We start from the raw sequence: 57,671 nt of genomic DNA, 5'->3' as shown, positions 1-57,671 counted from the left end.
CGACAACAATGACGAAGAAAACAGAAGATTGCAGGCCAGTACTCTTATTGATCAATATATATCGGGAAACTTAATGGGTAAAAAAGTAATTCTACTGGGTGATTTGAATGATGTGCTTACAGATGCTCCAGCCAATAATGTTTTTGCCCCATTTATAAATAACCCTAATTTATACCAATTCACAGATTTAGCAATAGCAAATGGATCAAGCAGCCAATGGTCTTACCCTAATTGGCCGTCACATCTAGATCATATTGCAATCACCCAACCTTTATTTTCTAGCTTCCAAAGCCCTCAAGCCAATTGCACTACTTTACTTTTAGAAAATTATTTGAGTAACGGCTGGCAAGAATATGATCAGAACCTAAGTGACCACAGACCTGTCGCCTTAAGTCTACCAAATGCAAGTTTAGGCATTAAAGAACCTAAAATAGAAAGTAAAATTATTGTTAGTCCCAATCCAACTCAAGATTCTACTAAAATAGAGTGGTCTAGCAATTTACTTCTTAAAAACATAGATTTATTAGATATTAATGGAAATCTGCTAAAGAGCTACACTCCAAAACATAAGGCCAATACGTTGCAAGTTAATTTTAGTTCATTTGCTGCTGGACTTTATTTTTTACGCTTTCGCGGATTAAAAAACCTCACTATAAAGAAGTTAATTATAAAATAACATGGAAATAGCGATAATAGCTCACGACGGTAAAAAGGCAGAAATGGTTCAATTTCTTAATGAACATGCCCATTTTTTTCATCAAGAGCACATCAGTTTGGTGTCTACTGGCACTACCGGTAAAAAAGTTAAAAGAGCGGGTTTTGAAGTACTGCGCTTACTTTCTGGTCCACTTGGTGGAGATGCCCAAATCGCTGCCCGAGTAGCCGAGGGTAAATGTGATATGGTTCTCTTTTTTAGAGATCCATTAGAGAAACACCCTCATGAACCAGATGTATTGATGCTACTACGCATTTGCGATGTGCACGATGTTCCACTGGCCAGTAATCCAGCAACTGCAACGCTTCTTATAAATGCTGTTAAATAATTACTAGCATCACTTTTTATTTGTGTATTTTTAATTAAATTAACACAAATTTTAAAGCCATGACAACTAGTGATACTAAAAACCCATTGATTAAACAGGCTAGGATTATTCATTATCAAATTCATCAAATGATAAATGAACTAGAGTACCGCAATCGTCAAAGTGAGAATTCAAAATCGGTTTACCGTAAAAATCTACTTGAAGATAGCCTGCATTATATGGGCAAAAACGCAAACGTACTTTTAGCCAAACTTTCTAGTGCTCAACAAATAGACTCTTATTGCTATAAAATGGAAAGCGCTTGGCTGATTCGAAAAGCTATAAGAGAACTAAAAAACGATATAAAAAGTTTAGAATTAAGCGGATTTGCAATCAAAAATCAAAGCAAGGTTTTAAGCCTTGAAATTGAACAATTTAAAAATTTGTTTGCTCCTTGGGTTAAAAATATTCAACCCAAAACAGGAGAACAAGATGAGTGGGGTTTTATTTAAGCCAGGCCTTTATCTTGATGTTTAAAATTCACTTAAAATGGCACATTTATGACATATGAACTTGATATCCTATCCATTAAAACCTTAACCCATAATGTTAAACGTTTTAGAATATCTAAACCAAATAATTATATTTTTATTCCTGGACAAGCTACCAACGTAGCGATAAATAAGCCAGGATGGCGAGATAAAAAACGAGCGTTTACAATCACAAGTTTACCCGATGATGAAAGCTTAGAGCTGATCATAAAAATCTATCCTGAACATAACGGAGTTACCAAAGCATTAAATGATTTAAAGCCGGGCAACCAATTGTTATTAGAAGAACCTTGGGGTAAATTAACCTATAAAGGACCAGGATTATTTATTGCCGGAGGTACGGGAATTACTCCATTTTTAGCCATTTTTAGAATGCTAGAGCAGCAAAATAAATTAGAGAAGATAAAATTGCTTTACGCAAACAAAACTTCCAAGGATATAATACAAGAAAATGAATTGAGTATATTACTAGAAGAGAGGGTACAATTTATACTTACAAATGAAGATAGAAGTGAGTATAAAAAAGCTTACTTAGACTTGGATTTTTTAAGACATAAAATTCAAAATAAACAGCAATACTTCTATGTTTGCGGTCCTGCAGAAATGACTAAGCATATAGGTCAGTACCTAAAGACTATGGCCGTTGAAGAGCACTTTATAATTTTAGACGATCAATAATCTGTCAATTATTCATCTTACTTTTACCTGAATTGAGTTAATTCTTTTATTTTTGGTTCATTTAAAACTAAAACCTAATCATGGCTTCAGGAATTTTTGCAATATTAGATGACATCGCCGCTTTAATGGATGACGTAGCGGTAATGAGTAAAGTGGCTGCCAAGAAAACAGCAGGAATTTTAGGAGATGACTTGGCAGTTAATGCAGAAAAAGCTTCGGGCTTTGTGTCTTCACGCGAAATTCCAGTTTTATGGAAAATCACAAAAGGGTCTTTTATAAATAAGCTAATTATACTACCGCTGGCATTTTTATTAAGCGCTTTTGTTCCTGTAGTTATAGGAATTATTTTACTGATTGGAGGTTTTTACCTGGCTTATGAAGGCGCAGAAAAAATAATGCATTTTTTAAAGCCAAATAAACAAACTAAAAAAGAAAACCTTAAACAAGCCCAATCTGAGGCAGAGGTTTTATCGATAGAAAAAGAACGAATCAAGTCGGCTATAATTACCGATTTCATCTTATCTGTAGAAATCATAATTATCGCCTTAGGTACCGTTGAAAATGAAAGTATTAGCATTCAAATTCTAGTCGTAAGCATTATAGCTCTTTTGGCTACGGTGGGTGTTTATGGTATTGTAGCCTTAATTGTTAGAATGGATGATGCAGGTTTTGCCTTGATGCAAAACCAAGAAGAAGAATCTGGTTTCAGATATAAATTAGGTGAACTTTTAGTGAAAAGTCTGCCAAAAGTCGTAAAATCTCTATCCGTAATCGGTACCATTGCGCTCCTTATGGTTTCAGGAGGAATTTTTACGCATGAATTTCATGCTTTGAATGATTTCTTACCTTCAATTCCTAGTATTTTAAAAGAAATGATTTATGGTTTAATAGCAGGGATTACGGTTTTCTTAATCGTTCAAGGAATCAAAACTTTAATCAAAAAGAAATAAAAAATTAAAATTTATTTTTATCCGCTTTAGCGTAATCTTTAATCCACGCAAATTTATTTACAATTATCTCTTTATGCTCTAATTCTATAAACTCTAAAAAAGCCTGGGCTGCAGGAGATAGTTTTTTTGCTTTTCTATAAATTATTCTCCACTGGGTAGTTATTGGGAGTCCTTGAATAGGGATAATTTGCAGCTCTCTGTTTTGCAATTCGTTTTTAATTCCTATCAAGGGCATAATTGAAAGCCCTAAACCTGCAATAACCGCTTGTTTTACGGCTTCATTCGAAGTGAGTTCTAATTTTTTTGCAACTATATAATCATGTTGTTTTAGAAAAATATCCATAGCATCTCTCGTAGCCGATCCGGGTTCTCGATGAATTAGAGTGTGCGCTTTTAATGACTCCTTTAAAGGTGCATTTGAATCAATCTCAATTTGTTGGTTACCTACCAAATATAATTGATTCGGCATCAGTTTTATAGAGTGTAAACTGAGTTTTTCTGGTAGGGTTGACACTAGAGAAAAATCGACTTGATTCAACTCCATACTGCGCACAACTTTAGTTTTATTGGTTACATCCATAACCAAGTCTATGCCCGGGTGTTGTTGTAAAAAACCAGATAAAAAATAAGGCATCACGTATTTACCTGTTGAAGCAACCGATATTTTTAATTTACCCGTTAATTTACCTGCGTGGGCCAAGGTTTTATAATTGATGGCGTGCACCTCATTGATAATTTTGCTAGCTGCCGCGGCAATTTCATAACCAAAATCGGTTATATACAATTGCCTGCCTACTAATTCCGTTAAGGGAATAGAAAATTGTTCCTGAAATTTTTTTAATTGAATAGAAACAGCCGGCTGGGTGAGAAAAAGTTTTTCGGCTGTTTGTGTAATACTCTTTGTTCTAGATATTTCTAAAAAAATATTTAATTGATGTAAGGTATAGTTCATAAATATTATTAATGTCTTACATAACAAATATAAATAAAAATTTATTAATCATTTTTTAAATCTTTGCCTCCAAATAAAAGTAAACTATGGAACAGGAGGCCAAAAGTAACTTAAGCATCAAATTAGTTGATGGAACCTTCACGGCTAACGAGGCAAGAGAAATCATACTCGCCCTAATCAATAAGAAAATCAGTTTTCACGAACTAAAAAGTTTTCAAAGTTGGGAAAAAAATCACCAAACAGATCTTTCACCTTTTAAAGCAAGAATTGCTGAATTGGAAAAAGAAAGAAAACTACTAAAACATTTTATTGAACAGAACGAAGAAAACCATACTGATTTTGAGCTTAAAGGAGAACTTCATATTAGTATAGAAAAAAATAAAAAATAGATTTATGGCAACTGGTGAAATTGTTAACACACAAAGGAAAATGCCTGAACGCCTTTACTCCTATTTCTTGTGGACATTTTTTTTCTGCGTTCTTTTGGCGGCAACATTTAGTGCATTTACACCCATCAATTTAATTTTTGGCGAGATTTATCATATTAATTCCTTTAGCTTACTTATTGCTTCTGTTGTTTTACTATTTGGATCAATTGTAACCCACTATGCTACGTATTATTTACAGGGGTTTCAATACGCTAAAAATTTTTATATCAATAGCTTCCTATTTTTGCTTAGTGTAATCTCGTTGGTTACCGCCCATCATTTATTGATTTTATGTTTAAGTTGGTTGGGTATGGGATTTTTTATGAGCCGATTAATTGGTTTACAAAAAAATTGGTGGCAAGCCCAAAAGTCGGCTAAAATAGCCTTAATCTACTTTAGTATATCAAGCCTAATACTATTCATCTCATTATTCTCTTTAGCTTATTATACGCAGCAATTCACACTACCGGGCATTTTAAATCATTTTCAAGAAGCGCCTAGCTTGGTTTTAAACTTAGCTGTTATAGGTATACTGTTGGTATGTTTCATTCAGTCGGCTATTTATCCCTTTCAATCTTGGCTGCTCAATGCCATGACCGCTCCTACCCCTGCATCGGCGTTAATGCACGCCGGTTTTGTAAACGGCGCGGGTATTTTATTGGCTTTACTGGCCCCTTTAATGGTTTTTACAACAAGTCACTATTTTTTGTTTGTTATAGGAGGTATAACAGCCATTATCGCACAGTTTAACAAACTCATACAAACCAATGTTAAACAAAAACTAGCTTGTTCTACCATTGCTCAAATGGGCTTTATGCTTATGCAATGTGGTTTAGGTTTCTACAATGCGGCAGTAGCTCATTTAATTTTGCATGGCTTTTACAAGGCTTATTTGTTTTTATCTGCAGGCAGTGAAATTAAACAACTAAATATTCCTAAAATAGAGCATTTAAAAATAAACACGATGCAAGTGATTTGGGTGATCCTATTTGCACTTGCGGGAGGTAGCATTTTTTCTTTATTAACCGCCAAAACAAGTTTTACCAATAGCGCCATATTTTTAACCATAATCGTAGCGATTACAGTAGCACAAAGCACCTATAATATCTTAAAATACAGGAATGTTAGTTGGCTAAAAAAGATATTTTCGGCCTTTTGGATTTTCATTTTTGGTATTTCATCTTATGCAGTATTGTATGCCCTGGTAAGCTATTTTATGAAAGATATGCCTTATACCGCACAACCCGAACCCCTTGGATTTGTACATCTTTTTGTAGCCGGAGTGTTTTTACTTGGATTTTTTATCATGAAATTAGGCTTATATAAAAAACTACCTTGGCTTTACGTAATATTATTAAACTTATCTCAACCTAAACCCAGCTCCTCTAAATCTTAATTTTAAGTTTATGTCCGATTCATCCATCAAAAAAGAGATAGAAAATTTACTAAACAAAATCGCAGATACTCAACCGCTATATGCTTTTGTTACTTCAAATCAACTTTCAGGTTATCAGCATTTGCCCTTTGAAGATGCGGTATTAAGCGCTAAAAAAGAATTACAGATTAATCCCTACCCTAATGCAGATCAATTTAAAAAAGCTTATTTAAATGGGGAGATTAATGCCGACATCTTAAGTAATCTTCTAACTCAAAATGGCATTATTGATCATCCTGAGACTTGTTTTGAACAATTGGCTCAGGAATCTGAAACCCATCAAAAACAGTACGATCGATTAGATCAATTACATATAAAATGGCTGAGTAGCTTTTTAGATGAAGGGGTGGCCGAATGGGCGATGCCTTTTAGAGAAAAAGGCTTTTACGCTGCTTGGAAAAAATTAGCCGCTACCGATAAACAAATCCGAAAAGGCAAAATAACTGAGTTGCCTAAAACCGCTGAGGAAAATATATTGTTTGTTCTAAATCAATATCCGAAAGAAAAGCAAAAAATTATTCTTAAATCTCAGTTATTAGCGCTTCCCGGCTGGTTGGGGTACATTAAACACCGAGAAAAAAATAAACCAGATTGGCAAAAAGAATACCCCATAACCCCTTTAGATTTTTTAGCGGTTCGACTAGGATTAGCTTATGCTATAGATTATGATTTACGCTCTAAAGCTGAAGTAACATCTGATTCACCTCAAAACAAGACTTCAAGCCTAAGTCATATTTGGTTAAACGCCTGGGAACAGTCTTGGCAAATAGCTTTTGAGGAAAAAATTAAGAATGGCCTTACCCAAAATAATGAGCTAGACAGCCAAACTACTAAAGATTTAGATGCTCAATGGGTGTTTTGCATTGATACGCGATCTGAACGAATTCGTCGTATTATTGAAAGTAACCAACGAAATGAAACCTTTGGTTATGCAGGTTTTTTTGGCCTTGCCATGAAATATAATTGTCCAGATACTCAGCAAACCTATAATGCTTGTCCGCCCATTTTAGATCCTGCATTCACGGCAAAGGAAACACCCTTAGAAAACCAGGATAAAAAATTCAAACGCTACAAAAAACAAAAGGAATCCATCGGATTTTACGATTACTTTCTCAAGCGATTAAAAAATATGTTACCAGCTGCATTTGGATTTGTTGAAGGTGCTGGCTTACTTTACGGATTTCATTTGATTAAAAGTACGGTTACCCCAGCTCACCGTTATAAGCTGGGAAAACCTATTGTAAAAAAGGAGCAAATTGCAGAACCTGAACTATTTGACAGCAACCAGCCAGTTGCACTTAATACAAAAATTGAAATTGTAAAAACCGCTTTTGAAATGATGGGGTGGAAAAAATTTGCTCCATTAGTAATTTTTGCTGGGCATGGCAGTACGAGTACCAATAATCCGTTTGCCTCTAGTTTAGATTGCGGTGCCTGTGCGGCGCATGCTGGTGGACCCAATGCTAGACTTTTGGCTAAATTGGCCAATTCTTTTGAGGTGCGAAAAGGGCTTAGAGAACAATACAATATTAATATCCCAGAAGACACCTTATTTATAGGTGCCCAACACAATACCACCACAGAAAAAATAGAACTCTATTATCATACAGAAAATAGTAAGCAATTAAAACGTATTAAAGAAATAGAAGCCTATTTAGAGCAAGTACAGCAATCCTGCTTAAGCGAACGCCTTGGAAATGAAAACAACCTTAAAAAACTCGCTAGCAAAAAGGGATTAAATTGGGCCGAAGTACGACCAGAATGGGGTTTAGCCAAAAATGCAGGATTTCTAATCGGACCACGATCTTTAAGTCAACAAATAGATTTGGGTACTGAGGTGTTTTTACATTCTTACGATTACAAACTTGACCCAAAAGCTAAAGCACTTGAGAACATACTTTTGGGCCCAATGGTAGTTACCCAATGGATCAACAACCATTATTATTTCTCTACCGTAGATAATGAGAATCTAGGTGGTGGATCAAAGATCTTTCATAATATTACAGGAAAATTTGGAGTAATCGAAGGGAATATGGGCGATCTAAAACGTGGGTTACCTCAACAATCTCTATACCAGAATGATAAAAAATATTATCATCACCCCTTGCGGTTATCGGTATACATCAACGCGCCAAAACAAATGGTTCAGCAAATCTTAGACAAGCATCAGCATTTGAACCAATTAGCAATGAACAAATGGATACATATATTTAGCATCGATCCAGAAAACGAAAATAAAATCAGTAATGTAGTCAATTAATAATTCCGCTTAAAGCTTATACAAATCGATTTCACTGAATGTTATTTAGAGAAAATTAACGTTGTATAATAGTATTCTAAAGGCATTTAAATATTTGCGATTATAACCTATAAGACAACAACATATTTTCTAATAAAAATCTAAATTATAGCTGCCTGGGTAATGGCGTTTAAAAGCAGCTCTTTTGCGCGGTTTGAGCAGTCAATAATCTTCATATACTATAGTATAAATAGGAGCGCAGAAAATGACACTCCCCTCCTATTTTTTAAATAGTTAGGTTATCGTATTTTTAGAAGTTTAAATTTTAAAAGGCAGATTTTGATTCATTAAATGTGGAGCATACGCGTTGCCAAGATTGGATTTTTTTAAGCATTTTGTCGAAAAATACAGCAACTTAATCTATAAATAGATCTCGAATAGTTCTATTTTACCATAAATTTCATTTGATTTCAGAGGTGATAATCGCCCTATTTGAGTATATTTGTTACACATAAGTATTACTTATACTACGTTAAAAACCTTTATTTAACAAGCTCAAAAAAGATCACAAGTTTCTAGCCGCCAGTACATTTTGAGCTTTTTTTGTGTCTTTTTATTCGGTTTTTAAAGCATCTTTAAAAAGCTCAGCGGCTTATTTTACAAACTGCTGTGCTTGCAACAACAAACTGCTGGGTTTATCAGGATAAACTGCGCTGCTTATGATTACAAACTGCTGGGTTTGTGAAAGGAGAAAGGGAAGAATTTTTAAGAATGGAAGTTGGCGAGGTTAACATTTAACCGACGCACAAAAAAAAGGCCTCGTTTTTTCAAACGAAACCTTTATTTAATCAACTTAAATAAATCGCAAGTTTCTAGCCACCGATCAATTTAAAGTCCATTGTCTCGAGTGCTTTACGCACACGTTTACCGGGTCTGTAATTTAAGCGTATTTGCTTGACATTACTGGCGTTAACCTCCTCGGGAGTACTACTCGGTTCTGAGCTTACCCCTACTTGAAAGTTTCCTAAACTACCCAGTTGCACTACACGTCCTTGTGAAAGTTCATCGGTCATATTATGTACCAAGGCACTTAATACCGCTAAACAATCCGGTTCACGAACGGTAGATTGGTTCGAAATTAAATAAGCCAAACGATTTAGGTCGGTTAAACCTGTTTTTACGGCTTGCGCATAAAACTGCGGTGGTGCAGTCACATCTTGTGGGTTTTTTTTGCCCACGGGTTTTAAAGAAACCATAAAAGAAACAATTTAAATTATTGTACAGCATTTTCAATACGTTTTATTAGAGGTCAGCTACCTGGTAGCCTGGTTCTGGATGCTGTAAAAAAAAACCAGAAAAAACCTCGGGGTACATTTTTAATACTATATCATAGGCGTTGCTTTAACATATTTGTTTAAACAAAAATTATTTAACACCTTAAAATTAGAGTTATTTATAGTGATTAAAAAATTTATTGAAAATAATTATTAACAGAGATTTTTACAAAAAGCCTGGTAAAGAAATCTTAAAAACACTTAAAAACAGATTGTTCTGTTAGCTTTACCAAGTTGTCATCATAGCCAAAAACCCAAAGATGTGGCTATATCAGGGTTTAAACGAAAATACTTCTATTAATTGATTGCAATTTATTTCACTAAATTATAATATTTATCATAAATAAACAGTCAAACGGAAACTCAACAGCACCAGTAAAACATCCTTAAACTATTGAGAGCACAAAAAAAATAAATTTCTACACGAGTCTTTTTTGGCCATCATTAAAAATAAGAGCATTATATTGCTGTTTTGATGGGTAGATAAGCAAGAACTTTCAATTTGAGATTTAGACCCCTATAGTTTTAAACGGTAAAACATTAGTACAAAAATTATTACATGGTTAGGGTTTTATCATACACCCAACCTATTTAGCAGAGAATCTTTGGTTTGAGTAATTGATTTTACTAGGTTATGCGTTACTGAAAACACGAGAATAGTTGAAGTATAATTATGAAAACGCTGTGAAATCGGGTGAGAAGTATAATTAAAGAAAAGATATCATGATGCAAATCGACCGACATTGTTAAGGGTGACTTTATCAATTCACGAAAAAACTACTCCTAAAACTCCATTTACTAAAGGTATAAATACCCACCTAGAATCTCATCTTTCAAGAAATTTACATTGGTGTAATTTGTATGGTAATAGTCTGGCAAATCCGCAATTGCGGGTTAAAGTAAGCAAATTTTTCGGTTTACACTTACTTTAGCAATTCCGAGTGGATTCGGACGCAGTCTCCATACGGTTATGGATGCCGTAATTGCGGTTGTAAATTATTGACATTTGGTAATTTTTATTAGTTGATTTCCCAATTTTTAATTTTTTCTTTGTCTCTAATAATCCAATTATTACATAAAAAACGACCTTTTAAAATTGTGTCATTTTCAAATAACCCAAAGCTTTTATCAAGTCTCAATTCAAATTCGCCGTAAACGTTTGAAGCTATTGAATAATCAAATTTTGAAATTTTAATTTTAAAACGATCTATTGTCAGTGAATCAAAGTCAGCTCCATTATATTCATTTTCAGTCGATTTTGAATAAATGTTTATGCTTTTCACCAAACTATCTTTTAATTCAATATTTAAGAATTTAAACTGTCCGCTAAATTCATTTACTGGTCCGAATCTTGTTTGCAATATCGTATTCCACCTTTTATTGGAACTATCGCTCATTGTATCTAGCTCTTTTTGAGTTGGAATTCCTGTTTCTATTTGTATTTTAATTGAATTGTCCTTAATGTTCTTGTCACAGTTACAAATAGATATAATACTATCGGTTTTTTCATTGTTTGAAATTTTTATAAAATCGAAAGCTATTTTTTTTTCCAAAGTAGAGTCTTTCTCAAAAGTATTTTTAAAATGCACTTTCTTAAAATAACGCTCCCTTCTAGAACTTAGATCTTGTTGAATATCGTTTTTTTTTGTTTCACTATTCTGGACACAGCTTAAATTCAGCATTAGTGTTGTTACAAAAAAGATAGTTTTATATTTCATAATGTGAATGCCAACTGGTTACATCAACTCTAAAATACACTTTTCATACCGTTTTGTTTTGGATCAAAAGCAGCAAGGTTACTGTGGCGAAAATCTAGTAGGTTCAGCATTAACCTATCGAGGCAGACTTGGTTAATAGGCCAAGCAACGCGATGCAATAGACCAGCAACGGGGCTATTTTCTTAACCAACCTAAAATTCGGTCGTTTTTTATTTTCCATTTTCCGTTTTTATTTATCAATTCATATTTTTCTCTTGAACTTCCAAAAGGTCCTGGATTTTGCTGAATAATCTCAATTTCGTTTTCAGTTACGTTTGAAACAATTGAAACGTGTCCATATTTATTCATCGTTGTTGCAGAATAAATCACTAAATCATCTATTTTTGGTTTAGATTTACTCGGATTATTAAACTGCATTAAATTTCGTTGTTTGTTTATTTTTCCGTCTTTTATTTGCGAATTAAAAAAATCTTTTGCGTGTCCATAAGAATCAGGCATTTTATGGTTTAACTCTTCATAATAATATCGTTTAACGAATTCTACACATTGGTATTTCAGTCCAAGATTATACCCATCTTTTGCTAATACTCGTCCATCCACATTTCCAACTCGTCCATTATAATAAACGGCAACACCATTAAGGCTATCAATTTTCTGTCCGACTTCATAATTCGGATTCAGATTTATTTTTTTAGATAAGAAGAATCCAATAGTAAGTAAAATAAGAATTCCAATTATAAGTAAAAGTCGTTTTTTCAATTCGTTCGTAGTGTTTTTTTAGGTATTATTTACAACTCGTTATATCAACTCAACTAAACACTTTTAAAACAATTTTTTATTGGATGGAGTTCTGCAGAGTTTTCAGGGAAGTCAACAGGATCCAAAACGCTTTTGTAGAGCGCTTCAACAGCTCATATAGAAGAGGGGTTCTAAACAAGTATACTTTTGAAAACCTAGATCAGGTTCGAGAGCAAACTAAAATTTGGATGGAGGATTACATCCATAAAAGACCACACGATAGCTTAGGTAAAATTTCGCCTGTAAAATTCGCAAAACTTAATTCCTCTTGGGCTAGCCGAAGAGGAATTAAAAAACAAATAAATATGTAATTTTGAAAAACTAAGCAGTTCTAATTAGGGGAAGCTTACATTCTTCATTGACATAAAATTTAGAGTCACTTGGAATTGAGCTAATTAATGTTGTGCTAGAACAACTAGGAACTAATATTGTTAACTTTAAATCCGAGAAATAAATTGCAATATTTTATTTATCATATCTATTAAATTTAAAAAGTGAGTTTTATAAGACAATTTAATATCTTAAAAAACTCACTTTCTTTATGATGTAGTTTTATTTGAATTCAACTATATCGGCGCTAACATAACATTTCACTGTATTTACAATACCTAAAAAACTTGAATATTTAAAATCAACACTCAAATTTGCAATAGCTTGGTTGTTTTGTAGAGAATTATTCTCTAACATTTTTGTTTTAGCTTCATTTACAATTGCTTCTCTTTTCATTCCTCCAAAACCTAGAACATAGGTTGCTTGAGACATTCCCTGAACATTCTTTTTGGCGTAAATAAAATTATTTGAGCTCAAAGAAGCAGAATCTGACATCATTCCAGATAAACCTGCTGCACAACTTGAAAATAAAAGTGCAGTTGACAAAATAAACATTGATTTTAAGATAATTTTTTTCATAATTATATTTTTGACATTAATATCCTACTCTTTAGGTTTTTCGGCTTCACCTCGTTTATTATAGTGGTTTCTGAACTCCACTTAAAGTTAAATTAAATCATTCATTAAACGTATATAATGCTTAAATCTTTAAATTATTTACAGGATTGCTTTTTAAATTTTATTTAAGAATTTGTCCATAGCATTTTAAATTCTTAAATCTTTTTCTTAACTTACCCATAGCTGTTTATATCAACTCAACTATACCCTTTTAATACAATTTTTTACTGGATGGAGTTCTGCAGAGTTTTCAGGGAAGCCAACAGGACCCGCTGTACCGGCCACACGAAGGCTTAGTTGTTCCCCCTAGTTATTTAGCGTATTCGATTTCGATGATTTTGTCTTTGACCATTAATATTTCCGCTTTATCCTCTTCTGGGTAAATAAAGACTAGTTTTCTTTTTTTTTCATCTCCTTTTCGGATATAAGAATCTATTTTACCCCACACATTTATGGGTCCAACAGCCATTGACCATTCAGCTATATGCTTGGTTTTTGTTCTCGGATTTAATAGAACAAAATGGTCGAAATCCAATTCTTGTTTTTCATCCAGTTCGTTTTTTAGTGTCAAGTAAACAAACACAAATTTATTTCCACGACTTGTATTATAGGATCCGTTTCCGTGCGCAACGCTATTCCCTTCCTCAATTTTATCAATTGTAAAATTGATGCTATTAGTATAATCATAAGTTTTTGGGACAACCTTGTAAGATGTGTAACACGATGTTGCTAAGAGCCCAATAAAAAATAATAGTAAAATTTTTTTCATTTTTGTTTTTCTAATTATTGCCAACTGATAACATCTAATCAACATACACTCTTAATACACTTTATACTGGATAAGTGCAAAAAGTTATTGAAGTGAAAATTTAGCAGGTTCACCAATAGCCTGTCAAGGTTGACTTAAATTTCAAGTCAAGGAGAACACGTTAAAATCGGGTACCAGAAAGAGCATTTTGTTTGTATTCCCAAAAATATATAACTTTTTAGAAATATGTTATTATTTACAGAGATTTTTATTAAATACCAATAGGTTTTATGTTTATTTAAGAAGCAGGTGGTATCGTTTTCAAGGTCTTGTTTTAAATATGCTATTGACTCCCCTACTCCTGGAAATGGTGATTTCACAAAGCTGAAGTCAAGTATTTTTTGATAGATGAATTGCTCGCCCAGGAACCGAACTAAGTGCTCATAAATTTCATTGATAAAGCTTACTGAGTATGGATAAAGACATATTCTGGGCAGTATATCATTACCGCATAACGTCTTGATTCTTCACAATATTCATTTATAAAATAAGTATGCCCCCCGAACTGGATTATTAAATTATTTGTTTTGATGCTAGTGAAGTCGTTTTTATTGTCATCTGCTGTGCTATCGGCTTCTTCAAAGGCTGTAATTTCAATTCCTCCTAACTTTGGTGGTTATTAAACCAAAGCGACAATAGCTTGTATAAATATTGGGTTTCCTCTGGCATAGAAATTTATAAAAATTTGCGCGTTTACCTAACTAACGGTAAAGGACAAATATTTGCAATGACAGGTGTAGAAATATTAGCCTAAGTGCAATCTGATAATAAAAATTGGGGCCGGATTTATTTCTAGCTGTTTCAATATCAATTGCTAAATTAATAAGCTTCTCTAGATTTGCTACAGCTTCATAAATAAAATCCTTATTGCGGTACATAGTTTTCTGTTCATTTTTTTTAAGTGTTCAGTGACAATGAACTTTGGTATATAATGAACTTAGGAAGAATAAGAATGGCAAAGTCTAAATAATGGATATTTATGTTGTAGGCTTCCCAAAATCAAGAATAACCGCATAAAGTGGTAGTCATTAAGGATTCAATATTCAAGGAGGTGAATATTTAAACACTTTAGATATTCTAAGCCTAGCGATAAGACAAGAAGTGGGTTTAACCTTCCCTAAAAGAGCAGCACACTAAAAGAATAATCCCCATAGTACCAACCGACAAACAGGTGGATTTGTCAACATTGCGTTCATGTTAGACTCCCGAAAAAAAGAAGTCAGGACAGGCTGTACCGGCTATGCGAAGGTTTAGTTATTGGGTGTAGTTTTTTTATTCAACATTGCTTTAATTCTTCTCTTTTTTCGTTTTGATATAATATAAATGTGTTTTTTTTCCATCTTTTTATCGTAATAATCAAGTGTATCTGCGAGAGCACCTCTTAAAATAGGAAATGAAAAAAATAATAAAAAGGAATAAAAATTTCTCTCTACAGATTTTAAAAGAGTCAAATGTTCGCATTTGTCATTAACAACTTCAATCCAAAGAATGAATTTTCCGATGGAAGAACCAAAAATTGATTCCATAACTGAATTCAAAAAAATTAAAAAAAATGGTAGGAAATAAACAGTTGGAGTTAATTTTATAACATCATTTTTTATTAATAAATACAGCAAAAAAATTCCGATTAAAATGTCTAAAATTTTCGCAAATAACCTATAACTATCATTTTTTATATTTGGATCGTACTTTAATTCAAATTCAATTTTTTCGTAGACTCGTTTTCCATCTATTATTTTTTTAGTTGGTCTGTTTACTTTTCGAAATTCTGTTAGTTCAGATATTTTCAACAAATTCAAATTTTGCCTAACTCGTTACATCAACTCAAATATACACTTTTAGAACAATTTTTTACTGGATCAAGCACAACAGGCTTATTGTGGCGAAAATCTAGTAGATTAACCGTTATGCTTTCCAGGCCGACTTAGTTTATAAGGTACGCAACGCGATGCAATCGCACAGCAGCGGGGGCCGCGCGAAGGCTTAATTATTATGTTAAGTTTTTTTATTTTTTCTCTAAGAAAGCTTTTACTTCAGAGTAATAATCTTCACCGTATTGTTTATAAAATTCACCGTTTGGTTTAATGATTAAAAATCCAGCACAATTTTGATGTTCCGTAAAAACATTTTCATAGAAGAAGCCTGAATCCATTATAAATTCAGGCATTTGCTCATAAATCTCTTTGTTATATGAATCTTTAGCATAAACAAAGAAATCAACTGCATTATAATTAGAACTCATTCTTGAAGAGATTCTAATTCGATTATTAGCTACTTGTTTGTTGTTTTTAACACTGTAACCAACATATATACAATTTGGTGCTTTTTGGTTATAATTTATTAGAATTGACTTGTCATTTGGAATTGTAGTTTTTAATTCTACTTCCAATCTTTTAATCAGTTCTTTGTATTCATGTTTATTTAAGGTTCCTGAGTAAGCTGTTCTGCTTTTCTTGTATTTGGTATTTGGTTGGGTGTTTACATTAGTATTAGTAAAATCTTTATTAGTTCCGCAGGAGATGAATAAAATGCTGAAAATTAAATAGATTACTTTTTTTAATATTTTGTTCATAGACTTTGATTTAATCAAATTAAGCACATCCGGTTTTTCAACTCAATTATGCACTTTAAATACAATTATTTGTTGGATAAAATCAGCAAGGTTTAGGTCACGCACGGGAGCAGGTGCACAGGCCACAAGAAGGTTTAGTTGTTGGCAATAGGTTTTATTTTATTTCTGTTGTATTTAACAATATTGCAGGGGTTAAAAGTATTCTTTTGTGAGGAGTTTTAAACAAGTAATTTGCAAAATCATATTTAATCCTTAAATTACTATTTGTTAAATTAGCTGACTGTTCAGAGGTTGTTGTATTAAAAGTTTTGGAATAATAATTATTTTCATTGGATAATTGAAATTTCAATTTAGTACGATCTTTATTTTTTGGAAGAATTTTTTTATCGTTTTCATCTAAGTAATATAAAGCTTCTATATATACAAATAATTTCGTGTTTTCTTTGAATAAAATATCCTCTTTGTGTTCAATCTCAATTCTGTTTTTCTGTTTTGAGTTTAAATAGAGGGTATCGGTAGAGTAAATGTTTTGATTAAACTGTAGTGTTTGTAAGTTACCAAATGGTAAACTTTCTTCTACTTCAAAAAAGTGAATCTTATAGGCTGTTTTATATTTTACTTTATCTACATAAAAAATAGTATGATTAATGTTTAAGTTATTTTTGTAATTATGAAAAATAGTACCAAAGGTTAGTTCTGGCATCAATAATCTACTTCTTGAATGTCTAATTCTATTTGATTCTCCTAATATAATATATTCGTTTTTTTTTGAAGAGACTACAACATCATCTAATCTTATGTATTCTTTAGTTAAAAAAACAGGTTCGTTCAGGTTTTCCATTTTTATTATACTTGTTTTATAGCCTGTTTTAATAAACTCTATTTTGTTATACTTAATATTACTAGGAATAACAGTAGCACTATTATTTTTTGTTACATTGGTGTAAACAATTTTATCGTCATTATAAAGTATAAAAGTAACAGAATCTATTAAATCATACGTATCAGTATCTAAAACAATAAATTTTTGGCCAAAAATGTTTAAAGAAAAAAATAATAAAATATAAAAAATTGTTTTCCTCATTTTATCCTATTTAAGAATAAGCCGTACTGTTGAATTCAACAGTACAGCTTTCAGTTCATTATTATTTAAGGTTGATATTCTTCATTACACCCAACTGTTTCTTGTCCATAGCCATTTTCTTTCATAACTGACTCATCGTCTGTAAGTTTGAAACCTAGAAAATAATATGCTCTATATACACCTCTTTCACCATTTACACAAGCTCCATAAGAATAGCGTCAACCTAGCGCGATTGGTTGAGGATTGCCTGTTACTGGATCTGGAATGGTAGGATTTCTAATAATTCTGATAATATCAAACTGGTCTGTTGGTTCATACTCATGATATTAACTGATTTCATTATAAACTACTCTTTCTGATGTTTCTGTATTTGTTACAGTTAATGTAAAGTTTACTCTGTCTACATCTACAGTAGTACCCGCTCCATCTGTTTGAGTATTTTCAAATGAATATCTACTAGCTATTTCTTCATCTCCAACAAAAACTTCTCTAATAATATAACCATCAATTTCAGCTGTTCTGATTGTTGATTCGGTGTAGTTTTGAGAGGAGATTAAACCTTCATTTAATGATTCTCCTTCAATTGCTGCTTTTTCGTCAATTTGTTGATTGTCTACTGAACAACCTGTAAAAATAATCGCACTAACGAAAAGTGCAATTAAAAAATGCAATGATAACTTTAAATTTTTCATAATTATTAAAATTTAGTTTGTGCCTACTATTGTTTTATGGTTCCTGTTCGGCTAATTTCCCCATTTTTTTTTCTAATTATTGCCAACTGGTAACACCTAATTAACATATACTCCTAATACAATTTATACTGAATAAAGTGCAATAAAGTTATTGGAGTGAAAATCTAGCAGGTTCACCAATAGCCTGTCAAGGTTGACTTAAATTTCAAGTCAAGGAAAACACGTTAAAATCGGGTACCAGTAAGAGCAATTTGTTTGTATTTCCAAAAATATATAACTTTTTCGAAAAATGTCACTATTTATAAGGATTTTTGTTAAATACCACTAGGTTTTATGTTTATTTAAGAAGCGGGTGATATCATTTTCGAGGTCTTGTTTTAAATATGCTAATGGCTACCCTACTCCTGGGAAAGGTGATTTTACGAAGCTGAAATCAAGTATTTTTTGACAAATGAATTTCTCGCCGAGTAAGAGGACTAAATGCTCATAAATTTCATTGATTGTACTTGCTGTGACTTGAATAAAGACATATTCTAGGTAGTATATCTTTACGGCATAAGTTTTTTGATGCTAATGAAGTCGTTTTTATTGTCATCTGCTGTGCTATCGGCTTCTTCAAAGGCTGTAATTTCAATTCTTTCTAACTTTGGTGGTTTTTGATCCAAAGCGACAATAGCTTCTATAAAAATTGGGTTTCCTCTGGCATAGAAATTTATAAAAATTTGCGCGTTTACCTAACTAACGGTAAAGGACAAATCTTTGTAGTAACATTTAATCTTTAAAATTAGAATCTTCTATTTAATAAATGCCAGAATTTTGGAGTAGTCTACAAAAAGGGGAAGCCTACCTGCAAAATCAGAGTACAATTAAAATTAAAAAGATAGCCTTGGATTACTTTGAAGTGTGAAAAATTGAGCTTAAAATGATTAATGTATCAATTAAAGAAATAAAAGACCCTTTTCTAGCCTCTAGCGATACATTTCTGATACATTTATCGCAATAAAAAAAACCTTAAACACTTACTATTTAAGTGTTTAAGGTTCTTAAAGTCGGGAGTGGCAGCCCGAAGACTAGCACCTCTAATCCCTGTAATAATCAGTATTTCAGTGTTTTGAAAGTAAAGTGGTAACCTAAAAGGTCACTTTCTTTTTATCATTATATATATCTAATTTGATATTTTTGATTAATCCGAATATTAATGAACGTAGATTAAATATAAGTATTTATAATTAATTTGTCAATTAATAATCAATAAAATCTTGGACAATTTCAAGATCAATTCCTAGATAATCTGCTAATTCTTGGGTGGTGATGATTTGGTTTTTAGACTTGCCTTTCATCTCCTTGAGTTTTTTTAAGATGCGTTGGGAATGACGCAAACTGAATCCAGTGATGTTCTGGATGTCTGTTGGGTGAACTTGTATGCGTCGTTTAATTTTCATTTTATGGCTTTTTGGTACTTTTTTGCTTTGTGTGTGCTTTATCTATGCTTCACCTCTACTCTATCTCCACATTATATATAGCTAATATAAAGCGTTTTGCACTTAAATTATAAAATCGAGCTTGCCAATTGCGCCTAAGCTGCCAAAAACGTCAAAAGCGAAGTAACCAATTGTTTAAGAGCCTTTTATGTGTTTGATTTGATTAAAAATTAAACATTATGGCTAAGCAGACAGGTATTATTAAATTAAAGGGTACTATAGGTGGTATTTCATTCTATAAGACCTCAGACGGGCACCTTGCGAGAGAAAAAGGTGGCGTGGATGGTAACCGAATCAAAAATGATCCTGCGTTTCAAAGAACGCGTGAGAATGGTTCTGAATTCGGAAGAGCGGGTAAGGCTGGTAAAGTATTGAGAGATGCAATCCGGTTGTTGCTTCAGAATGTGACAGACAAGCGTTTGTCTAATAACTTGCAGCGAAACTTGATGAAAGTCATCAAGACCGATGCGGTCAATGATCGTGGGCAAAGGACCATCCAAGATGGTGATATGAGCCTTTTACAGAATTTTGATTTCAACACGAAAGCGAAGTTTGGTAGAACGCTTTATGCGGATATCACGCACAACTTAGATCGTGTGACAGGGGAAGGAACTATTGACATTCAGCCATTTGAACCGATGACAATGGTTGAGGCGCCTGGCGGAACAACGCATTTTAAGGTAGTGACTGGTGTTGCCGAATTAGATTTTGTGAATGAAAACTCAGTCTTTGATTCTGATGAGTCAAGTATTCTTCCCTGGGATAGTTCGACTACCTCAACGATCAGTATGTCGGCAACGGTGACGGCTGCGTCCACTTTGCCTTTGATTCAGGTGGTTGGAGTTGAGTTTTATCAGGAAGTCAACGGGACAATGTATCCGCTTAAGAACGGTGCATTTAACGCCTTGAACATCATCGCAGTGGATAACAGTTAGTTTTGATTCGACTTGGTTTATATAGAGGGCATTTTCCGCAGGGTACGATTGGTGCCCTCTATTTATTTGATGAGTTCTTAAGTTTTACGATTGAACTTCCCTGGAGGGAAAATCAACGGAATATTTCAGCGATTCCCGATGGTATTTATGCGTTAAAGTTGCGGTATTCAAAAAAATTTGAATGGCATTTATTAGTTGAAGGCGTTTCCAATAGGGATTTGATACTATTTCACCCCGCGAATGATGCACTAAAAGAATTGGAAGGCTGCATCGCTCCGGTTAGTAGTTTGGTTGAGATAGCGAAAGGCTATTCATCAAGGAAAGCCTTGGAAAAAATTTTAGAGCGACTACGCCCCTACTTTTTAGAAGAGAAAAATGTGATCATCGAATTAAAGAGTTCACATTTCGAAGAAATTATTTTAAAACAGAAAAAAACACAGAACAATGACAGTTAAAGACAGATACACATCAAAAACACCTAAGTTTTTTAGAAAGCTAAGAAATATTGGCTTAGGCATTACGGCCGTTGCCGGAGCTCTATTAACCGCGCCAGTTTCCTTACCTGCTTTAGTAGTGACAATTGCAGGCTATGGATTAGCTGCAGGTGCAGCGATTTCAGCGGTGAGTCAGGTGGTGACTGGCAAAGAAGTCGAAGATGAGCCAAAACCCCAAGAGAACGAGGATTAAAAACGCGAAAGAATTATGACGACACACGAGAAAATTGGTTTTATTGGCGGATCATTATTAAGTTTATTAGGTAGTGTAAAGCTTGATGATTTGATTACCACTAGCGTTTTGGCCATTACGGGCGCAAGTGTCAGTTTTATGAGTTCGGTGATTTTAAAATTTCTTAGTAGGTGCTTTAAAAAGGATAAGGACAAAAGGTGAATTGGCGTTGGTGGTGCTTCGCATTCCTTAGTTTCATAGTTGTAAGGTTGCTAATTAAAGATTGAGCCCTCCCTTTCGGAGGGTTTTTTTGTACCTAAAATGTAAAAGCAAGTCGGTTTCTTTTAAAGCTCTCAAAAGATTTAAATCAGCATTATAAAATACTTCAAGCCGCATCTAAATTGGCGACCGTCATAAGGTCCAATCCGTAATTCAACAAGAGTTTGTGAGCTTAAACGGAATTGGAATTAGATCCGTAGAAAAAAATCGGTTTAACCGGAATAAAACCTATACTTGATAAAAATTTCGGCAAATTTTCCTTCCTTAATAAGATTAAAAAAAAGAGCCCCCTAAAATGGGAGCTCTGAAAGGCAAACCTCTAGCCAAAAAATGCGTATAGAAAGCTCTTTATAGCCTTTATAATTTACATTTATGCCAAAAGGATTGCCTTTTGAACGTGTGCCCACGTGCAACCACCAGTTGCCGATGTGAGCGGTATATAAAATAGTAAACATATTGCTTTTTACACAGGAACGGTGGGATTGGTGCAAGGGCTGTGAGTGAAAATACAACCCGCAAGGGTGGAGATTTTTGCTCAACAGGCGATAGCGCACCCTTGTGGCTCTCGCATCCGCACGCCTGTACCTTTGCTTTATGTTTGAGATTGTTATATAATTTATCTGGAATAATCATCATCGATTTATATAAGACCTTATTATCCTTCGGCAGGTAATCTAAAGGCGCGAGCCGACTGCGAGTTGAACAACGGGTGTACTAGCTAGAGGTATATAATACCGCTAGTGCTATGTTCACACTGGTTTGGCGCTGTAATTGAATCGGTTGGGGAAAGGAAAGGGCTGTTTTGCAACGGAATGAAAAGCATCGGAGCTTGCACGCTATGAAATTGAATTGTACTTATTTTAGCAGCGTTATTAAGTATAGCTGTAATGATATATTTACCTATTGGTTAGTGCAGGGCGAAGTGCTTGTAATGGAGTGTAAAAGCAGCTCTTTTGTGCGGTTTGCAATAAGGCTTGTTTTTTTTATGACCAACGGGAGTAAAACAAATAAGCTTTATGCAAATATGGATGTTTCAATTACTGTGACAAACTTATCAGCCCGTTGTGATCGCAGGCTCGCACATTAATAAGCAGCGGTTGCATCCAACTTATATACTTGCGTAGCATATCTTTATGGGTTTGGGTGCAAGAGTAGCTGCGGGTGCTGTAGGAATGGCGTGTGTGAAATAATACAAATGAATAGCTTTTGAAGCCTGAGGACGGAAGGCGTAAAAAGCGTATGAATGGTAGATGCAAGGTTTATTATGTTGTATGCTAAAAATGTATTGTATAAGCTATTTTAAGGTGGTTTTTATTGACGATTTAAAGACCTTGCAGCTATGTATTATGAAACAAAACAGAATGACGTAAGCACACCTTATTACCTGCCACGCCTTATATTTTAACCAAGAGGTATTTTTTTGAAAACGGATTAAAAAAAGCGCAAAGGCAACAAGTAAAGGTTGGAATTTTGTAGCGTCTTGCGATAGCAAGGTGCGGAAAATATTGCAACTTGTTCTGTGGGGAACGGAAGCTCTTGTGATTACGTGCGTGAAGAGTAACGTAACAAACGTAAGCGCAAGTGCTTGTAGTGAAGCAATTATTAGACTAATCTTTATCTTCTGTTAAATTTTGTACTTGTTCCTCTATATCTAATTTGATAAGTTCCCAAACTTTGTCTCTATAACAATTTGGTGTTAAATCATCTTCAGCTAAAGAAAAGTCTATACATTGTTCTAAAAGTTCTGCTCTTGTTGCACCATAAGGATTTCGTTGTTCATAGAAGTTTAACATTTGCTCTAAAGTAAACACATCTAAAAGCTCGTGGATGTCCCAAAAATCTTTTTTCCGACCACCATTAGCAATAACCTCAAACTTCATTGCTGCAATTTCTTCATTAGATGCTAATCGTATATTACCTTCTTCTAATAATGGAAAAACAAATGGGTCTGTATAATATATATCTAATTTAAGTGCATTATTTTCATCTTCACCAACAAAATAAGACCTGCCAAAAACAACTTCACCTACAGAAGATGTTACTACATAAGGAAATAAATCATTTAAAATTTCTTCTAAACGATTAAAATCAATACTGTCATATTCTGCATCTGTAAATAAATCAATATCAATAGATTCTCTATGCCCTTGTTGTAGACTTAATGATGTACCACCAACCAATCTAAAACTATTGAATTCTTCAATAGTCATAAGGGTATTTAAAGATTCCCAAAGTAAATCGGAAACGGTATTAAGGTGTAAAGGCATTTAAAACTTAAATAAGTTGAAAGTCTTCTGCATTTTTTTGAAATGTAGATAAACGGGATTGTTTAATAGACTTTGCTATTCTTGAAACTGTTCTTTTACCGTAGAATTTTATGATTTCGTTGATTTCTTTATCATTACCACGTTCTAAAACTCTTTTGATAATGGCACGTTTATTTTTGTTCCAATCTATTTTATCAAATGATGTATCCCAAAATAGTACTTTTCTAATATTGTTTAGATTTGGTGTTCTTTTACTATTTTCAGTTAATTTACTTTTTACTTCATACCCTGCTTGTAGCATCATAAAATAATCTTTTTCTGTATGAAAGTAATCTGCCAATTTAATCGATAGCTCCGGATTGATGCCTCTCTTTTGATTTATAATAGCACTAATGGTTTGCTTATGCTCACCTATAGACGTAGCTAATTGAGAGCTTTTAATATTATTGCGCTTTATTTCGCGGTGTAATATTAGCCCTGGATGTATGCCTTTTATTTTAGCTATTTTAGGTAACATAGTTTCTTTTGTAATACAAATGTATGTATAAATAGATTAGTAAACAAAACTGTTTACTTTTTATTAACAGTAATATAGTGCTGTAACGCTTTGTTTATTAAGTTTTTAAGCAAAAAAAATGCCGAATATTAGATGTGTAATGGTATCAAGCTTTAGACTTTAAATCGAATGCTACGCCAGATTTCACTATTTCGGTAACATTGATTGTAGGCATTAAGAAGTTATTAAAAGGTGTATTTTCGGTTCTACTATGTAAAACACCTCTTGCCGTACCAATGGTTAACATAATTAAATGACGCATAAAACCAACAGGAATAGTCAATTTGGTTTTGTCTTTATTTTTAAAACTTTCCCAAGCATCATCTACAATTTTGAAATGACACGCTATTTCCAATACTAAAAATGCTTTTTTATCTTGATAAAATGCTGGTGATACAAAAACCGCTACCATTTTGTCTTTTTCATTAATGCCATATTTAGCGTTTACGCTAAATTGTACATCTTCCCCTTCTTTAAAAGCAGATTCAATTATTGCAAATTGCTCTGTTGTTATTTTCTTTAATGAAAATCCTATTTTATCGGACATTATGCCACTACCTTTAAATGATTATCTCCACGACGTACATAGCTTGAAGTTTCTATCATTTCGCTATAATCAAAAGACAATTTGTTATCGTCTTGAATTAATTTACCAAAATGATATTTGAAACGCATTAGCTCTTTGGCTTTAATGGTAACCGTAAACTTATCTTCACTTGAAAGCATTTCTTCTTTCTTGACTTCCTCTTGAGGTACTTCAATTAGCTTTACTCCTAATATTTTACCTACTTTGGTAATGGTGTCAATTCCCAAACGTTCTTGACCTTTTAATAGTTTACTTATGTATTGTGGTGAGCAGTCTAAAGCCTCTGCCAATTCCTTTTGGCTTTTAGGATATGTATCTGTAGCCTTATTTGCTTTTAAGGCAGACAGTACTTTAACTGCAATTTTGAAAGAAATATCAAGCCACTCTTCATTTTCCTTTCTCCATTTGGCTTTTTCTAACCAAGCAGTATCCTTTTTTGAAGTCTTTATTAATTTATCTTTGATGTTGTTAATGCTCATAACGTTGTGGTGTGTGCTGTTTTGTGTGTTTAATACGACTCTACAAAATCTAATTGGTCATTCTCTTCGTCGAGTAAATATTGTTTTGTTATTTCAAGTTTATCCAATTCAAGAATTAAATGCTCTGTTTCGTTCATAGTTGGTGTTAATTTAATTGCACCTCCTGAAACTACAAATAAGTTGACATCAACTCTAATGGCATAGATGCGAAGCCAACTGGGTTTAATGATTCCTTTGGCTTTGTCTTTTTCATAATCTTCAATAACTCCTGTTGAGAGTGGTTCAAATAGTGTAGATAATGTTTCAAGTCTTTCGGTTTTTCCAAGTTCAGCAATTTCTAATAATTCTTGCTCAAATAATTTAGCGTCTTCACGTGTTTTAGTAATAGCTTCATCAATTGTGATGCCATTCCAAAACACATTGTCTAAATCTTCTTGGTGTTGCTCGAAAAACTCCCATAAGTAGACTGGATCGTTCCATAATTCAAAACATTTTGCAAATTCGTGTGTAGCTTCTGTATTATATTGTACCGAATACAAGCTCTCTTCCACTACTGCAAATGTATCAATTATTTTCATTAAATCAACCTACAGGTTTATTTTTTCAATTTATTTAACTATTTAAAAAATTTTTCATTCGAAAGACATTTGACTAAATAACAGTAATTTTATCAAACAAGCAATTGAAATAAGAAATTAGTTGCCAACCATTAACGGGTTGCACCTCTCTAAATATTGACCACTATCTTCGTGACCTAATAACCATGGCATATTTTCATTAAATTAAGGAGTTTTTTCTTTTAAAACCTCTATCTACAAAACCACATCCCTATCCTATCCAAAACTTTATCTAGCGATATTTTTAGTATGGTTTATAGTTGGCGGTTTATAGGTTCATCTTTGGTAATTTGAATGAATATGAAGAACGCAAAGGCAAAAAGTAAAGGCTGTAATGCTGCAATGCAATGAAAGTATTATAGCTTTTACTGCGCGGAAAGCAAAATAGGTATGGCTGAAATGTAATGGAAGCTATACTTATTTGCTTGAGGAAATTGACTATTGACTATCAACTTTGATCTCTTTTGGATTGTTTTTAAATCCCTTGTAAAAACCTACAAAGAAGTCAACAATCCATTTAATGATTAAAAATGAAAACCAAAGGATATTAATAAAGATGTACCAGAAAAATTTCATCGTATTCAAGGCCAATATGCAGAATAAGTATATTAATTGTAGGGTTTTAGCATTCTTCCCTCTTATTTGAATTCCACCTAATTTAAAGCTGGAATAATTTGGTTTAAAAATGTTATATGTTCCGCGCTTATTTTTAATGGAGGTACTTACACCAGATTTCGAAACATTAAAATTGAATGGTCCATTACTGAATCTGCCTATAAATTGAAAATTACCATTTTGTAGGCCTATTCTTGCACCTCTAAAAAGCCTTTTATGAAAGCGTATACCTTGGTTTGTATTTATAGTAGCGCCATATCCCTTTTTAGATATGTTCTTTCTCGCCGCGACACCTCCTGTTCTTGATACTCTTATATTTTCACCCCTGTACTCTACTCTTTTAGTTGGCGCTTTATTTTTATTTGACATAGACTCAATTAGAATTACATTGTTTAAAGCTGCTAAATACTAGCGTATAGCCTATTGAATAAACTTACACATTTTTAATTATAAAGTAACCCAAAAAGCGCAGAGGCAAAAAGTAAGGGCTGAAATACTGGAATGCAATGGAGGTATTTCAGCTTTTACTGCGCGGAAAGCAAATGGGTATGGCTGTAATGCAATGGAAGTTATACTTATTTGCTTGGGGGGGGATTGAATATATTTATGTTCTAACGATTCATCAATCTCCTTTTCTATGTTTGTGTGGTTTAAGTGATGGTGTGTTTCCTGGTGTTTTTTTATTGTCTCTTTGGCGTCTATCAGGTTTACCGGTTGTCTTTGCTATTCTTTTTGGTCCTGGTTTAATTCCCATAATATTTAATTTTTGAATAAATTAATGATAAATAAAAGTCATTTCTATTTAGGTTATCTGAATGTATATGTTTGAGTTATTTAAATTCAGGATAACTTTTTAAAAGTTCTTTTAATCGTTCTTGCTCTCTTTCTCCAAAAGAATTAACCGAATACAAGGTTTCTTCATTGGGGCCATCAATCTGATTTGTTTCTACTGTTAAAATAGCATCTTTAGATGCGTCAACATCACCCCAATCACTAAAAGTATTTGGTGCTAAATACCAAGTTACTTCTTCCCCAGGCTCTAAACCACCTGAGATTGTGTAATTAAAATCATCTTTTATCCATGGAATACTTCTATCAGGGCTTGTTAATGTGCCTGTAAAATAAGCTCTAGAAACTGGATGGTTTGTCCCATTAAGAACTGTCAGCTCAATTATAGGTTCTTCAGTGACATAATAGATTCCTGATTTACGTTTATAAAAGCGAGAGCGCTTAACTTCAAATTTTTGGAGGGCAATTCTATCTTTTTTAGCTTTTTCTTTTTTTTGTAAAAGCTCCTGAATTTCGATTTTGGCCTGTTCCTTTTTCTTTCTTTCATTTTCAGCGCGGATATCTTCAGCAAGCTGTATGATATCATCAGCTGATTTACCATCTAATTTATCTTTAATGTTTGACAAACTTTTATCCACATCAGTATCACCACTTAGCACATCTCCGAGATTTAAATTGCTCATCATGACTAATTGTAAAGCTGAGGTAAATTCTTCTTTTTTCTCTTCAGAAAGACTATTCTCTATTTCTTCAACAGAAGATTTCATTGCTTCATCAGTAGAAGCATCAATTTTTTTGGAACATGCAGTTAAGGTTAATGCAATAAATGTTAGACATAGAATTAATTTTCTCATTGTTGTATATTTTAAAGATTATACCTCAAAGATGAAACGCATCTATGCAACCAATATGCATACTTATCAAGTTTATATTAAGCTCCTTTATTCCCTTCATTCAGCGAGCTTACAATATCAAAAATATTATCAGCTTGTTGTTCATTAAAAACGCCATCTACACCAAGATTGTGAAATTTCTTAAAGGGAGCTTCATAAAGTTTCTCAGGATCAATTCTTCCATTAGAAGTAAAGAAAGATTTTAAAGTTTCCACAAATTTTATTTGTTCAGAGTTTAACTCGTATTGGTTAATAAAATCAGCAAAAGCTTTATCTACTTTTTCTGAAGACAGGCCTAATAAAGAAACGACTAAGTTTTTGATATCGATTTCAGTACCAATCTCTTCTTCAATTTTTTCTTTTGTGAGCTTACCATTAAAAAGCATCTTCTCAAGATTTTTGATCTCTTTATCAGTTATAGGTTCACCATTTCTGATTTTTATAATCGTCATGCTGTCGTTATGCTTTTTGATAAGTTGTTCTAAACGTTTTAGATTATTTTTAAAAGGTGTTGTGTTATATTCAGAACCATGATCATTGACTTGATAGGCTGTCTGCTTAACATCTTGCTCATTAAAATCATCTTCAAAATTGGTTGTCACATATCGTTGATCAGTTTTGTCAATATAGACCAATAAATCACGGATATTAGTTCTTATTTTCTCAAGATGCTTTAAGCCTTCATTAGACCAAAATTGTTCATTTAATGGTTCTTTGATCACTTCTTCTTTTTGTTTTACTTCAGGAATATTCGTTTTCCTTAGTAATTTTTGTGATAAGGAAGCGACTTTAATAATAGGTGTTTTCAGTTCTTCTTCAAATTGAGGCGTATTTGGTATTTCTAAACGCTTGATCATTAAACTGTATATAAGTTTATCATAAAAACGTGCCAGATCGTTTTCTCCTTTTGCAGGATGAACTAGGGGTGCAATAGTTTCTTTAATCGTCTTGATGTCTTTTTTAGATAAGTGATCCCAAAGGTGGCGTTTCTCATCTCCGTATTTTATCACTTCTTTTAAACGCATTCTTACATCAAACCTCGATTGATCAATATCTGAGACTGTTTGATGTAAATTATCTAAAAGATTTATTCTATAATTTTTTAAATCATCATCTTTTTGAAAATGCTCTTGTTTTAAATAATCTGCTAATTGAAGTTTTAGGTTAAACACCTGCTCTGTTATACTTTTATGAATACTTGATTTGATTCCTTTGGGATTTTCATTAAAAAACTCAAAGTTTCCAAAAAGGTCAAAAATTAAGAATTTCTTTTTATCATCACCAGGACCAAATAGATCAGGCCTTAAACGAGAGCCTCGCCCTATCATTTGCCAAAACTTTGAGTAAGATTTAACCGGCTTATAAAAAACAAGGTTGACACAACTGGGTGCATCAATGCCAGTATCCATCATATCAACTGAAATAGCGATTTGGGGTAAGCGATCTTTTTCTTCATCACAGAACCTTTCAATAAATTCCTGAGCTTTAGGCTCGCCATGCGTTATCACTTTAACGTAATCATTTCCGAATTGCTGTTTATCCATTTCTAAAAGCGTGTCTTTTAGAAATTGAGCATGCTTTCTATTCCGTGCAAAGATGATTGTTTTACCAATTTCATCGCCACCCCTTTTTTTGATAGCATGTTTTAAAATATAATCAAGTGTTTTGACGGTTGTATCGACATTAAAAAGCCAATCATTTAATTGATTTTCAGGAATCCATTCATTCCCTGTTGCTTCTTCTCCATCTAAAATCTCTTTTTCAAATTCTTTCTTTTCCTCTTCAGATAGTTCTTCATACTTAATACCTTTAGTTAAAAACTTGGTTGGCATTTCAACAGAGTTGTAAGGCACAAGGTAATTGTCATTTACTGCTTCTTCAAAACTGTAAGCATCAGTTGGCGATTTATCAGGTAGGCCAAAAACTTTATAAGTATTGTGATCTATGCTGTCTTTAGGTGTTGCTGTCAAGCCTAAAAGTATAGCATCGAAATATTCAAAAATAGCTTGATATTTTTGATATATTGAACGGTGAGCTTCATCAATAATAATGAGGTCAAAATGGCCTACGCCATAAAAGCGTTGTTCATCTTCTTTTGAACCATCAATTAAGCCCATGAGCGTTTGATAGGTTGAAAAGGCTATCCTTGCATCTGGATTATCTTTTTCTTCAATCAGATTAACGCAAGAGTGCTCTGGCATGAGTTTAGTAAAATTTGCTTTTGCCTGTTTGACCAGGCTTATTCTATCAGCAAGAAACAAAACTCTTTTAGCCCAATTGGCCTGAAATAAAAGTTTTGAAAAAGCTATTGAAGTTCGGGTTTTCCCTGTTCCTGTTGCTAAGACTAAAAGCGCTGCTCTGTTAGTGCCAATTAACTTATCTGTCTGCTTATCATTGCCTGTAATGTGCTCCGCTATACTTTTAATCGCACGCATTTGATAACTACGTCCTGCAATATCAGAATCAATACTTAATTTTCTGATATCCTTACGATTGTTACGTCTGTACATTAAAGTTTGGAGTTCGTTTTTGGTATAAACACCATGCACTTGCCTTGCTGCTTTATAAAACTGATCGTCCCACAGATAAGTTTCATAACCATTACTGTAATACATCACAGGCCTTTGGTTGTGCATTTTCTCTAAAGCATCGGCATAAAGTTGCGCTTGATTTTCACCAGTTTGCACGTTTTCAATTGCTTGTTTTGCCTCTAGCACAGCTAAGGGTTTTGCGTTATCATCCCATAAAACATAATCAACATAACCAGTGCCGGATGGGTTTGTTGATTTTGGCATGTTGGTCACTTTATATTCTTTGTCGTTTGCTCCGTTTAAATCCCATCCTGCTTCACGCAACATAACATCAATGAGTAAGGCTCTGGTTTGTTTCTCATCTCTTGGATGATATACTTTATCGCTTGTATTTGCTTGTTTTTTATTGTCATTAAAGACTTTTTGCTTCTTCTTTTCCCGTAATTTATAGAGCTGATTGTCTTTAATGCGCTTCTCTCTTTTTTCTTTTTCAGAAGCGAGACGATTTTGAAAATCTATCTTTTGTTCTTCTAGTTGTTTTTGAAGTTCTTTTAATTGATTCTTTGTGACTTTGACCTCATCTCTTTCAGGGATAAAGCTCCAGTTAAAATCTTTTGAAATAGCAATATCATCATCGCTGTAAGCTTTGGCAAACCATTTTAAAAACAGGAAAAGCTTTTCAATAACTGTTAGGGCATCTGTATCACTCACTGGTTTATTGTGAGATGCTAAATTGCCCAATTTTCTTATAATATGGAGGTCATTATAAAGCTGTTGATTGAATTGCGCTTTAAAATCTTGTTCTTGCATGAGCGCGAATAATGAAGTATCATAAGGTTTTTCGAGTTCATGGTCATTGCTATACATCCAATTAATTGCCATCTCAAGTGACATGCGCGCATAGAATAATGATGTACGCGGCTCATATCTTGCTTTATTTTCAGCTTTGTGAGCTAACTTATTTAATTTTGACCAAGAAGTTTCTAGGAAACTGAAGTTTGATAACTTAGACATGCGATATTTTTTAAATAGATAAAGCTAGCAATGCTTATTTGGTTTGATTTAGTAAAATAAGCAAAAAAATATTGCTTATTGGGTTATAATTTATAGAATTAGCGAAATAAAGCTAGTATTTTTTCCTTAGTGAATTGTTCTTTTAATTTACCTATTAAGTTTTTATTTTATTTCATTAAGACTCCATCTTGTTCTTTATTGACGTTTGCTATTTATTTCATGTGTTTGCGTCAATAAAATACTTTTCTACTTTGTTAAATATTTTATTTTTAAATACATATCATTTATATTTGTAATGAATCTGAAATAAAGCTAGTCTTTAAAGTAGGATTCCCCCGGTGGCGTGAGTCACCTTTTTTTATATCTCTACTATACCCAAATCATTTTTATTACTAACAGCTTTACAGGATACATTGTTTAGTCTTTTGTAAAAATTGTGTCCGCCTTTCCTTCTCATATAATTATTAGGTTGGTATTTTTGTTTAACACAATAAGCAATGACATCATTCATCTGATGCAAAAATGAATGTTGTGAGTCTCTGAAAATTGGGTCTTCAATAATATATTCAAGCTTCATATTCCTATAACCATCATCATAAAGACTTTTATTATTAGGAATGTTGTTATAATGCCGCATCTTTCTAATTAATTTTCTCAACTTTTCACCTTCTGTATTATCTGACAAAATAATACCTCTATCATCAGAATTTTGTGGACCAGAAAAGTTATTATGCCTAATTGTATTTTCAAACCTCATTGTTAGCGTATTCCATGCTAATTCAAAAATATCATCCGTACGATTTTGCTTATCAACTACAACACTAAAAACATTTAAGTCAGGTTGAGAGTTAAGCCAATCCACGCATTTTTTGATAATATCTAGCCTGTCATTCCTTTTAATTCTTATTAACTCGCCTGGTTTATTGATCAATTCATTACAATGTATTTCTTCTCTTAATTTTAAGCCTTTTCTATCTCTCAACATCTTTCTAAAGCTGACTAAATTTCCTAAAGTTCTTCGCCAACGCAATTCGTGCATAACTATAGCAGATAGGACAAAGTATCGGGTTGGGCTATTATTTAAACCCACATCACCACTCTCATCTACATACATTAAATACATACCATTATATTATTTAGTTTAATCTACCAACTCCCCTTTAAAAGCTTTCTGCAACAAGGCTTGAAACAAATCTTCACTTTCTTGTAACTCTTGTTTTGCCAAGTCTTTTTGTTGCTCGATTAAGGCAATTTTTTCAGCGAATTGGTTTTGGAGATTTATTGGGGGATTTATTGTTTGAAAATTTTTTATTAAACCTGAATTCAAATTTGGCTGATTTCCTCCTCTACCTAAATTTCTTAAAGTGTCATAAGACATTTTCAAAAATTCATACAAGAAAGTTGAATTCATTTTAGATGAAGGTTGTAAAACAGCACAAGCTTGGTTTGTTGTAGCATCTATTCCTAGTAATCCGACTTGACCTCTTGTTTTCCCTTGACCATACATAGCGATAATAATTGATCCTTTTTCATAAAGTTTACAACTGGAGTTTAAAAGCCCGTCTTGTGTTATTTTCTCTTCTGTATCAAGTATTAATTTTGATTTTACTTCCCCTGTTTTAACCCAAGGTATCTTTCCTCCCCAATATTTATCAATTTTACGACTTGGAGTACTTCCTGAACTTACAGATGCAATGGATTTCAATTTAACTTTCTCCCACTCCTTCGGATTCATTACCGGATCGCCAAACATGTCTAAAAAGATGGATTGCGCGAGTTGGTCGTACTTGGTAAGAAGTTGTTTGGTTTTGTCTCGTAAAGCTGCGGCGTTGTCTAGGATTTCGGCGATGCGTTTTTGGGTGGAGAGTGGTGGATAGAGAAAATCTATTTTTCTAATGTGACTTGGTCCAAAATTCAATTGAGCGGAGCCAGTTATTAGTTTTTGTAATTGAGACGTAAAATGAACAGTTTGAAGGTAATATTTGAAATAATTTAAATCTAAATCATCATTTAAAGGTTTAAATCGCATTGTGCTCGTATTTAAGCAAAGAGGCAGATGCTCTTTTTTAGCAAAAGCAATTTTATTATAGAAATTATTGACCAGAATTCCTGAACATGCAATCAACAAATCACCTTCATCTACTAGAAAATGCGAATACTTTTTAGTAGCCTCCTCTATTGATAAATGCTTATCAGTCTTATCTAGATCTATTTTTCCACCATTAATATTTCCAACATTAAGTAATTTAATGCCTTCATTTTTAAATTGCCATTTTCTCACACCAGGCCCTTCTTGAAAAAATAGCTTATCAGCTATATTAGTTTTTTTCCAACCTTTTGGTACATATTTTAAATCAAATTTCATTAAAATGAGGCTTTGAGTTGATTCATTAATTCTTTTCTTTCTCTTTCTAGATGAGCAATTCTATCAACAACGACTTGAGGCTCATCATATTCCACTTCTTCATAAACAATTTCTTTGTAGCGGTTAATGGATAAATCCCAGTCGTTTTCTTCTATTTCTTTTATAGGAACCAGGAAACTTTGAGAGGTACGATCGCTGTAATCATGGGTGCAAGTGCCGTCTAGGAATTTATCAAAGCCTAAATTATCGGGTATGTCATGCACCATTATGGGACTACCCTTTTCATCATGCATTTTACCCCAATAGTCGCTTTTTAAATAGCGATATTGATCTAAAATTTGAGGTAAGTTAAAATCATCATGCGCTTTTGCTAACTGGCTCAATCTTTCGGGCGTAAAATCGCCTTTGGTTTGTGTAAAAGCTTCAAAAACATCAGGATCGATTAAAAGGTTACGTTTATCATCCAGTGATTTTCCATCAGCTTTCATGTCGTAAAACCAAACTTTGTCAGTACCACCAGTCTCTGTTTTGGTAAACATCATAATCGCGGTACTTACCCCTGCATAAGGTTTAAACACCCCACTTGGCATAGAGATAATTGCATCGAGTTTGTGATTTTGTATAATTTCTTTTCGGATATTCTTGTGGGCATTACTTCCGCCAAATAAAACACCATCAGGCACAATAACTGCAGCTCGGCCACCTTTTTTAAGTTGTCTTAAAATTAAGGCTAAGAACAAGAGTTCGGTTTTGGAGGTGTTGGTTACATTTTTCAAACCAACGGCAATACTATCTTTATCAATCGTCCCTTTAAAAGGAGGATTGGCAAGAACTAACGTATGTTCTTCAGTAATGGTGTTGTCTTTAGAGACAGCATCAACATCAATCAAATTAGGTTCTTCAACACCGTGCAAATACAAGTTCATGGATGCAATACGCAGCATAGTTGCGTCAAATTCTGTTCCGTTAAACATGTGTTTATTGATATGCTCTCGGTATTTATCAATCTCAGTTTCTTCGTAATGCGAATCGATATATTCTTTAGCAGCAACTAAAAAACCTGCTGTTCCTGCCGATGGGTCTGATATTACATCTTCTAGACTTGGATTTGTGAGTGCAACCATGAGCTTAATAATATGCCTTGGTGTGCGAAACTGTCCGGCAGTACCCCCACCCTCTAATTTAGAGAGCAAGTATTCATAGATATCACCTTTGGTGTCTTGTTGAGACATATCAATGCGTTCAAGCTTTTCCATGACTTGATCTAAAACTGAAGGTTTGTTAATCCCAAAAGAAGCGCCACGCATAAATTTACTAAACATACTTTTTTCTGACCCTAGATTTCTGATAAAGGGGAAAATACCATCAACTGTATTGCTGAAAATATTATGACGTTCATGAACATCCATTTCTTTAAGATTCTTCCAACGGAAGTGTTGCTGGTCTTTTCCAAAAATAGGTGTGTACTCTTTATTGAAGCGCTTTGCTTTACGCTCATTTACATTTTCAGTATCATCTAAATCTTTAATAAAGATGAGATAAGTGAGTTGCTCGACTATGGTAATGGTATTAGAAATACCACCTGTCCAGAAGGTGTTCCAGATTTGATCTATTTGTGATTTTAATTCTCCGGTGATCATTTTTGTAAATGGATTTATATTGTTTTATAGTTTTGCTTCTGCGAGAGTTTGAATAATTATACAAATAAAGTAATTTGTTATGCAAACTAAATGCATATATATATTTTAATCTTCAACACTAATATTATAAATGAGGTCGTGAGATACAAATTTTCTTATAGCAAATGACTCATTTCCTCCACATAAGTCTTCGGAGACTAAATATTTGACAGGACTAAGACCGTGCGCTAAACCTGCGTCTACACGAAGAGTGAATATGATTTTATCATTTTTAAATTCAAAATACCTGTAATGTGGTAACTTGTCCACCTTTACAACTTCTGAAGTAAAATCTAATGAGTCATTTAAGCTTGATAGTATATTTTCATAATCATCTATTTTTCGAAAATTATGAATAATATATTCTGGACTTTTATAAGTCTTAAAATCTTTTTCAGATAAATGAATCATCAAATTTGAGAGTTCAATTTTAGCAAGAGTTTTAAACTTATTTACAAATTGCAGTAATAAACGTAAAGCAAATTCACTCTGATTAAACTTATCGTAGTAGGAAACCTCATAAGATTGATTAGTTATTCTAGATAAAAAATCTTTTGCATTATTAAGGTTGGTAATCACTAATTGCGCTAAATCACTACTTTGACTATTTTTTGGGATATTGCCTTTTATTCTAGATTCATAGAGGTTTCCTGCTGTTATCTGCGGCACCACAAAATCAGGATAATGTTTTGTTTTCGCCTTTTCTACTTTAAAAAACTTATCGTTGATATTGTTTGCCCACTCATCGCTCAATGCATCGTAGTTCCCTTTAGAGATATAATGAATATTATCTCCATTATTTAAGCTTACAGTTAAGTGAATTGGGTAGTTCATTACTGCATCTTTAGAACCTTGCTTAAGGTTGAAATTATGATTTAACAAATAGGCAGATAATTTTTCTTGATTATTACTAAATTTAACCATTCCTTCTACCACTAGGTTTACAGTAACACCATCTCTCTTTAACTTCTCAATCCATACAATATCATCTACTTGCCAATCTGAAATTTTATTATTGATATGTATGTTTATTTCTTTGATACCAAGTTGATATCCTACGATATTAATCTCATTTGCAATAGTGCCAAAAACAAAACTTACATTATCACCTTCTGATTGTAGTTCTTGAGGTAATTGATTCTCTAAAGCAAATTGTAACCATTGTATGGCAAGATTACGATCTAAATCCTCTATATGCCACTGGGTGCTTCTGTCTACAAGACATTTTGTACAAGACGTCTGGCAATCACAGTTTTGTAATACATCTAAAGCAAGTTTTAATATTTTTTCTCCATACCATCTGAATTGAGAAGCATAACCAGCACCACCTTTTGCAGTGTCATAAATAAATATGGTTTGATATCCTTTATACTGCTTTATTCCAAAACCTAATTCAGCCTCTTCGATAGCAAGATGCTCAGCGAGCGATTTTGTAAAGATAACACCTAGGGAATATGCTAGTTTTTTATCATTTACGTAGGATTGATCTCTGTTTTTTAATCGTATTTCAGTAAAATCAGTTTTAAATCTGCTTCCTAAAATAATATGTTCTCTAATGTTTTGTGCGGAACATATACTTTCACCACTACTATCTTTACCTCCTCTTAGTCTTCTATGGCCTTCCAATTTTTCTCTAGAAGTCTCTACCTTACCACAATCTAGGCATAAGCTGTAGCCTTCACCGTCACCTGTATTGTAAAATAGTATTTGCGTGTCTTTTTGATTTGCACTAGTTCTGAAATCAATAAAGCGATTTTGATTACTTGTCCAGGGCTCTATATTTAATAAAAGAGGTTCCAGATATTGGGGTTTACTTCTTTCTGAAATCACACGAGTAGGTGTACTATACAAATCAATTGCAAAACCAGCAGGCTCTACCAATTCGGTAAGAGAACCTTTATGATCTCCTAACATCAAACCTTGAAAAACACCGTTATTGCATTTAGGGCAAGTATCACTAGCTTTATGCTCTATATTTATCGTACGCTGATAGCCACAATTTTGACAGCCTTGAATTGCATTTCTATCGGCAGATTTCCCCCAGTTGTTTTTCATTACAATCCCTGAAGACTTATAATTTAAACCGTCTATAAGAATATTGTTACCAGGCGCAAATTCAGTTAATGCTCTAGCGATAGGGTAACTAGGATTAGACTTTAATTTTGGATTCCTACTTTTTAAATCAGACATTGTGATTTTTTCAAAATCAACTATTCCTGTTGGTAAACCTGCATTAGGTAAAAAACTTTCTTCAGCTAAATAGTTTAAAACAAATTTTTGTAAAAATTGACCTTTCCGATAACCAACAGCTTTATAAGCCGGACTAGCATCACCAAATTGTAACTTTAATTCTTCTAACTTTTTGTCATAACCATCTCGCTGCGTCCTGATTCTTTGGAAAACCTGTTTAAAGTTATTTGATACTGTGGCAAGTAATTTTTCTGTATTATAGTCAGCTAGCGGTGTATCCTTAACGATGTTTTCCAGTTGCTTTTTTACAGAAAGAGGGTCAATGCTATCTAGCCAATTCAGAAAACTATGAGCAATGGTTGGTGAATCTCCATAAAAGAACTTTTCAATATTTTCTCTTACATTTAGACCTCTACTTTCATTTTCTTGATGCCTAATAAAAATTCCAAACAAAAGTGAGTTAACGTGTCTCTCTACGATATTTTTACTATCAAAGGCTAATATCGGTGGTGCGATTTTGTGCTCCAATGCCCATTTTGGATTATTCATTGTTCTTAGTCCTATAGGGTTAGGAGCGCAGAACGTTAAAGCTAGTGATTTATTTTCTGAACGACGACCGGCACGCCCTGTCCTTTGCAAATAATTTGCTGGCATAGGTGGAACGTTACTCATTACCACTGCAGAAATACCACCGATATCTACACCCATTTCCATAGTTGTGGAACAGCTCAAGATATTTATTTCACCATTTTCAAATTGAGTTTCTAACTCATTTAGGCGTGTTTTATCCTGTTGGGCAGAGTGCTCTCCTGCTAGGTATAACTTATCATAATCAAAAATACGCTCGTGTAAGTCGTTCCATAACCCCTTGTCTCTGGCTTCTTTACTGTTTTCTTTTAACCAAGCGTTTACCTGATCTTCTGGTATTGCTTCGTTATTCTCATCAAGATGGTATGGATTTGGGAATGTTGGGAATTGATGATTCTTATTCTTATCAGTTTTATAGTTTAAAATGTTACCGGCTTCTAATCTTCCTTTTATTAATGGGGAATACCCTCTGAATACTTTATCAACTAATCGATTTGTTACTGGACAAAGATATTCTTTTCCTGCTATCTCAAACTGAGTACTTTCCAGAAAATCGAGAATAAAACCATCTCCATCTGCTTTGAGAATTTTTTGTTGTAATGTTCTCCATATTTTTTCTAAAAGCTCATTAAGTTGGTCTTCTTTTCTTTCTGTAATATTGCCTCTGTCATGCCATCCTAAACCTGCACAAATCAATAAGACCAATCTTGATTGTGTTATTGACTTAGGATTATAAAGACGCCATTTTTTTGCATTTACTATTTCTGTATTGGATGGATAAATACGTTCTGAGCGATAAAACTTAGAAGTAAATAATCGCATTGAATCATCAAAAGAAAAATTGAAATTATATCTAATAATGTAATCTGCAGCTATTTTAAGAAGCGATTGCCATTCCTCTTTGTTTATCCCCAATTTATTGGCTATTTCTGGAGCGACTACATCGTCTAGTTTTGGGTAAACAATGTTGACTAACCCAAGATTTTCTAAAGATCTTTCTCGAGGGATTCTACGTGCAAATTGATCATATAACAATGCTTTTGCATAGGTTTCATTTTCAGTGATTAAGTTGTTTCCTCTTGCCCCTTTTCTGAAAAGTGTTTTAAAATCGTTTTTTCCTATTATGTGATCAATAATATCTTTCCAAGATGATCTGCTGCCTGATAATGAGCTATCTCCACCGGCTGCTAATAAATTATTAATGTCCTCAATGTCATTTTCAATTTTCTTTTTCATAAAAGCAGGAGCTTCGTCCAACTGCTTTACATACATAGCTCTGGCTTGTAATAATTCGTCATTACTAGCATCAACTTGATTATCTTTCAGCTTTTTAAGTAGATAATGATAAACTTGATAGCGTATCCAATCACTCTCACTATCAATATTAATTAGTGCCGAAATTTTAGCAGTTCCTTGTCTACTATCAGTAAAAGAAATGTATTTCCTACCTTTATAAAGTGTTTTTACGGTTTGTTTATCAATGGTATCGGTTTGATCTAAAACGATGTCTGATAAAATCCTATTTGTAAATGCCGAAGAAATCCTAAAGTGTATCGGATTGCTATTTTGGTTTCCACAGTGAGGACATTGATCATTATCTGTCATTAGAAAGTCTTCACCAGATTGTATTTCATTGTTTTGTTTGATACTGCAGGGAAACAACTCTTGATTTCTATGATTTAAGCCGTTTTCATTTTTAACTAGTCTCACTATGTTCCTGTTTGTAGACTTCTGTAGTTCACCCTCATCTACATCATCCTCATCTACATCAGCTTCTATATTAAAAGCCTCATAACCTACAGTCGCTTTTTGCGTTACTCTATCCGTACCTCTAGCCCCTTTAGATCTTTCACCTTCAAGCATCATATTACCACAACTTCTGCACGAAACAAGCTCAAGCAAAGGATGACCACAAGAACATTTTTTGCCAGCAATGGTGTACATAGTGCCCAATGCTTTGTTCGGTTTTTGATCTTTGTGTTTATCACAATGCACGTTAGTACAAGCATAAACACCTCCAATACCTCTCGTAAAGAAATGACCTCGTACAGGCAAAAGGTTCTCTCCATTCACTTTCTGTTCGGCCAAAGTGTCGATAACTGAAAGTTGATCTAATTTTTCTGTTATTCCTAGATGGTTCCCTATTTCACTTTGAGTAATACCATTTTTGAGTAAAAATTGCTCTCTCAATAATCTGATATTGCTCTGCGATAATTTTTCAGATATATGAGGTATATCTTTATCGGCAATTTGATTTTTATCACGGTTACCAGAGATTACCTCTATTTGGTTTACAGAAATACCGCACAAATCCGACATAAATTTCTTCAAGGTTTCTTTATTTCCAGCACCTACAGTTGCAGAAGTAATTGCAAATCTTAAATCATTAATATCTACCTCGAAAGCAGCCACTACACGTCTTATAAGTAGAGCCATTTCGGCAGCTTTAGAACCTGTTAGTGTATGGGCCTCGTCTAATAAAATCCATCTCAATGAACCTTTCGATTTTTCGAGAATTGGTACGTCTGCGTTACGCACCAGCATATACTCAAGCATCGTAGGATTAGTAAAAAGTATTTGAGGCGGTGTTTCTCTTATTTGTTCTCTAGAGATTAGTTCTGGGAGTGCTTTATTCTTTTTCTTCTTGCTATTTTCTTTATTTGGGGTGTCACCAGTTAATAAGGCATAATTTACACCCTCCAGTGCAGAACACCAAGCATGCATTCGCTTCCTTTGACTAGAAATTAAGGCATTTAATGGGTACAAGAAAATAGCGTTGACTCCTTGTTTATTCTTACAATTTTGATGGATATCTTGTAGTACAGGTAGCATGAAACATTCTGTTTTACCAGATCCTGTACCTGTTGTGACTGCAATTGATTTATTTTTATTGAGCAACATTCTCCAGCTCTTAATCTGATGTTTGTATGGATGTCTATCTTTTGGAAATTGAAAATCTTTATCTCTAATAGAAGATAATGCTTTAATAAACTCTTCTTGAAAAACAGTCGAAGTCTCACCAAATGTTAGTTTATCCTGTTCCCAAGGAAACGTGTTTTGAAAAACAGCATCGGCCATAATAGGTTCTTGAGATAAAAGGAATTTAAAATAATCCTGCATCTCCTTATCGCCTGTAGCCCATAGGGACAAGATAGCATCAGTTAATCTGTTTTCTGTTTTCTGGTAAAAATTTCTGAAATTCATTGTATTAGCTTCTTGTTAAGGCGTGTAATAAGGTTTTGTTGTAAAAATCTGGTTTAAGATATTGGCAGTATTGGATATTACGCCTAATTACTTCGCGTTTTTCACCACCACCCCAAATCGGATACTCTTGTTGTATGTTATTTATAGATTCTGCAACAGCTATAGGAGATTGAATAAGTAATTTTACCTGATTGTGATCTTCAATTTGAATATTATAATCTTTAGATATTTTTGGATTATTACGAGGTAATTCATTTTGAACCTGAACTGATAACTGACTCCTTAAATCTAATATATGACTATTTAAAATAGTTGATTCTTGTGTTAAGGGAAGATTTATCAGTAACATAAAGACTTGGAATAATCCTAACTCATCAAAATATTCAGCTAATACGCCTTTACATTTTTCTAATTCTTTTGAATTGTAATGCCTTTCCATACTCACCAGTGCCATCTTCCAAGCCTCTTTTGAGATCCAATGAAAACAGAAGCCTAGGTCTTTTTCTAATTCAGGAATTATGTTTTGTAAATAATTACTGTAATCATAAAGATTTGGGATCAAAAATAAAAAGGCTTTGGCTGCTATTTCAGGACACCTTGAAATTGCTCTTAACTGATCAAATGTAGAATAAGGAAGATCAAATTGCAGACAAACATGAAAATAATATTTGGTTTGTAACCATATATCATCTCTATAACTAGTCATTGATAGCTCTTTGTGAAAATTATCTATACGCTCCTTAGCATCTATTGGTAGAACTTTTTTATTTGTTTTTACAAAACGTGGCATTAACTGATTACCTTCCTTTTTTGAAGAAATGATAATGAATTGGTTTAAAATGGCGGTTTCAGGAATAGTGTAAACGTCTTCATTACACGAAAGCGGAATAATATCTATATCCTCAGCTCTACAATTAACTGGTACAGCAAAGAGATCTAAATCAGGCTTACAACCAAATAAAGTAACTTTACGTTTAAGTTCATACGTAATATCCAACGTGTGACTAAACCCAGAAATCTCATATATCTTTTTGTTATTACCCTCAGACAACTCAAGGCATACTTTATTTCTATAATCCATCGCATCGGCTAAATAAAAAAGTCTTACGATTTCATCTTTAAAGCTGATTACAGGTTGAACGGACTCGTTTATAATCTTTGTAATCTTAACATCATTTTTCAAACTATTTTTGATAGTTAAAGTAGTCTCTTGATTTCTAGTACTCAAAATTCTCATCCCGTAAAGATTTGCAAGGGATAGTTTCTGTTCTTCTAAAATTATATGGCCCGCACTATTAGTAATAGCCATACCTTGAAAAGGAGATTGTAAGTCAAAGTATAATTTCTTTTTGCCTGCTTCACCTATGGAGCCTTTTACAGTTTTGGGTATGGTTGAGTGTTCAGTCTTTATTTTTAATTCATAATCATTATTTATTTCTCTTATTTTGACAATGTTTGTTTCATTAAGCTCACAAGTGAAATAGTGGAGGTTTTCAAATGTGATAGATGCAGAATGAATAGATTGCGCTTTATATTTAACTTTTAGATTACCAATGTTAAAAAATGTATCGTAAGCTACCAGGTCACCTTTTACTATCTTTATGTCAAAGCAACCTGTTTTGATATATTTAAGAGTATTAATATCATCCCAAAGATCTTTAGATTTATGTTTACGTAAATAAACTTTGAAATGATTTCTTTGGATATCGTATCCATTTTCATCAAAAACTAGAACCCTCGGGATGGACTTAACAACTGGTAAGTTTGCTTTTACCATCCAATTAGGTTTCTGTGACTGTATTAACCAGTCGAATGATTCTACATCAGTAAGAAAAATACGTTCTTCTCTTAAGTCTACAGAATTTATTTTAATCTCACCTTCAAAAGGCATCCATAGAAATGAATTTGAATACAATGTAATTTTTGAAGTAGGGTGATTAGGCGACCAATTATCAGGAAGCAGAACGGCAGCATCTTTAGTAGGCACTGAATTTCCTTTCATTAATCGCCATTCATTATCGTTAAATCTGCTCCATAAACTAGGTTCTTCTAGATTGGGTAGTACTTGAATAAAATCAGACACCTCAATTTTTTCATCATCAGAAATAACATAAGTGTATGGAATGCCATCAGAAATTTGCCATTCATTGTTTTGTTGATGGTACCAATCTGTCTTATAATTATTGTTAACCATTCTACGGAATACACAAATTAGATTGTCATCCAGGTATAACTGATATTCTTTCTTATTTACTGCAAATCCTAAAATACCTTGTAAAGCTTCACCCGTATAAGTATCGGCAAGACCTACCCTTAGGCTGATTTTATAATCGTTATTTTTAAAACTAAGTAGCCAGTAATTTTTAGGTTTTGATTGTCTCTTTTTTTTTGAAATTATTGATTTTTTTACTTTAAGAGATTTTGAAATCTCCTTCAATGTATCTTCCGATTCCAGCAATTTATCAAACTCTCCGTCATTGTTTAGAATAGACTTAACAATTTCCAGGCAGTTCTCGTAAACCACATCATTTTGGCTAGATTTAGGTAGTAAGTTTATGATATGTGATTTGAACATAAAATCCTCTATACTTGAAGGTTGTTCTTCTAAAACTGCTTCTAAGAAATCTTTATATTTTCCTTGATTTTCTGAAATGTGCTTAAGCGGAAGTCCTCCTTGTAAGAGAAGGGTTTTAAATCGAAGCGTATTTTGTTTTTTAATCCATTTAACATTTAGCATAGAGGCCCCTTTCTTCGCTAGCCTATAAAACTCATCTGATGTCAGTTGAAATTTTATATTCCCTTTTAAAGATTCAAAAATTTCGTTTTTACTCGGTTTTCCACCATCATAATTTCGTTTCCACCATTCGGCATAGAAAAAAGTTGCATCTCTAGGGTCACAAGAGTAGATTGTTGCGTACCTTAAGTGATCTAATAAACTAATATAATCTTCATCAGACAAAAAGTAGCGCCAGAGTGGTCTACCATCATGTTTTTGAAGATTTTTCTTGGCAATAATATGTTGGAAGAAGCTCATAATTATGGTTTAAAACTTGAGTACTTGATAAATGTTAAACAAAAATAATTTTAAACTATGCAGCAGTTGTGCGTACTAATAATTATTTTTCATTTGATATATTTTTTCTTTTATCTTTATCGTTACAATTTCTGGACTTAAAACGACTACCTCAGCACCGAATGATAACAGGGTTTGATATAACTCGAAATTAGGAATGACTTCAATCTGGATTGTTCGATTAGTTGGGTCTGATTTTATTGTTTTTTGGGTACCGTGTATGGGTTTTGTATGTACATAATTTATTGTCTTTTCTGAGAAACGCAGTTGTATTTTAACAGGTTCTTGTCCCTCTGGCTTTGTAACACCAATAATTTCATCAAAATAATCTAACCAATTGATCTCTGTAGGTCTGTAATCATTGCCCGTTTCTTCTATTTTATTTATGCGGTCTAGAGAATAGGTTGAAATTGTTGGGTAATCCTCTGTTTTACACAATAGAAACCAGCGGTTATTGTATTGCTTTAAGTGATAAGGATGAACAACAAATGAGCTTGGATCTTTCTCATATGGTTGATATTCAATAAGAGCTGTTTTTTGCTTTACAATGAGATTAAACAAAACACCTATCCATTTTGCTCCTACTAAATCGGGATTGCTTTGATAATCGACAATGTTTTCTTTCCCTTGTTCTACCAATTCAAAAGCTTGCTCCATGCGCGGTATAAATTCTTCTAACCATTTGAATTCAGCTCTGTGTTTATAGCGCGATAAGATGGTGAGCGTTGAGCTCAGCTGTTCTTTATCAAGTTGGTTTAAGGGGTGTTTAGAGATAGAGAAATTTTTATCTTTATACCGTAGAACTTTTTTCTTGCCGTCTTTTAAACCTTCTGCTAACTCAATATTAAAACCATCGAGGGATTCCATAAACTTAATGTCGTCTTGGAGTTGACGGTGTTTAATACCATCATAACCATGATCAAATAATATTTGGTTAACTTCTTTTAATATCGAGTAATATGTATGCCTTCGCTGAAAATTGCTTAAACATTTATCAATCACATTGTAGCGTAGTTGGGCGTTTTTGTTTGTGGACATGAGTCAGTTTAGCTCTAAATTTAGTTTTGTGATTTCAAAAGAATTTGTTAGGGTCTTAAAGATGTGGTAATGCTCTAAGATTAATCACTATTTAGAACCAAATATAAGTATTTTGATTGGTCATTTATAATTAAAGTTATATAGGATTGGTGACTTTAGGTTGCGGGATTTAGGTGCAGGCACTAGGTTTTGGGTACTCAACCATTTAATCAACAAAAAAAGGAAGCCCAAGAGGATACGTATTGACAACGACTCAGAGTTTATCACACACATAACAAATGAATGGAGTCAAATGCACGATATAGAATTTAAATATATCCAACCTGGAAAACCGACCCAAAACGCTTTTGTAGAGCGCTTCAACGGCTCGTATAGAAGAGGACTGCTAAACAAGTATATTTTTGAAAACCTAGATTAGGTACGAAAGCAAACTAAAATTTGGATGGAGGATTACAACCATAAAAGACCACACGATAGCTTAGGTAAAATCCCGCCTGTAAAATACGCAAAACTTAATTCCTCTTGGGCTAGCCGAAGAGGAATTAAAAAACAAATAAAAATGTAATTTTGGAAAACTAAGCAGTTCTAATTAGGGGAAGCTTACAATACTTTTCTTCAATTTTGGCTTTTGAGAATTGCAAACCCCGAATCAAAATCGGTACAAGTTGTGTATGGCTTTTAGCGTTGGCTATTTCAAGTAAAGTCCAATTCCTAAACCTATTCCGATAGCAATTAAAACAAAAACTAAAATTTTCAATGTTTTCAATTCTTTAGATTGTAATTCAAACCGTTCTTTTATTTTACCTTCCATTGTGCTAAAATTAGAGTTCAAAGTATTTTCAAATGCACGCTGTATTTGAGTTCCTTCGTTTCTAATTTCAACTTGAATGTCTGATTTATGCTTGTCAAGTCTTGTTATGAGTGTTGCGTCAAGCTCTTTTTGAAAAGATTTATTGTCTTTATAAATTTCTCCAATTTTCTGCTCAAGAAATTTATTCGCAACTTTTAGTTGTTCTGTGTTTTCTTCTGTTTTCTTTTTAATAACGGCACTTACAGAGTTTAAGCTTTTATTATTTTCTTCAATTAACTCTAAGTTTCGACTTATATTCGATTGAAGTGTGCTTATTTCTGAATAAACATCTGTAAAATCTTTTAGTTGCTTGGAGTTATGTTCCAATTCATTAACAACACTATCCAATTTTTCTAAATCCATATTCTATATTTTTATTAATGCTTTTAAGTCTGTTGTTGTAATGGATGAGCATAGTTTCGGTATCTCCTAATTCTTTAGCAAATCTTAATTTTTCTTCTTCTGTTTTACTGAATTTATACAAGAATTTCAACAATATAATTTTTCCTTTTTGGTTTATTCTTTTTGATATTTCAAGAATTTGGTCAACAATATAGTCAAACTTCGATTCTTCGTAGATTGAAATAGTATCAAATGCTTTTGAAAATCGTTGCTCTTCAATTTTATTAAATGACTCTTCTAATAGTAAGATGGTTAATCCATTTATAAGATTTAAACCTGTATTTGTTTGAAAACTTTCCAAAAAACGCTGAAGGTTTCCTGCTAAGTCAATTAAATCGTCTTTTCTTATAAAATTGTTGTTTTCGTCATAAAAAACTTCAAACCACTTCGAGAAATCTTTATTGTTGTTTTCTGCTATGTGCTGTAAAATATAAGTGGCTTCGGTAAATTTAAAATATGCTTCTAATGACTTTTTAAAAGCTTCCTTTCCCTGATGGGTATCCTCATATTTTAAGCAGTTTTCATATACATTCTTTAAAGACTCTCTTCTATTTGCACCAAACTTATCATAAGACCATTGTAATAAAACTTTTACATAACGTTTAAATACTGGTAATTCATTGTCGTTTAAAATATTTGTGTATTTGATTCTATCAGAATGATTATCAAATTCAAAGTCGTCAACATACTTTTTAATAAATTTAAGTAGAGTGGACTTTATACTTTCTTCCGAGAAAGTATTGTACGTCACAGTAAAAACTCCATTAAAAAAATCGTCAACAGTCCAATCAGCTATAACACCTAAATTTGACAATCGGTAAATTGCTTTTTCAACTTTTGTTTTGTTTGAAGCTAAATTTCTTGCATAAACAACTTTAGAAACTCCTGATTCCGAATAAGTATTATGAAGTTGTGCTACAAGTTCTAATTCTTTAGATATTGAATCTAATCCATTTTGATACAAGAATATTTGACGAAATACATCTTGACCATCCCATTTTACTTTCTCCGTTAATGATTGGATTTCTTCGTAAGTTGATTCTGGGTTAAAAATAGTTTCAACATCCGTTTCAGGTTTTTCTTCTGTTAACAGAACATAGCATTTTGCTTTACTTTTATCTCTTCCCGCTCTTCCTGCTTCTTGGTAAAGCGATTCCATTGAAGCTGGCATTCCATAATGCACAGTAAAACCTATATTCTTTTTATTTATTCCCATACCAAAAGCTTTGGTCGCTGTTAGCAATGTGAACTTGTTTTGTTTGTATTCGTCTTGAACTTTTACTTTGTACGTTTCAAAGTCTAAGTCGTTCTTATAATTTTTTGGTTTTGAACCTGAATAGAATTTTACAGGAACGTTAAAGTTAGATGTAAGTTTATTTGATAAGTCAAAACAACCATTTCCACCATTTACAAAAGGTGTAAATATTAAACCACACTTAGGGTTGTCAGAATCAGAATCAAAAAAATTATCTTCTTCAATATGATTTTCAATAATAGTAGTTACTTCTTGATATTTTCTTCCATTATCATTTATAACTACGAATTCTAATTCTGGTCGAGTATAATCAGTTAAGGTTTTTACATTTTTTTGGTCAGTATTAAATTCTAATTGAATATCCTTTAGAACATTAACTGATGCAGTTGCAGTTAATCCTAAAAAATTAATTGAAGGACAGTATTTTTTTATGGTGTTTGAAAGATTTAAATAAGATGTTCTAAAATCGTGTCCCCATTCTGATAAACAATGTACTTCATCTATTACTGCATAAGAAAAATTTAATTGTGAATTAATAGCAGTTAATCTTTCTCTGAAATCCTTTGTTTGAAATCTTTCTGGTGAAATAAAAACAAAGAAATATTTACCATTACCATAGTTATCTAATATTTCTGTTCTTTCTGCCCCTATCGTATCGCTGTTTATTGACTCAATATTTTGAATGTATGCTTGGTCAAGGTCTTTTATTTGGTCGTACATTAACGATTTTATTGGGCAAACAACAAAACTTATACAAGGCTGTAAAAGACAAGCAAGTTGATAGGTTAAAGATTTTCCACCACCTGTTGGAAGTAAACCTATTGTTGTGTTGTTCTCTAAAATATTCTGAATTATCGAGATTTGACCATTGTTAAACTTATCGTACCCAAATATGTTTTTGAGAAAAAACTCTAAGTTTTCTAGGTCATCAGATTCATCATTAAAAAGTAATTTGTATTTGAATTTTTTAGAAGTACTAAGTTTAAAATAATTGATTCGGTCTAGTTTGTTTTTATTCCGATTATGAAAAAGGTCTAAATAATCGGTTCTAACATAGATTACATCTGCATTAAGTGAATTTTCGTCAGTCCAACGTTCAAAAAGGCTAAAATCTATCTTTATGCAATTTTCGTCATTGAAATTTTGAACATTTTTAATCTCAAATTGCGGTTCGTTAAATGTTATTTTTTGCAATTTTAGTAAATGATGAAGCCATTCAAAAACATCTTCTATTGCGTGGTTTTCATAACCATTTATGTCTTGGTTTTTAACTTCAAATAGCCATTTGTCATCATCAAGATTTAATAATCCACTTTCTAGTAATTCAAGAAGTAGGATTTGAAATCGAATTGTTGCCGTAGGCAATAATTTTGTTTTTTTTATTTCTTCTGGAATCTCAGCGAAGCTGAGATTAAAATTGTTTTTATATAAATTTAGAAATCTTGAATGTGTGTCTAGCTGGTTTTTTATTTCTTCAATTTTCTCAAAATAAGTTTTATTTCTCGCTTCAAAATCGAAAGTGTCTATCCTAATTGTTTTTATTTTAGATAAGGCTAAATGACTGTCTCGACCCTCATCTTTGATTCTGTTAGGGTCTAGCTTGTGCTGTTGCCCGTCTATTTCAATTACCAAGTTTGCTTGAGGTAAGAAAAAATCAACACATTGGTGTCTGAAATTTTCGTCATCTCTTTGCGTAATTTGATTAATTTCAATTTCAGGTACTATTAGTTGTTTGATAAATTCGTACTCTGATAAATCTTGACTTATTCTTTCTACTAAAAATGTTCTTGCAGGAAAGTAATTATTCTCTTCATCTCCTCTTATAGTGTTATTCCATTTTAGATTTGATTGATTTATAAGAACAAATGGTTTTTTAAAGTGTTCGGTTTCCTTGTGTATTGAACCATAAATACTTTGTAAATATTGACTCATCAAAGTAGGTTTACCTCTTTGAATTAAATTTTTGATTATTAGTATTGCGGATAAAAATTCCGATTCTTTTCTTGAACTATTTAGATTTTGAATAACGAAATTATGGTTGGTGAAGGAGTAGTTAGCGGAATATTTTTTCATCATTCGTTTTAGTTCATTTCGTATTTCGAACGTTGGCCAGAAACAGCTCTTTTGATTTTTTATAGCGTTGGCTTTTGAGTCGGCAAAAGCCAAATGTGCTGTTTGTGCGGTTGCCTTGTTAGCTTGCCTAAAATTTGTTAAATCAATTCAAATTTACACTTTTGATACCATTTTTTACTGGATGTAGTGCAGCAGCATTGCTGGTGAAGCCTACAATAGAAGCTGTACCGGTCGCACGAACACTTAGTTCATTATGTCAGGTTATTTTTTTCTTCCAATTTTATTAATAATTTCGGCTATGTTTTTGTTTCTTTCCGTTTGGAAATCTCCTTCTTCAAATCCTATAAGTATACTCATTGCTCTATGATTTTTAAGTCGACTATGATTTAATAAAATTTTTTCCTTGTTATTTATAAACTCAATTGCACTATCATCACTTAGGTGGAAGTTATCAATTTGAATTAAACACCAAACAATATAATTTATGTCTTTTTGAATTATTTCTTTAATGGTTCTTCCTTTATATTTTCCGAAGTTGAGAATATCGTCTAATTTGTAATTCATTTGATTTTCATATAAAAATTAAAATTGTTCAAATTTAATATGCCTTATTCTGTAACGTTAAGTTTTTGAATTTAGAATTGCTTTATTTAATTACCTACAACGGCTCTAGGTCTAGTTTGTTGCGTGAAAATACGGGAGGATTTTCTGAGGGTAAAGTCAGCAGCAATGAAATATAGCCAGTGTAGTGTTCAGTTATTTTATGGTTCAACTTCTTCCTTGGAAACCAAGTTTTCATTGCCATCAACAACATTATATGTTAGTTTAAAACATTTACCTGTGTCATCATCTCTTTCCATTCGCACAATCTTTGTAAGTAAAAACCTATCATTGCTTAGGCTGTAAGTTTTGTAAGTATCAAAGCAAATTCCTCCAGAACCATAAAGAACTAACTCTTTATTCTCTTTATCCAATTTTGTCATAAAATCAATTTCACTAAATGGTTCTTGATTGGTTATTTGGTACAAATCTGGCTCTAATTCTCCATACTTAAACGAATAAGCATTGTAAGCATCTCCAAACCTTTGTCCTTGGTTGGCTTTTATTAGAATAAGCTCTTTATTTCCGTCAAAGTCCAAATCCACAAAAACAAATGGAACATCAATGGATTCAAAACCTTCTTCTCCAATATCCGGCTCATTGTAGGCAAGAGAAACATTTTTTTTGTTAATTCCCACTACTTTGTCTTCGCTGATTTTTAAGTCAACAGTTTTGGTTGGTAAAGCAAAATAATTATTGGTTAAAGTAAATTCCGATTCACTGTTTTTAAATTCGAGTATTGCTGGACCAACAGCATTATCAAATCGAATTGTTTTAGGTTTCCAAATTACATTTACGTCATAACCATTAACTTTTTGATTGTAGGTTATCTTTACAAAGTCACTTTCAACGCTTTCAGTTTGTTCTATTTTCGTCAGTTGATTTGTTTCTGATTTTTCAGATTTCGCATTACAACTTGACATTAAAAGTGTTGTAAAAAGTAATGATGTTAAAAGTTTTCTGTTCATTTCGTTTATTTGGTTTTAATTGTACACAACTGGCTACATCAACTCAAGAATACACTTTTAAAACCATTTTTTAACGGATATGGCGTAGCAAGGTTGTTGTGCGAAAATCTAGCAGGTTCGTCAATAGTTTATCGAGGCTGACTTAAATTTTAAGTCAAAAAGAACACGCTATAATCGGGTACCAGTAAGAGCATTTTGTTTGTATTCGTAAAAATATATAACTTTTTAGAAATATGTTACTATTTATAGGGAATTTTATTAAATATCATTAGGTTTTATGTTTATTTAAGAAGCAGGTGATATCGTTTTCGAGGTCTTGTTTTAAATATGCTGTTGGCTCCCCTACCCCTGGGAATGGTGATTTCACAAAGCTGAAATCAAGTATTTTCTGGTAAATGAAATGCTCTCCTAAAAAACGAACTAAGTGTTCATAAATTTGATTGATAAGGCTTGCTGTATCTTGGATAAAGACATATTCTGGACAGTATATCATTACGGCATAACGTCTTGATTCTTCACAGAATTCATTTATAAAATAGGTGAGTTTACTGAACTGGAATTTTATATTATTTGTTTTGATGCTAATGGAGTCGTTTTTAATATCATCTGCTGTGCTATCGGCTTCTTCAACGGCTGTAATTGCGAGTACTTCTACCTTGTGGTATTTAATGCAGCAGGGCTATACTAGTTACTATAAATATTGGGTATGCTCTGGTAAATAAATTTGCGCGTTTACCTAACTAACGGTAATGGGCAAATCTTTTTCTATAAAAACTATTGTCTTTACACACTGTAATTACTCTATTAACCTACCTCAAAATTTTACTGTGTTTCAAAAACATAAAACGTTCAAGCCTGAATATTGAATTGAATATCCAAAACATAGCATTTTAAAACCTAAAAGGGTTTAAAACTGATTTATGTCAGTTAAAAAGTTTAGGGATTTTCGTAACTTCATTCGCTAAAGCAATCTTAAAACTAAAGTAATGGATAAGAAAAAACCTAAATTAACTAGGCAAACAGGAGCTCCTGTTCCAGATAATCAAAATGTACAAACAGCTGGGCCACGTGGCCCCATGTTAATGCAGGATGCTTGGTTTCTTGAAAAAATGGCAAACTTCGACAGAGAAGTTATTCCAGAAAGACGAATGCACGCGAAAGGTTCAGGTGCCTTTGGAACCTTTACAGTTACACACGATATCACACAGTACACAAAAGCTGACATCTTTAGCGAAGTAGGAAAAAAAACAGAAATGTTTAGCCGTTTCTCCACAGTTGCTGGAGAAAGAGGGGCAGCAGATGCCGAAAGAGATATTAGAGGATTTGCACTTAAGTTTTATACCGATGAAGGAATTTGGGATTTGGTTGGAAATAATACCCCCGTGTTTTTCTTCCGTGACCCGATGAAATTCCCAGATTTGAACCACGCCGTAAAACGCGACCCTAAAACCAATATGCGGGATGCTAACAACAACTGGGATTTTTGGACTTTACTTCCTGAAGCTTTACATCAGGTTACTATAATTATGAGCGATCGTGGTATTCCAAGAGGATACAGACATATGCACGGATTTGGAAGCCACACCTATAGTCTTATCAACAAAGACAATAAAAGACATTGGGTGAAATTCCATTTCGTAACCCAACAAGGTATCGAAAACCTATCCGATGAAGAAGCGGCAAAAGTTGTAGGTATGGACAGGGAATCTTCTCAGAGAGACTTATTCGATGCCATTGAAAATAAAAACTTCCCAAAATGGAAGATGTATATTCAAGTAATGACGGAGGAAGAAGCAAAAACTTACCGTTTCCATCCATTCGACTTAACGAAAGTTTGGTCTAAAAAGGACTTCCCTTTAATTCCTGTAGGAGAATTTGAGCTAAATAGAAACCCAGAAAACTACTTCCAAGATGTAGAGCAAGCAGCTTTCAATCCGACGAATATTGTTCCAGGAATTGGCTTCTCTCCAGATAAAATGCTTCAAGGAAGATTGTTTTCATATGGAGATGCACAACGCTATAGACTTGGCGTAAACCACTATCAGATTCCGGTAAACAAACCTACTTGCCCTTACCACTCTTATCATAGAGATGGAGCGATGCGAGTAGATGGTAATTACGGTGCAACAAAACACTACGAACCAAACAGCTATGGCGAATGGCAAGAACAACCTCACCCTCAAGAACCGCCTTTAGAATTGAGTGGTGATGCTTACGCTCATAACTTTAGAGATGATGATGAAGATTACTTCACCCAACCTGGGGATTTATTCCGCATTATTAAAGCCGACGGAAAAGCTGACATGTTATTTAAAAATACGGCTGCTCAAGTTGGTGGTGCCGAGAAGTTTATTCAAATACGACATATCAGGAATTGCTATAAAGCCGATCCAGAATATGGCGAAGGTGTAGCAAAAGCACTAGGTTTATCAATGGACGAGGTGAATAACTTCGATATGACACCTTATAACAAATGGGCACCAAGACCAAGTAATGGATAGTGCTTTTTAATATATAATAGCAATAAAAGCAAATGCCATAAATGGTCGAAACTCGATTATTTATGGCATTTATGTTAACTTTAAATATTTCACTAACATTTAATAACTTTTAAAATTTAGATACTATGAAAAAAATTATGTCATTAGTTGCAATTGTATTCTTTACAATAACTTCATTTGCACAAACACAATGGAAGGTAGATCCTTATCACTCCTCGTTAAACTTTAATATTTCCCATTCAGGAATTAGTATTGTAAACGGAAGCTTTTTAGAATACACAGGAAACTTAACCACGGAAGGAGAAGCTTTAAATAATGCAAACTTCGATTTTACTGTAAAAGCAAACAGTATAAACACCAATGTAAAAGATAGAGACAATCATTTGAGAAGTGCTGATTTTTTTGAGGTAGAGAAATACCCTAATATGACTTTTAAAAGCACTAAAATTTTAGCTACTGGAAAGCCAGACAAATATTTGTTGTATGGTAAATTAACCATTAAAGACGTTACTAAAGATGTGATTTTTGACGTGCATTATGGAGGATCTGTTAAGAGTGATAAAGGTGAAAAATTAGGTATGAAAGCTAAAACCACCATTAATAGATTTGACTACAACATCAATTTTGATCCAGCTGCTGCGGGTGTTGGAAAAGACGTAACTATTGTTGTTCACTTGCAATTTGCAAAACAATAATTATGAAAAATTCACCAAAAGACGTAGTCGAAAAAATGTTTGAAGCCTTTAATGAAGGTGATGTAGAAAAATTTGTAGGCACGGTTTCCGAGGACTGTATTATACTGAAATAGGTTGACCTTTTTTACGGTCTTTTTTGGTTGATTAACTACTACTTTTAGATAGTAAGTTCAGGTAAATTCACATTATATTTTCGATAGGATCTGTATTTGATCGTTGGATTTTTGTGGACTTCAGCTGGCTTTCTTAAATCCAAACTAAAATGTGATCTTAGGTTATTGTAAATATACACTGTTTGTGCTGTCATTTTCTGCGCAAATTTGGAGTTTTTAATCATTTGTTTTAATCGATATTCATATTTAAGAGTCTTGTTAATTCACTCTGCAACTGCGTTTTCATAAGGGTCATACTGTTCGGTCATACTCATAATAATAATGAAAAACGATTCTATAGGACGTAATAGAATGCTACACCCAAAATCAAGAATAACTACCAAAGATGGTAGCCATAAAGGATTCAATATTCAAGAAGGGGTAATATATAAACACTTTGAATATACTAAGCCTAGCGATAAGACAAGAAGTGTGTTTAACCTTCCCTAAAAGAGCAGCACAGCAATAGATTAATCCCCATAGTACCAAGCGACAAACAGCCGGATTAATCAACACGGCGTTCATGTTAGGCTCCCGAAAAAAGAAGTCGGGACAAGCTGTACCGGCCACACAGCTTGCCCCGATTTTTCATTGGGGAACGCTTAGTTATTGTACACCGTTATTTTTAGATTAAATGTTCAGATATAATTTCGCAAAGTCTTTCTGTCCATACAAATCCAGTAGATGACATATTAAGCACAAACCATCCTAAACCAACAGACATATAAAGATGTTTTCTAGTATGTTCAACTTTGTTTAAATCGGTTTCTTTCCAATTTTTCAGCGCATTAATATCAGATGTTGGAAGTTTTTCTATAATGAATGAAATTCTCCAAAATTCATCACGTGATATTATCTCATTTCCAAAAAGACATATTGCTTTTCCTATTAATTTAGCTTTAGATTTTGTTTCTAAATTGTCAATTATAGAAATTAATTTTTCTCCAGCTTCTGATTGATATTTGTCGTCTTCAAGCTTATTTATAATTTCTTCTCTTTGCTTTAGAGTTAGCCTGGACGATTCGTTTAAAAAATGAAGAAGTTTTGTAATAAATCTATAATCGCGTATTGCAATTCCAGTTTTCCAAAATCCAGTAGCAACATTTATAACTGGAATTTCCTTTAAAAGACCATCTGCTAGTATTCTATCAACTCCGATTTCAAGAATATCTTTTCCAATATTAGTCAAATCAGAACTTGAAATTGTTTCAATTAATGAATTCGATAATTCTTTATTTTCTTCTTTTTCTTTGCTCAATTTTGTTTTTTCTAATGGTGTACAACGTCTCGCGCATAACGAAAGTGGCGAGCTAAAATGCGCAAGTTTTTCGGTTAAACTTATACTTTTATAAAAATACACAAAACTCTCGTTTTAGCTCTAAATTCGCCATTTTTGTTATGCGCTGTTGGCACCAGTTTAATTTAATTTGAATTCCCACTTAAATTCGTTCATTATGAATTCTTCAAGAGCAGTAAATTTAGTCGCTTCTTCATTTTTATTTGGAAAGTCAGTATTAAAAGTGAACTGGTGATATTTCCCATCTTTTTTTTGCTCTATAACATAGAAAGAAAAAGGCTGGTGTAAAGCAGGAGAAAATTTTTCTTGTGATTCATATTGAAATAAGTTTAAAGAATCTACTGTTTGTAAAAACTTAGCAATACCACTCAAAGGTTTTTGTTCTTCCTGAGTCAGAAATTTTCTTTTCCCATTTTTTGTTAGACCGATTTCAATCAGTTCAGAGTGTTCACTAAAATTTTTGCCTTTAGATACCGTAATTATTCTATCTATTGATGTTCCATTATTTATCCATATCCGAACTATATTATCCGCATCACTATTTTGAATAGGAAAAAGCCTTTCTCCCGAATAACCATAATTTCTAAATGGCATAATCTGCTCTCTTACTGTCGAACAAGAAACAGAAATGAATATTAATAGTATAATTAGCTTTCTCAAGATGTGTTTTGTTTTAATTGGTGCCAACGGCAGTCAGTCTCAAAACTACCAATTAATGCTCTTAAAAATACTATTTTTCTGATTTTTATGAAATTTATCGATGAATCAATATTTTTTGAAAATGATTTTTAGGGGCGTAAAAACAGTTTAAAATGAGTGCTAGT

The 57,671-nt window shown here is 33.0% G+C and carries 48 protein-coding genes and 2 pseudogenes (1 of these 50 running past the window's edge); 18 read left to right on the top strand and 32 right to left on the bottom strand.

What is annotated here, in order from left to right; all coding sequences use genetic code 11:
- The 5 genes from ACH2AZ_RS00250 to ACH2AZ_RS00230 form a co-directional block, all read left to right on the top strand.
- Positions 1-676, top strand: the 3' portion of a protein-coding gene (locus tag ACH2AZ_RS00250; RefSeq protein ID WP_394906115.1) for an endonuclease/exonuclease/phosphatase family protein. The gene continues 488 nt to the left of window position 1, outside the view; 676 of the gene's 1,164 nt are visible here — the last part of the coding sequence; its start codon lies beyond the left edge, outside the window; the stop codon is at positions 674-676.
- A 1-nt stretch (position 677) separates the two neighbouring features.
- Positions 678-1,043, top strand: a complete 366-nt coding sequence (locus ACH2AZ_RS00245; RefSeq protein ID WP_394906114.1) for a methylglyoxal synthase — start codon at positions 678-680, stop codon at positions 1,041-1,043.
- Positions 1,044-1,102: 59 nt separating this feature from the next.
- Positions 1,103-1,534: a hypothetical protein gene (locus ACH2AZ_RS00240; protein WP_394906113.1), complete on the top strand. Its 432-nt coding sequence runs from the start codon at positions 1,103-1,105 to the stop codon at positions 1,532-1,534.
- Between the two features lie 48 nt (positions 1,535-1,582).
- A complete protein-coding gene (locus ACH2AZ_RS00235) occupies positions 1,583-2,251 on the top strand; it encodes an FAD-binding oxidoreductase (protein ID WP_394906112.1) in 669 nt (222 codons plus the stop codon).
- Between the two features lie 80 nt (positions 2,252-2,331).
- Positions 2,332-3,201 (top strand): DUF808 domain-containing protein, encoded by an 870-nt coding sequence (locus tag ACH2AZ_RS00230; RefSeq protein WP_394906111.1) that lies wholly within the window; start codon positions 2,332-2,334, stop codon positions 3,199-3,201.
- Between the two features lie 4 nt (positions 3,202-3,205).
- On the opposite strand, the gene ACH2AZ_RS00225 is transcribed toward ACH2AZ_RS00230, so the two are convergent.
- Positions 3,206-4,153 (bottom strand): LysR family transcriptional regulator, encoded by a 948-nt coding sequence (locus ACH2AZ_RS00225; RefSeq protein ID WP_379045124.1) that lies wholly within the window; start codon positions 4,151-4,153, stop codon positions 3,206-3,208.
- A gap of 86 nt (positions 4,154-4,239) precedes the next feature.
- On the opposite strand from ACH2AZ_RS00225, the gene ACH2AZ_RS00220 reads away from it, so the two are divergent.
- Genes ACH2AZ_RS00220 through ACH2AZ_RS00210 form a run of 3 tightly spaced genes read left to right on the top strand, consistent with a single transcriptional unit; the run spans position 4,240 to position 8,276 of the window.
- Complete coding sequence (locus ACH2AZ_RS00220) at positions 4,240-4,542, top strand: hypothetical protein (protein ID WP_394906110.1); 303 nt, start codon at positions 4,240-4,242, stop codon at positions 4,540-4,542.
- A 4-nt stretch (positions 4,543-4,546) separates the two neighbouring features.
- Positions 4,547-5,977 carry a proton-conducting transporter membrane subunit gene (locus ACH2AZ_RS00215; protein ID WP_394906109.1) on the top strand — a complete coding sequence of 477 codons (1,431 nt, stop codon included), beginning with the start codon at positions 4,547-4,549 and terminating at the stop codon, positions 5,975-5,977.
- Between the two features lie 10 nt (positions 5,978-5,987).
- A complete protein-coding gene (locus ACH2AZ_RS00210; RefSeq protein ID WP_394906108.1) occupies positions 5,988-8,276 on the top strand; it encodes a DUF2309 domain-containing protein in 2,289 nt (762 codons plus the stop codon).
- An 851-nt stretch (positions 8,277-9,127) separates the two neighbouring features.
- On the opposite strand, the gene ACH2AZ_RS00205 is transcribed toward ACH2AZ_RS00210, so the two are convergent.
- From ACH2AZ_RS00205 to ACH2AZ_RS00195, 3 genes are all read right to left on the bottom strand, one after another.
- Entirely contained in the window at positions 9,128-9,511 is a 384-nt protein-coding gene (locus ACH2AZ_RS00205; RefSeq protein WP_394906107.1) for an HU family DNA-binding protein, read from the bottom strand.
- A gap of 1,097 nt (positions 9,512-10,608) precedes the next feature.
- On the bottom strand, positions 10,609-11,307 hold the full coding sequence (locus tag ACH2AZ_RS00200) for a hypothetical protein (RefSeq protein ID WP_394906106.1): 699 nt from the start codon (positions 11,305-11,307) through the stop codon (positions 10,609-10,611).
- Between the two features lie 174 nt (positions 11,308-11,481).
- On the bottom strand, positions 11,482-12,066 hold the full coding sequence (locus ACH2AZ_RS00195; RefSeq protein WP_394906105.1) for a CHAP domain-containing protein: 585 nt from the start codon (positions 12,064-12,066) through the stop codon (positions 11,482-11,484).
- Between the two features lie 122 nt (positions 12,067-12,188).
- Between ACH2AZ_RS00195 and ACH2AZ_RS00190 the strand changes: the two are divergent.
- A pseudogene (locus tag ACH2AZ_RS00190) lies at positions 12,189-12,416 on the top strand (integrase core domain-containing protein); the annotation flags it as partial.
- Positions 12,417-12,657: 241 nt separating this feature from the next.
- On the opposite strand, the gene ACH2AZ_RS00185 reads toward ACH2AZ_RS00190, so the two are convergent.
- The 7 genes from ACH2AZ_RS00185 to ACH2AZ_RS00155 form a co-directional block, all read right to left on the bottom strand.
- On the bottom strand, positions 12,658-13,014 hold the full coding sequence (locus ACH2AZ_RS00185; RefSeq protein ID WP_394906104.1) for a DUF6567 family protein: 357 nt from the start codon (positions 13,012-13,014) through the stop codon (positions 12,658-12,660).
- A 349-nt stretch (positions 13,015-13,363) separates the two neighbouring features.
- Positions 13,364-13,822, bottom strand: coding sequence for a hypothetical protein (locus ACH2AZ_RS00180; RefSeq protein WP_379045147.1), 459 nt, complete (start codon positions 13,820-13,822; stop codon positions 13,364-13,366).
- A 1,289-nt stretch (positions 13,823-15,111) separates the two neighbouring features.
- Positions 15,112-15,651 carry an RDD family protein gene (locus ACH2AZ_RS00175; RefSeq protein WP_394906103.1) on the bottom strand — a complete coding sequence of 180 codons (540 nt, stop codon included), beginning with the start codon at positions 15,649-15,651 and terminating at the stop codon, positions 15,112-15,114.
- A 215-nt stretch (positions 15,652-15,866) separates the two neighbouring features.
- A complete protein-coding gene (locus ACH2AZ_RS00170; protein ID WP_394906102.1) occupies positions 15,867-16,433 on the bottom strand; it encodes a hypothetical protein in 567 nt (188 codons plus the stop codon).
- A 154-nt stretch (positions 16,434-16,587) separates the two neighbouring features.
- A complete protein-coding gene (locus ACH2AZ_RS00165) occupies positions 16,588-17,517 on the bottom strand; it encodes a hypothetical protein (RefSeq protein WP_394906101.1) in 930 nt (309 codons plus the stop codon).
- 326 nt (positions 17,518-17,843) lie between these two features.
- Positions 17,844-18,209, bottom strand: a complete 366-nt coding sequence (locus ACH2AZ_RS00160; protein WP_394906100.1) for a hypothetical protein — start codon at positions 18,207-18,209, stop codon at positions 17,844-17,846.
- A gap of 1,241 nt (positions 18,210-19,450) precedes the next feature.
- Positions 19,451-19,651 carry a hypothetical protein gene (locus tag ACH2AZ_RS00155; protein WP_394906099.1) on the bottom strand — a complete coding sequence of 67 codons (201 nt, stop codon included), beginning with the start codon at positions 19,649-19,651 and terminating at the stop codon, positions 19,451-19,453.
- Positions 19,652-19,869: 218 nt separating this feature from the next.
- On the opposite strand from ACH2AZ_RS00155, the gene ACH2AZ_RS00150 reads away from it, so the two are divergent.
- From ACH2AZ_RS00150 to ACH2AZ_RS00135, 4 genes are read left to right on the top strand one after another with little or no spacing between them, the layout of a single operon-like run.
- Complete coding sequence (locus ACH2AZ_RS00150; RefSeq protein WP_394906098.1) at positions 19,870-20,625, top strand: hypothetical protein; 756 nt, start codon at positions 19,870-19,872, stop codon at positions 20,623-20,625.
- 2 nt (positions 20,626-20,627) lie between these two features.
- On the top strand, positions 20,628-21,080 hold the full coding sequence (locus tag ACH2AZ_RS00145; RefSeq protein ID WP_394906097.1) for a DUF5675 family protein: 453 nt from the start codon (positions 20,628-20,630) through the stop codon (positions 21,078-21,080).
- Positions 21,070-21,312 carry a hypothetical protein gene (locus tag ACH2AZ_RS00140; protein ID WP_394906096.1) on the top strand — a complete coding sequence of 81 codons (243 nt, stop codon included), beginning with the start codon at positions 21,070-21,072 and terminating at the stop codon, positions 21,310-21,312. The genes ACH2AZ_RS00145 and ACH2AZ_RS00140 overlap by 11 nt, the downstream gene beginning before the upstream one ends.
- A 15-nt stretch (positions 21,313-21,327) precedes the next feature.
- On the top strand, positions 21,328-21,513 hold the full coding sequence (locus ACH2AZ_RS00135) for a hypothetical protein (protein ID WP_394906095.1): 186 nt from the start codon (positions 21,328-21,330) through the stop codon (positions 21,511-21,513).
- A gap of 1,664 nt (positions 21,514-23,177) precedes the next feature.
- Here ACH2AZ_RS00135 and ACH2AZ_RS00130 read toward each other — a convergent pair.
- From ACH2AZ_RS00130 to ACH2AZ_RS00105, 6 genes are all read right to left on the bottom strand, one after another.
- A complete protein-coding gene (locus ACH2AZ_RS00130) occupies positions 23,178-23,837 on the bottom strand; it encodes a nucleotidyl transferase AbiEii/AbiGii toxin family protein (protein ID WP_394906094.1) in 660 nt (219 codons plus the stop codon).
- 7 nt (positions 23,838-23,844) lie between these two features.
- Entirely contained in the window at positions 23,845-24,354 is a 510-nt protein-coding gene (locus ACH2AZ_RS00125) for a HigA family addiction module antitoxin (RefSeq protein ID WP_394906093.1), read from the bottom strand.
- Between the two features lie 145 nt (positions 24,355-24,499).
- Positions 24,500-24,940 (bottom strand): hypothetical protein, encoded by a 441-nt coding sequence (locus tag ACH2AZ_RS00120; RefSeq protein ID WP_394906092.1) that lies wholly within the window; start codon positions 24,938-24,940, stop codon positions 24,500-24,502.
- Positions 24,940-25,458 (bottom strand): helix-turn-helix domain-containing protein, encoded by a 519-nt coding sequence (locus ACH2AZ_RS00115; protein WP_394906091.1) that lies wholly within the window; start codon positions 25,456-25,458, stop codon positions 24,940-24,942. Before ACH2AZ_RS00115 ends, ACH2AZ_RS00120 begins: the two co-directional genes overlap by 1 nt.
- A 29-nt stretch (positions 25,459-25,487) precedes the next feature.
- Complete coding sequence (locus ACH2AZ_RS00110) at positions 25,488-26,036, bottom strand: hypothetical protein (RefSeq protein ID WP_394906090.1); 549 nt, start codon at positions 26,034-26,036, stop codon at positions 25,488-25,490.
- Between the two features lie 477 nt (positions 26,037-26,513).
- Positions 26,514-27,059, bottom strand: coding sequence for a hypothetical protein (locus ACH2AZ_RS00105; RefSeq protein ID WP_394906089.1), 546 nt, complete (start codon positions 27,057-27,059; stop codon positions 26,514-26,516).
- 137 nt (positions 27,060-27,196) lie between these two features.
- Here ACH2AZ_RS00105 and ACH2AZ_RS00100 point away from each other — a divergent pair, with 137 nt between their 5' ends.
- Positions 27,197-27,460 carry a hypothetical protein gene (locus tag ACH2AZ_RS00100; protein ID WP_394906446.1) on the top strand — a complete coding sequence of 88 codons (264 nt, stop codon included), beginning with the start codon at positions 27,197-27,199 and terminating at the stop codon, positions 27,458-27,460.
- A gap of 60 nt (positions 27,461-27,520) precedes the next feature.
- On the opposite strand, the gene ACH2AZ_RS00095 is transcribed toward ACH2AZ_RS00100, so the two are convergent.
- The 8 genes from ACH2AZ_RS00095 to ACH2AZ_RS00060 all read right to left on the bottom strand — a co-directional run bounded on the left by ACH2AZ_RS00095 (position 27,521) and on the right by ACH2AZ_RS00060 (position 46,054).
- Entirely contained in the window at positions 27,521-28,333 is an 813-nt protein-coding gene (locus tag ACH2AZ_RS00095; protein ID WP_394906088.1) for a DUF6694 family lipoprotein, read from the bottom strand.
- Positions 28,334-28,410: 77 nt separating this feature from the next.
- On the bottom strand, positions 28,411-31,917 hold the full coding sequence (locus ACH2AZ_RS00090; RefSeq protein ID WP_394906087.1) for a DEAD/DEAH box helicase family protein: 3,507 nt from the start codon (positions 31,915-31,917) through the stop codon (positions 28,411-28,413).
- Positions 31,918-32,275: 358 nt separating this feature from the next.
- Positions 32,276-33,040, bottom strand: coding sequence for a DUF3800 domain-containing protein (locus tag ACH2AZ_RS00085; RefSeq protein ID WP_394906086.1), 765 nt, complete (start codon positions 33,038-33,040; stop codon positions 32,276-32,278).
- Between the two features lie 18 nt (positions 33,041-33,058).
- Positions 33,059-34,282, bottom strand: a complete 1,224-nt coding sequence (locus tag ACH2AZ_RS00080) for a restriction endonuclease subunit S (RefSeq protein ID WP_394906085.1) — start codon at positions 34,280-34,282, stop codon at positions 33,059-33,061.
- Positions 34,282-35,922: an N-6 DNA methylase gene (locus ACH2AZ_RS00075; protein ID WP_394906084.1), complete on the bottom strand. Its 1,641-nt coding sequence runs from the start codon at positions 35,920-35,922 to the stop codon at positions 34,282-34,284. Before ACH2AZ_RS00075 ends, ACH2AZ_RS00080 begins: the two co-directional genes overlap by 1 nt.
- A gap of 105 nt (positions 35,923-36,027) precedes the next feature.
- The gene (locus ACH2AZ_RS00070; RefSeq protein ID WP_394906083.1) at positions 36,028-41,943 is read right to left on the bottom strand and encodes a DEAD/DEAH box helicase; all 5,916 of its coding nucleotides are present in this window, start codon (positions 41,941-41,943) and stop codon (positions 36,028-36,030) included.
- 4 nt (positions 41,944-41,947) lie between these two features.
- Positions 41,948-44,977 (bottom strand): hypothetical protein, encoded by a 3,030-nt coding sequence (locus ACH2AZ_RS00065; protein WP_394906082.1) that lies wholly within the window; start codon positions 44,975-44,977, stop codon positions 41,948-41,950.
- A gap of 75 nt (positions 44,978-45,052) precedes the next feature.
- The gene (locus ACH2AZ_RS00060; protein ID WP_394906081.1) at positions 45,053-46,054 is read right to left on the bottom strand and encodes a helix-turn-helix transcriptional regulator; all 1,002 of its coding nucleotides are present in this window, start codon (positions 46,052-46,054) and stop codon (positions 45,053-45,055) included.
- Between the two features lie 190 nt (positions 46,055-46,244).
- On the opposite strand from ACH2AZ_RS00060, the pseudogene ACH2AZ_RS00055 reads away from it, so the two are divergent.
- A pseudogene (locus tag ACH2AZ_RS00055) lies at positions 46,245-46,619 on the top strand (integrase core domain-containing protein); the annotation flags it as partial.
- A 123-nt stretch (positions 46,620-46,742) separates the two neighbouring features.
- Here ACH2AZ_RS00055 and ACH2AZ_RS00050 read toward each other — a convergent pair.
- The 5 genes from ACH2AZ_RS00050 to ACH2AZ_RS00030 all read right to left on the bottom strand — a co-directional run bounded on the left by ACH2AZ_RS00050 (position 46,743) and on the right by ACH2AZ_RS00030 (position 52,695).
- A complete protein-coding gene (locus tag ACH2AZ_RS00050) occupies positions 46,743-47,267 on the bottom strand; it encodes a hypothetical protein (RefSeq protein ID WP_394906080.1) in 525 nt (174 codons plus the stop codon).
- Positions 47,245-50,637 (bottom strand): RecQ family ATP-dependent DNA helicase, encoded by a 3,393-nt coding sequence (locus tag ACH2AZ_RS00045; RefSeq protein WP_394906079.1) that lies wholly within the window; start codon positions 50,635-50,637, stop codon positions 47,245-47,247. The genes ACH2AZ_RS00050 and ACH2AZ_RS00045 overlap by 23 nt, the downstream gene beginning before the upstream one ends.
- A 258-nt stretch (positions 50,638-50,895) precedes the next feature.
- On the bottom strand, positions 50,896-51,198 hold the full coding sequence (locus tag ACH2AZ_RS00040; RefSeq protein WP_394906078.1) for a hypothetical protein: 303 nt from the start codon (positions 51,196-51,198) through the stop codon (positions 50,896-50,898).
- A gap of 197 nt (positions 51,199-51,395) precedes the next feature.
- Positions 51,396-52,202 (bottom strand): hypothetical protein, encoded by an 807-nt coding sequence (locus tag ACH2AZ_RS00035; RefSeq protein ID WP_394906077.1) that lies wholly within the window; start codon positions 52,200-52,202, stop codon positions 51,396-51,398.
- A gap of 268 nt (positions 52,203-52,470) precedes the next feature.
- Positions 52,471-52,695, bottom strand: a complete 225-nt coding sequence (locus ACH2AZ_RS00030; RefSeq protein ID WP_394906076.1) for a hypothetical protein — start codon at positions 52,693-52,695, stop codon at positions 52,471-52,473.
- A 46-nt stretch (positions 52,696-52,741) separates the two neighbouring features.
- On the opposite strand from ACH2AZ_RS00030, the gene ACH2AZ_RS00025 reads away from it, so the two are divergent.
- The 3 genes from ACH2AZ_RS00025 to ACH2AZ_RS00015 all read left to right on the top strand — a co-directional run bounded on the left by ACH2AZ_RS00025 (position 52,742) and on the right by ACH2AZ_RS00015 (position 55,398).
- Positions 52,742-52,924, top strand: a complete 183-nt coding sequence (locus ACH2AZ_RS00025; protein WP_394906075.1) for a hypothetical protein — start codon at positions 52,742-52,744, stop codon at positions 52,922-52,924.
- A 264-nt stretch (positions 52,925-53,188) separates the two neighbouring features.
- Positions 53,189-54,703, top strand: coding sequence for a catalase (locus ACH2AZ_RS00020; RefSeq protein WP_394906074.1), 1,515 nt, complete (start codon positions 53,189-53,191; stop codon positions 54,701-54,703).
- Positions 54,704-54,828: 125 nt separating this feature from the next.
- Positions 54,829-55,398, top strand: coding sequence for a YceI family protein (locus tag ACH2AZ_RS00015; protein ID WP_394906073.1), 570 nt, complete (start codon positions 54,829-54,831; stop codon positions 55,396-55,398).
- Positions 55,399-56,175: 777 nt separating this feature from the next.
- On the opposite strand, the gene ACH2AZ_RS00010 is transcribed toward ACH2AZ_RS00015, so the two are convergent.
- Together ACH2AZ_RS00010 and ACH2AZ_RS00005 are read right to left on the bottom strand one after the other, a co-directional pair.
- Complete coding sequence (locus tag ACH2AZ_RS00010; RefSeq protein WP_394906072.1) at positions 56,176-56,910, bottom strand: hypothetical protein; 735 nt, start codon at positions 56,908-56,910, stop codon at positions 56,176-56,178.
- 57 nt (positions 56,911-56,967) lie between these two features.
- Complete coding sequence (locus tag ACH2AZ_RS00005; protein WP_394906071.1) at positions 56,968-57,507, bottom strand: hypothetical protein; 540 nt, start codon at positions 57,505-57,507, stop codon at positions 56,968-56,970.
- Positions 57,508-57,671 lie beyond the last annotated feature (164 nt).

Origin of the sequence: uncultured Mesonia sp., from assembly GCA_947499595.1 — a bacterium.
GTDB lineage: Bacteria > Bacteroidota > Bacteroidia > Flavobacteriales > Flavobacteriaceae > Mesonia > Mesonia sediminis.
This window is presented reverse-complemented; position numbering and strand designations above follow the sequence as displayed.

Excerpts from the sequence above, each read along its gene's own strand:
- ACH2AZ_RS00245 (WP_394906114.1), top strand. The coding sequence starts at position 678 with ATGGAAATAGCGATAATAGCTCACGACGGTAAAAAGGCAGAAATGGTT.
- ACH2AZ_RS00240 (WP_394906113.1), top strand. The coding sequence starts at position 1,103 with ATGACAACTAGTGATACTAAAAACCCATTGATTAAACAGGCTAGGATT.
- ACH2AZ_RS00235 (WP_394906112.1), top strand. The coding sequence starts at position 1,583 with ATGACATATGAACTTGATATCCTATCCATTAAAACCTTAACCCATAAT.
- ACH2AZ_RS00230 (WP_394906111.1), top strand. The coding sequence starts at position 2,332 with ATGGCTTCAGGAATTTTTGCAATATTAGATGACATCGCCGCTTTAATG.
- ACH2AZ_RS00225 (WP_379045124.1), bottom strand. The coding sequence starts at position 4,153 with ATGAACTATACCTTACATCAATTAAATATTTTTTTAGAAATATCTAGA.
- ACH2AZ_RS00220 (WP_394906110.1), top strand. The coding sequence starts at position 4,240 with ATGGAACAGGAGGCCAAAAGTAACTTAAGCATCAAATTAGTTGATGGA.
- ACH2AZ_RS00215 (WP_394906109.1), top strand. The coding sequence starts at position 4,547 with ATGGCAACTGGTGAAATTGTTAACACACAAAGGAAAATGCCTGAACGC.
- ACH2AZ_RS00210 (WP_394906108.1), top strand. The coding sequence starts at position 5,988 with ATGTCCGATTCATCCATCAAAAAAGAGATAGAAAATTTACTAAACAAA.
- ACH2AZ_RS00205 (WP_394906107.1), bottom strand. The coding sequence starts at position 9,511 with ATGGTTTCTTTAAAACCCGTGGGCAAAAAAAACCCACAAGATGTGACT.
- ACH2AZ_RS00200 (WP_394906106.1), bottom strand. The coding sequence starts at position 11,307 with ATGAAATATAAAACTATCTTTTTTGTAACAACACTAATGCTGAATTTA.
- ACH2AZ_RS00185 (WP_394906104.1), bottom strand. The coding sequence starts at position 13,014 with ATGAAAAAAATTATCTTAAAATCAATGTTTATTTTGTCAACTGCACTT.
- ACH2AZ_RS00180 (WP_379045147.1), bottom strand. The coding sequence starts at position 13,822 with ATGAAAAAAATTTTACTATTATTTTTTATTGGGCTCTTAGCAACATCG.
- ACH2AZ_RS00170 (WP_394906102.1), bottom strand. The coding sequence starts at position 16,433 with ATGAACAAAATATTAAAAAAAGTAATCTATTTAATTTTCAGCATTTTA.
- ACH2AZ_RS00165 (WP_394906101.1), bottom strand. The coding sequence starts at position 17,517 with ATGAGGAAAACAATTTTTTATATTTTATTATTTTTTTCTTTAAACATT.
- ACH2AZ_RS00160 (WP_394906100.1), bottom strand. The coding sequence starts at position 18,209 with ATGAAAAATTTAAAGTTATCATTGCATTTTTTAATTGCACTTTTCGTT.
- ACH2AZ_RS00155 (WP_394906099.1), bottom strand. The coding sequence starts at position 19,651 with ATGAAAATTAAACGACGCATACAAGTTCACCCAACAGACATCCAGAAC.
- ACH2AZ_RS00150 (WP_394906098.1), top strand. The coding sequence starts at position 19,870 with ATGGCTAAGCAGACAGGTATTATTAAATTAAAGGGTACTATAGGTGGT.
- ACH2AZ_RS00140 (WP_394906096.1), top strand. The coding sequence starts at position 21,070 with ATGACAGTTAAAGACAGATACACATCAAAAACACCTAAGTTTTTTAGA.
- ACH2AZ_RS00135 (WP_394906095.1), top strand. The coding sequence starts at position 21,328 with ATGACGACACACGAGAAAATTGGTTTTATTGGCGGATCATTATTAAGT.
- ACH2AZ_RS00130 (WP_394906094.1), bottom strand. The coding sequence starts at position 23,837 with ATGCCTTTACACCTTAATACCGTTTCCGATTTACTTTGGGAATCTTTA.
- ACH2AZ_RS00125 (WP_394906093.1), bottom strand. The coding sequence starts at position 24,354 with ATGTTACCTAAAATAGCTAAAATAAAAGGCATACATCCAGGGCTAATA.
- ACH2AZ_RS00120 (WP_394906092.1), bottom strand. The coding sequence starts at position 24,940 with ATGTCCGATAAAATAGGATTTTCATTAAAGAAAATAACAACAGAGCAA.
- ACH2AZ_RS00115 (WP_394906091.1), bottom strand. The coding sequence starts at position 25,458 with ATGAGCATTAACAACATCAAAGATAAATTAATAAAGACTTCAAAAAAG.
- ACH2AZ_RS00110 (WP_394906090.1), bottom strand. The coding sequence starts at position 26,036 with ATGAAAATAATTGATACATTTGCAGTAGTGGAAGAGAGCTTGTATTCG.
- ACH2AZ_RS00105 (WP_394906089.1), bottom strand. The coding sequence starts at position 27,059 with ATGTCAAATAAAAATAAAGCGCCAACTAAAAGAGTAGAGTACAGGGGT.
- ACH2AZ_RS00100 (WP_394906446.1), top strand. The coding sequence starts at position 27,197 with ATGGAGGTATTTCAGCTTTTACTGCGCGGAAAGCAAATGGGTATGGCT.
- ACH2AZ_RS00095 (WP_394906088.1), bottom strand. The coding sequence starts at position 28,333 with ATGAGAAAATTAATTCTATGTCTAACATTTATTGCATTAACCTTAACT.
- ACH2AZ_RS00090 (WP_394906087.1), bottom strand. The coding sequence starts at position 31,917 with ATGTCTAAGTTATCAAACTTCAGTTTCCTAGAAACTTCTTGGTCAAAA.
- ACH2AZ_RS00085 (WP_394906086.1), bottom strand. The coding sequence starts at position 33,040 with ATGTATTTAATGTATGTAGATGAGAGTGGTGATGTGGGTTTAAATAAT.
- ACH2AZ_RS00080 (WP_394906085.1), bottom strand. The coding sequence starts at position 34,282 with ATGAAATTTGATTTAAAATATGTACCAAAAGGTTGGAAAAAAACTAAT.
- ACH2AZ_RS00075 (WP_394906084.1), bottom strand. The coding sequence starts at position 35,922 with ATGATCACCGGAGAATTAAAATCACAAATAGATCAAATCTGGAACACC.
- ACH2AZ_RS00070 (WP_394906083.1), bottom strand. The coding sequence starts at position 41,943 with ATGAATTTCAGAAATTTTTACCAGAAAACAGAAAACAGATTAACTGAT.
- ACH2AZ_RS00065 (WP_394906082.1), bottom strand. The coding sequence starts at position 44,977 with ATGAGCTTCTTCCAACATATTATTGCCAAGAAAAATCTTCAAAAACAT.
- ACH2AZ_RS00060 (WP_394906081.1), bottom strand. The coding sequence starts at position 46,054 with ATGTCCACAAACAAAAACGCCCAACTACGCTACAATGTGATTGATAAA.
- ACH2AZ_RS00050 (WP_394906080.1), bottom strand. The coding sequence starts at position 47,267 with ATGGATTTAGAAAAATTGGATAGTGTTGTTAATGAATTGGAACATAAC.
- ACH2AZ_RS00045 (WP_394906079.1), bottom strand. The coding sequence starts at position 50,637 with ATGATGAAAAAATATTCCGCTAACTACTCCTTCACCAACCATAATTTC.
- ACH2AZ_RS00040 (WP_394906078.1), bottom strand. The coding sequence starts at position 51,198 with ATGAATTACAAATTAGACGATATTCTCAACTTCGGAAAATATAAAGGA.
- ACH2AZ_RS00035 (WP_394906077.1), bottom strand. The coding sequence starts at position 52,202 with ATGAACAGAAAACTTTTAACATCATTACTTTTTACAACACTTTTAATG.
- ACH2AZ_RS00030 (WP_394906076.1), bottom strand. The coding sequence starts at position 52,695 with ATGATATACTGTCCAGAATATGTCTTTATCCAAGATACAGCAAGCCTT.
- ACH2AZ_RS00020 (WP_394906074.1), top strand. The coding sequence starts at position 53,189 with ATGGATAAGAAAAAACCTAAATTAACTAGGCAAACAGGAGCTCCTGTT.
- ACH2AZ_RS00015 (WP_394906073.1), top strand. The coding sequence starts at position 54,829 with ATGAAAAAAATTATGTCATTAGTTGCAATTGTATTCTTTACAATAACT.